This window comes from Providencia sp. JUb39 (genome assembly GCF_012272845.1).
Classification (GTDB): domain Bacteria; phylum Pseudomonadota; class Gammaproteobacteria; order Enterobacterales; family Enterobacteriaceae; genus Providencia; species Providencia lanzhouensis.
Genome location: NZ_JAAWXD020000001.1, coordinates 3,801,770 through 3,858,877 on the forward strand (window position 1 = coordinate 3,801,770; position 57,108 = coordinate 3,858,877).

Sequence of the window (57,108 nt, forward strand, 5' to 3'; positions counted from 1 at the left end):
TCATGCATTATTAAAACTCTCCACTTGGCTAAAATCAGCCAAAAAATCTGGCACTGAGCCACCTTTATTAGCAGGTAAGAATTTTGCGCTGATCTTCGAGAAAGATTCCACACGGACGCGCTGCGCATTTGAAGTGGGTGCTTTCGATCAAGGGGCGAGAGTCACCTATCTTGGACCATCAGGCAGCCAGATTGGGCACAAAGAAACGATGAAAGATACCGCCAGAGTGCTGGGGCGGATGTACGATGGTGTGCAATATCGGGGTTACGCGCAAAGCACCGTCGAAACATTAGCGCAGCATGCGGGAGTGCCTGTCTGGAATGGATTAACTAACGAATTCCATCCCACACAGTTATTAGCCGATTTGCTTACCATTCAAGAATATAAGCCCAATACACCGCTTTCTGACATCAAATTCGCCTACCTCGGGGATGCGCGTAACAATATGGGAAATTCGATGCTAGAAGCCGCCGCCCTCACGGGGATGGAGCTGCGTTTAGTGGCACCAAAAAGCTGTTGGCCAGAGGCTGAATTAATTGAAGAGTGCCAGAAAATCGCCAAAACCACTGGCGGAAAAATTATTCTGACTGAAAACGTGGCTGAAGGCGTTAAAGACGCTGATTTTCTGTATACCGATGTCTGGGTTTCGATGGGAGAACCGAAGGAAGTGTGGGCTCAGCGCATTGCCTTAATGAAACCGTACCAAGTGAATATGGACGTAATCAAACTGACAGGTAACCCAGACGTGAAATTCTTACACTGCCTGCCTGCGTTTCATAATGAAGACACCACATTAGGCGCTCAGCTTGCCAAAGAGTTTAATCTTTATGGCGGGCTGGAAGTGACGGAAGAAGTGTTTGAATCCCCTTACAGTATCGTTTTCGACCAAGCGGAAAACCGCCTACACACTATTAAAGCGGTGATGGTAGCGACAAGTGCGCCTGAATTACCGATAAATATATTCTAAATCTACCGACCAAGTAGACCCCCCTACTTGGTCAGTTTGAATGGAGACTTAAGTCTCGCTACGGTCTTTCACCGTTTGCCAATCTCACGTTGATTTCGTCAATCACACGAGGAAGATCTGCTAACGTATCAATCACATAATGCGCACCAGCCGCATACAGTTTGTCCGCAGCTTGCTGGCGTAATGAGAAAATTTCTTCTTGGCTCATGCATTGATATTCATCCCATGTTTTACCGAATTCATTACCCGAAATAGCGAGCCCAATGCTCCACATTCCCGCATTTCGCCCCTCTTCAATTCCCGGCACCGCATCATCCACCTTCACACAATGGGAGACGGAATTGACCGACAGTTCAATCACATTTTGCAGCGCCATCCACGGCCCCGGACGTCCGCCAGCCGCGAGATCATCACTGGCAATCCAATAATCGGGCTGATAACCCAATTTCGCGGCTGCCGGAACCAACTTTTCCATCACCGCTCTTGGATAACCCGAACAAGAACCTATTTTGATCCTCTGCTCACGCAGCGTTGCAATCGTGCTGACAACTCCGTCGATTGGCGCTGCAAAATCGACAACTTTGGCAATCTGTAACGGCATAAACGTTTGGTAGATAGCATCGATATCTTCGCTGGTCATTGAGCGTCCAAACTTTGCCTGCCACATGGCATCAATTTTTGGTAATTTTCCCAACGCTTCAATATGTTGCCATTTTCCTAACCCCATAGGGATGCGGGCTTGTGCCAGTGTAATATCCATATCAAACGCGACTTTAAATGCTTCGATAAAAATTTGCGTCGGTGCAAAAGAGCCAAAATCCACCGTCGTTCCTGCCCAATCCAAAATAACAGCTTCAATACGGTTCATGATTAATCCTTATTTTTCCAATACATCGCATTCTTAATTGCCACCAACAGCGCATCAATATTGTGCGGGTACACTTCCCCAATATTGCCAATACGGAAACAATCACTCTTTGAGACTTTCCCCGGATAGATCACAAACCCTTGGGCTTTGAGCTGCTGATAAAATTGGTTGAATTGATAATCTTCGGTATCTGGCGAATAAAATGCCGTGATAATCGGCGATTGTTGGCTATCGTCTAATAATGTGCGGAATCCTAACTGGCGCATACCTTCCACCAGTTTGCGCTGATTTTGCTGATAACGCTGGAAACGAGCGCTCACGCCACCTTCTTGGGCTAACTCTTTCAGTGCTTGAGCGAAAGCCAGCACCGTGTGTGTTGGGGAGGTAAAGCGCCATTTCCCATGAAATTGCTCCATACAGCGCCATTGTGCATATAGGTCAAGGGATAAGGAACGCGAGCGTCCTGCACATTTTTCCAGTTCACTGGTTCGAGCTATCACAAACCCAAATCCCGGAACCCCTTGGATACATTTGTTGGCCGAGCTGATCAGAAAATCAATATTCAGTGCCCCCACATCCAGTGGGATCCCCCCGAAACTGCTCATCGCATCCACGATATAGCGTTTTTGATAGCGCTTGGCTAATACCGCCACTTGCTCTATCGGGTTTAAAATACCGGTGGTGGTTTCACAGTGCACCATCGCAATATGGCTGATTTGGCTATCTTGCTGTAGAAACTGCTCAATTACCGCCACATCAGGCTTAGCCACTTCACCGCAATCATAAACATGGTGTGAAATGCCCATTAACTGCGCCATTTCAGCCATTCGCACCCCATAAGCGCCATTGCTGACAATCAAAATTTTATCTTGTGGCGCGAGTACCGAGCCCAGTACCGCTTCCACGGCGTAGCTCCCACTCCCTTGGAGTAACACGCTGGTATACCCCGCTTGGGTTGTCGCTAATTCAACTAGCTGCTGACGAATACGTTGCACTACCCCTAAGTTGTAATCATCGTCCCATGTGCAGCTATCAAACAGCATTGCCTCTTTCACGGTTTGCGACGTGGTCAAAGGTCCCGGTGTTAACAGCAGATATTGATTCATTATCATTTAAATTCACCCTTGGTCTATACCAGATTGGCATTATAATGACGGCAGATGAACAAGAAGGTCAAAGGAAAAGACGCCCTGCAACAAAAAATTCATATTGGCGTGTATAATGAATAAAAAATTTTACGACAAAAAACGGATACATTATCGATGGATGAACAGCCACAGTACCTTCTTATCAAAGCTCAATTACAAGCAAGAATTCAGAGCGGCGCGCTGAAAAGTGGCGATAAACTGCCCTCTGAGCGCGAACTGTGTGCCATCTTCAATACCACCCGCGTCACTATTCGAGAAAGCTTGGCACAACTGGAATCCAGCGGTGCTATTTACCGTTCCGAGCGCCGTGGCTGGTTTGTGACGCCCGAGCGTTTATGGCTCGATCCAACGCAAAATACCAACTTCCATAAGCTGTGTTTAGAGCAAGGCCGTCAACCTAAAACCAAGTTGTTAGAGGGCAAAGTGGTCACTGTGCCCGTCGATGCCATGACGCCACTGCAACTACAGCCTTTCGAACAAATTTACCTACTCACTCGCCTGCGTTATGCGGACGATCGCCCCGTCTGCTACAGCGAAAACCACTGTCTTCCCGCTCGTGTACCGGAGCTATTAAGCCATGACCTGAATGGCAGCCTCACCGAAGTGTATGAGCAGCAATATGATTTGATTTACACCAGCATGCACTTATCGTTTTATCCCACTGCCATGCCACCACAGGCGGCCAGCGCATTAGGGGTTGCAGTCGGGCGCCCAGCCCTGCTATTGCAACGTTTAAACTACGATCAGCACGGGCGAATTCTGGATTATGATGTGGAATATTGGCGTCATGATAGCCTACGCATCGAGGTCGATACCCTCTAACTTTCACTTCAAAAATAAATTTTTGCTTTCTCGGTAGATTTCATTTTTCTGTCACATAAACCCGTTAGCGTAAAAACACTGGTATATACCAGATAACTTTAACGACTAACTGGAGATCTGGAGATGAAACGTAAAATGAAACCTACCCCTCTTGCCGTATTGCTCCTTGCCGCCCTAAGCTCTACCTCGGTTTTTGCCGCCCCTGTCGTCACGGTTTACTCCGCAGATGGTCTTCATGATGGCAATAACAGCTGGTATCAAGCGCAGTTTGATGCTTTTACCCAGCAAACAGGGATTAAAGTGCAGTACGTCGAAGGCGGCTCCGGTGCTATCGTTGAGCGTTTAGCCAAAGAACGCACTAACCCACAAGCGGATGTGCTCGTCACCGTTCCCCCGTTTATCCAACGTGCCGCTAAAACCGAATTACTGGCAAAATTCACACCGGATGCCGCGGTAAGTATTCCTAACTCAACGGAGTACTACACCCCCATCGTGAATAACTACCTGACCTTTATCTATAACGACAAACTGCTCAAAGCTCCACCAGCAACGTGGAATGAACTCCTCGACGCCCGTTTTAAAAATAAACTGCAATATTCCACACCGGGACAAGCGGGAGATGGTACCGCCGTCATGCTGCAAGTGTTCCATAGCTTCGGTGGCAAAGAAGCCGGTTTTGATTATCTCGGTAAATTACAAGCCAACAACGTCGGTCCATCCGCCTCAACAGGGAAATTAACCGCGTTAGTGAACAAAGGCGAGCTGTACGTCGCCAACGGCGATTTGCAAATGAACCTTTCTCAAATGGAACGAAATCCGAACGTGAAAATCTTTTGGCCAGCCGATGAAAAAGGCGAACGCAGCGCGCTGGTTCTGCCTTACGTTGTGGGCTTAGTCAATAACGGCCCTGAAACTGAAAATGGCAAAAAGCTGATTAACTTTCTGTTAGACAAACAAGCCCAAAGCCACGTTAGTGAACTGTCATGGGGAATGCCGGTACGCTCAGATTTGACGCCAAACGATCCGCAATTCCATAAAGCCACTGAAATCCTCAAAGGCGTCAAAACATGGCAACCGAATTGGGACGATGTAGAAGTGTCTCTTTCGAACGATATTACCCGTTGGCACAAAGTGACTGAAAGCGAATAAGTGAGTTATGTTGATGAAAAGAAAGATAGAAACACCAAGCCAGCGCACTGACCATTCAGGTATTGTGCTGGAATCTCTGCGGGTTTCTTACCATAACAATGTGGTACTCAAGCCGTTATCTCTGACCATCGAACCCGGCGAAATACTGGTGTTGATTGGCCCTTCAGGCTCCGGTAAAACCACCGTGTTACGGTCAATTGCAGGCTTTGCACAACCGGATAGTGGACGCATTTTAATGGGTGATACGGACATCACCCACCTTCCCCCGTATCAGCGGGGGCTGGGCATGGTAGTACAAAACTACGCCCTCTTCCCCCATATGAAAGTAGAAGATAATGTTGCTTTTGGCTTACGCGCCCAAAAACAGCCTAAAGCGCTGATCAAAGAGCGCGTGGCAGAGGCATTAAACATTGTCGGTATGAGCGACTATGCCTCCCGCTACCCGCATCAGTTATCCGGTGGACAGCAGCAGCGTGTTGCCATCGCCCGCGCTATAGCTGTTCGCCCACGAGTACTTTTACTCGATGAGCCGCTATCTGCCCTCGATGCGCAAATTCGCCATAATATGGTGGAAGAGATTGCAAGGCTGCACCGCGAATTACCTGAGCTGACCATTTTGTACGTCACCCATGACCAAACTGAAGCGCTCGCCTTAGGGGATAAAATTGGCATCATGAAAGATGGCTATTTGGTGGCTCACGGGGAGAAAAATGACCTATACCATCGCCCACCTAACCGCTTTGCCGCCGAGTTTTTAGGTCGTGCCAATATTCTGTCGGCAACTGCCTTAGGCTTTTCCTCCATACCCGCCCAAGTCAGTGTGAGCTGTGGCGGCACGCTCATTGAAGCGCAAACCCAAGGGATGCAAGCTCAGAGCCACAAATTAATTTGTATTCGCCCGCAGCATATTAGCCTCACCCCACGAACAGATACCTCAAACCAGTTACACGCCACCTTACAGTCTATCCGCTGGCAAGGGGACATTACCCATTTATTGTGTGATGTTGCAGGGGAAAAGGTGACGGTCGCTGTTACCCATTTATCTCCGTTACCACAAGCAGGGGATAAACTCACGCTGTGGTTTTCTCCCTCCGATACTGTGTTGATTGAGGAATAATATGTCGGCTATCAACCTGTCTAAGCCATCATCCATAAACCTAAAGCCGTTTTATTGGGTAGCGCCACCGCTGCTCGTTTTAGCGACGTTATTTTTTTACCCACTGATGCTGATTGGTGAGCAAGCCATTCAAAGCCCCACTGGCGGCGTAAGCTTAGAAACATTCTGGCAAGTGATTGAATCTCGCCGGTTTATTAGCGGGCTATTCAATACACTACAAATTGCCTTTTTTGCCACTCTAGGTTGCTTAGTACTTGGCTCGGTTCTCTCCCTGATTCTGGTGTTTATTCCTTTTCCCGGAAGCCATTTTATTACCCAAGTCATTGATACCTTTATTGCACTCCCGACTTTTTTGATCACTCTCGCGTTTACCTTTATTTATGGTTCGGCGGGGTTACTTAATGGCACATTAATAGCGCTGTTTGATTTTGAATTGCCCCCTGTGGACTTTTTGTACTCGATTAATGGCGTGATTTTGGCGGAGATCACCGTCTTTACTCCGCTTGTGATGCGCCCTCTTATGGCGGCACTGCGCCAAATCGATAAAAGCCAGTTAGAAGCCGCCAGCATTTTAGGGGCGCACCCTGCCCGCGTGATCAGCCAAGTGATTTTTCCGGCGGCACTTCCTGCATTACTCGCAGGTGGCAGCTTATGTTTGCTGCTGACCACCAACGAATTTGGCATCGTGCTGTTTATCGGGGCAAAAGGGGTAAATACCTTGCCGATGATGGTCTACAGCAAAGCGATTCTAGAATCTGATTACAGCGTCGCGTGCATGATAGCGCTAATTAATATTCTGCTGTCTGTGGGGCTATTTAGCCTGTATCGCATGGCAACAACCCGTTTCGGAGTGAAAAAATAACCATGTTAATTTGGTCTAAAACTGGGCGAGCCATTTCAACCGCCATCGCCATCACGCTGTTTTCTTGCTTGTTTTTGCTGCCATTAGTGATGATTTTAATGTCCAGCTTTAGCCGACAATGGAACGGTATTTTACCCTCCGGTTTTACCTTCGAACATTTTGTGAATGCGTTTCAAGGACCTGCATGGGAAGCAATTCTATCCAGCCTGATTATTGGCTTTTGCGCCAGTCTGTTTGCACTGTTTTGCGGTCTGTGGGCAGCCCTAGCCTTACGCCACCATAGCTCCAGAGTACAAAAATATCTGGGTATCGCGTTCTATTTACCGAGTGCCATTCCATCGGTATCGATTGGATTGGGGATCTTAGTGGCATTTAGCCAAGGCTATTTGCAGATGAACGGCACCTTTTGGATAGTTTTTTCCGCCCATTTTGTTCTGATTTCTGCGTTCACTTTCAGCAATGTCTCTACTGGGTTAACCCGCATTTCCGCAGACATTGAGAATGTGGCATTCAGTTTAGGCGCATCCCCATGGTATCGCCTGTGCCATGTCACCCTACCGCTATTGATGCCGTGGATGATTTCCGCTGTCGCCTTGAGCCTGTCTTTGTCCCTCGGAGAGTTGGGCGCCACCATGATGTTGTATCCTCCAGGCTGGGCGACGTTGCCGGTATCAATTTTCAGCCTTACCGACCGCGGAAATATTGCCGACGGCTCCGCACTGACCATCGTTCTAGTCGCGATCACACTGCTGTTGATGATGAAATTGGAGAGAGTGGCAAAGAGATTGGGGCAGAGGTAAGTAGCGAAAAGATAATATAAAAACAAAGCCCTAAATGGGCTTTATAAACGTAATGGCTATATCCAATAAATTAAACACTAATTTAATAATTATGGCTGCAACCAATCTTCTAGTTTCAATCCCAAAACTCGAGAAAACTCTCGGGTATTGTTAGTTACCAATATAGAGTTAGTTGCTAATGCATGACCGGCTATTGCAGTGTCATTATTTCCAATAGGCGTTCCTGCTTCGGTTAATGCTTTCTTAATTGCAGTTGTTGCATCAATCGCATCTTTATCCCAAGCGAGAATCCCATCAAGACGCTCACAAAATGCGTCGACTAAAAAATTATGCTTAGGCGAGGCTTTCTTACCTATCGCACCAAAGCGCATTTCTGAGTAAGTAATCGCAGAAATAACAATAGAATGTCGATGTATAACACAATCTTGCAGTTTCTGTAGTAGATACATGGGTTGCTCTCTCATAATGAAAGAGCAAATATTGGTATCAAGCATGTAGAGTTTTGTCACAAAACTATCCTTCCATCTTCAATCACGTCTTCACGTTCAAGTAAGAAATCTTTGTCTGCTTTATCTTCATCTCTTAGTGATAGCCAATTAGGTTTAACTGGACGAAGAATAATACGATTCCCTTCACGACTAATCTCTAATTCATTTACACCTTCAAAATCAATATCTTTAGGTAAACGAACTGCGCGATTATTACCATTTTTAAATACAGCAACAATTTTAGTTACCATAATTCCTCCTTAAATGCCGAAAGAATAAACATATGTTGAGTATATGCCCACTCATACATATGTCAACATATGCTAAAAACAAAAAATTTCATTTTTCTGTTAGCAAACGCTTGCGTCATTGTGCCACACGCGTATAATGCGCCACAATTTGCCGGGAGAAACCATGAACGCTGCTACTCTATTTTTGAAAGAGAACACCGACACCGCACTGCCATCACGCGGTCAGGACAGCCTGTTTTTCCCCGCCGTATTGATAAAAAAGCCCCTCATTGAGGGGCTTTTTTTTGGCCTACTAGATAGCAAGTCTTGCTGATACAGGAGAATCACGATGCCGAATCCGTTATATCACCGCGACATAATCTCAATTAACGATTTAGATAAAACCGACCTTGAATTAGTCCTTAAAGTGGCAGCCTCATTAAAGCAGCAACCTCAACCTGAGTTTCTGAAGCATAAAGTTATCGCTAGCTGTTTCTTCGAAGCATCGACGCGTACCCGTCTGTCATTCGAAACCGCCATTCATCGTTTAGGGGCATCTGTCGTCGGCTTCTCCGATAGCGCCAATACCTCATTAGGTAAGAAAGGCGAAACTCTCGCAGACACTATTTCTGTTATCAGCCAGTATGTTGATGCGATTGTGATGCGCCACCCACAAGAAGGTGCCGCGCGTTTAGCCAGCCAGTTCTCAGGCACTGTTCCGATTATCAACGCAGGGGATGGCTCTAACCAGCACCCTACCCAAACCCTGTTAGACCTGTTTACTATCCAAGAAACTCAAGGCCGCTTAGAGAACCTGAAAATCGCGATGGTCGGTGACCTGAAATATGGCAGAACGGTGCATTCACTGACTCAAGCGCTATCGAAGTTTGAAGGTAATCACTTCTACTTTATTTCCCCTGAAGTGTTGTCGATGCCAGCTCATATCCTAAATATTCTGGATGAAAAAGGGGCGACTTACAGCCTGCATAACAATGTCGATGAAGTAATCCCTGAAGTGGATATTCTGTATATGACTCGCGTCCAAAAAGAGCGTTTAGACCCATCAGAATATGCCAACGTTAAAGCACAATTTATTTTACGCGCCCAAGACCTACACAGTGCCAAAGATAATTTAAAAGTGCTGCACCCGCTTCCGCGTATCGATGAAATTACCGTGGATGTCGATAGCACCCCTTACGCTTATTACTTCCAGCAAGCAGGGAATGGGATCTACGCGCGCCAAGCGCTACTGTCTCTGGTATTAAATAAAGAACTGGCAATCTGAGGAGAAGACCATGACACACGACCATAAATTACAAGTTGAAGCCATCCGTTGCGGCACTGTCATCGACCATATCCCTGCTCAAATTGGGTTCAAATTACTGAAGCTGTTTAAGCTCACCAAAACCGATGAGCGTATCACTATCGGGCTGAATTTACCTTCTAGCAATATGGGCAAAAAAGACATTATCAAAATCGAAAATACTTTTTTAACCCCAGAGCAAGCGAACCAATTAGCGATGTATGCGCCGGAAGCCACCGTTAATCGTATCGAAGATTATCAAGTAGTGGAAAAATTAGATCTAAAATTACCCGAGCAAATCGACAGCGTTCTGGTGTGCCCAAACAGCAACTGTATTAGCCATAATGAGCCCGTTTCCAGCAGTTTCCGCATTAAAAAACGCGCGAAACATGTAGCATTAACCTGCAAATTCTGTGAAAAAGAGTTCGATAGAGACGCCGTGATCAATAATCAGTAAGGTATTTAGGCGTAGACTGCGTCTTTGTGTGGATGCCGTTCCATGTCTATAATAGCGTCCAAACCCTTTTTTACGTGATAAACGGAGAAATTATGTCATACGAAATCAGCACCGAAAATGCACCAGCCGCTATTGGTCCTTACGTTCAAGGCGTCGATTTAGGCAGTATGGTTATGACTTCAGGTCAAATTCCTGTTGATCCAAAAACCGGTAATGTCCCTGAAGATATCGCAGCGCAAACTCGTCAATCACTGGCGAACGTAAAAGCGATTTTAGAAAAAGCAGGTCTGGGCGTTGCCAACATCGTAAAAACGACCGTTTTTGTGAAAGATTTAAATGATTTCGGTACCGTTAACGCCACTTACGAAGAGTTTTTCAAACAACATAATGCGCCATTCCCTGCGCGTTCTTGCGTTGAAGTTGCGCGTCTGCCAAAAGATGTGAAAATCGAAATCGAAGCTATCGCAGTACGTAAATAGTTTTATTCAGTTTCAGATTGTCAGTCTGATAGCCTGCTAACCCATTGTCAGCAGGCTTTTTTTCATCATATAAAACTGCTCAACTAAAAATAGCAACCCGCTTTTAGGCTATTCTCTGTATCCCAAAGTGCCCTTCTCTTTTTCTCGCTGTTTTGTCACGATAACCCTCGGGATATATCCGCAACATCACTTTATGACTTATTCAATTCAGGACTATATTTAGCCCCTGCGGATACCTATATGCAAAATAAAATACGTTTATTACTGCTCAGCCTGTCACTGGCTGTGTTTGGCGTGATCACGACCGAAGTGGCGGTGATTGGTTTATTGCCACAATTAACTCAGCAGCTTCATATCACAGCACCACAAGTTGGTTTTCTCGTCAGTATCTACGCAGTGGTCGTTGCCATTTCAGGACCTTTTATCACGCTATTGCTAGGGCGTTTTAATCGCAAAACCGTTCTGTTGGTCATCATGATGCTATTTATTATCTCCAATAGCATTTATGCCCTCACCGAAAACTATCATATGATTTTGGTGTTTAGAGTTTTACCCGCACTGACCCATGCGGTCTTTTTTGCCATCGCCCTAAACCTTGCAGCCAATGCCATGCCGCCCGAAAAATCTGCCAAGGGCGTGGCCATTGTGTTTTCCGGTGTTGCGGTGGGGATGGTTTTGGGATTACCCCTCAGTGCCTTTATTGCAGAAGCCTTTTCCCTGACTGCCGCCTTTTGGTTTGGCGCGTTAACCAGTTTGCTAGCATTTATGGGGATCGCCATTCATGTGCCGTCTACTCCCGTCACCACACCGCTGAAAGTCCGTGAACAAGTGGCGATTTTAAAACGTTTGCCTGTTTGGTTATGCATATTGACGGTGACACTGATTTTCAGCGCGATGTTCGCGAGCTTCAGTTATATCGCCGATTATCTGATCAAAATCACCGGATTTTCGAACAATGCGACCAGCACACTATTGGTGGTGTTCGGCGTCAGCGGGTATATCGGTAACTTTATTTTTAGCCACTTTCTACAGCGCAGCCAAATTACGACCACTTTGCGTTATCCCGTGTTATTCGGAGTGATTTATTTCGCGGTTTGGCTCTTTGGGCATCAGCCGATAGTGATGGTGGCGTTGGTGATTTTATGGGGGGCTTTCCATACATCCGGTTTAATCATCAGCCAAAGTTGGTTAATGAAAGAAGCCAATTCAGCCCCTGAGTTTGCCAATAGCCTGTATATTTCATTCTCAAATTTAGGGATTACCATTGGCACTATGATTGGAGGCTGGGCGATTTTATATGCAGGGGTTGCTGCCATTATTTGGGTGGGAATTGCGTTTTCTGTCATGGCATTAATCAGCATTTGGGTAAAAGTGAAGCTAACCCATTCGGCGCCAGCACTCGCTTGCCATTCCCTTAATTAAATTGCCCTTCTTTTGCCGCCTTAAGCAACATATCAATCACATAGCGTGTTTTTGGCGGCATACTACGCCCTTTTGGCCACAGCAGATTAATCGGTGTTTCATAGCCTTCAGACTCTGGCAAAATACGCTGTAATTGCTGGTTTTTCAGATAATCATCGACCAACCACAATGGTAACTGAGCAATCCCTTTTCCTTGAAGCACCGCTTGGAGCATCGCATCGCCATCAGCGAGTTCATAAAAAGGGCGTGGAGCATACTGGATGACGGTTCCTTCTTCACATAAGCGCCAATAGAAAGGTGCTCCTTGTCGGATCCCCACAATGCAGCGATGATTCTCCAGCTCTTGAAGATGCTGAGGCGCCCCGTATTTTTCAAGATACTTTGGCGATGCACATAGGACTTGGTTTTGTGTGGTTAACTGACGAGCCACAAGGTGAGCGCTGTCGGGTAAAGGACCAATACGCACCATCAAATCCAAACCTTCCTCAAGGGCATCCACAAACTGCTCATTAAACGAAACGCTCAACATCAATTGGGGCTGCTCATCCATCAGTTGCATCAAAATAGGCATAATGCATTTACGCCCAAATGCGGCAGGAAGATCTAGGCGCAGCTTACCCATCAAGGTATGGGTATTCTCTTGGAGCTGCTGACCCGCTTTATCTAATAAATCCAGCGCAGCTGAACATTCGTGAAAGTAGCGTTCCCCTTCCGTCGTGAGCGAAATTCCCCGCGTGGTTCGGATTAATAGGCTAATACCCAAATGTTCTTCGAGCTTAGTGACACGCTTGCCGACGGCGGATTTGGTGATCCCTAAACGCTCTGCCGCTTCCGTAAAACTCCCTGATTGAACCGTCGCCACAAATGCAGTAATACCGGTGAGTGAATGGATGGGGATCATAATGCGCTTTTTAACCTCATCAACTGCTAGCCTGCCGCTTTTTTTTCAATTGATTCATTCTAGAGCAAATTCCCAAACCCTTAAATCAATCTCTAAATTTAATTAATTCCTGCCCGTTTGATATTCATATAAATTATTTTTTTCTTTGTTTTAAATCAAATTACCGTCATCTAAAAAAAGGCAATATCCTACATATTGTGCTTTAATTAATTCACTAGGCACTATATATAGTAAAAATTCACATTTCTTTCACAGGGATGCCCCATACTGATAAAGGATCATGGACGCTATCGCCAGTCCTGTGAGGGATTAAATAAGGAGTATGACAGTGAAAACGGTGGTTATAAAACGAGATGGTTGTCAGGTCAATTTTGATCTCCCACGCATTCAAGAAGCGGTGCGACGTGCAGCCGCTGCTGTGGACGTCAAAGATGATGATTATTGTCTGCAAGTTGCCACGGTTGTCTCTGAGCAGTTGTGCAATCGCGAAAAAGTGGATATCGCTGAGATCCAAGGTGCTGTCGAAGACCAGCTCATGTCAGGGCCTTACAAGGATTTGGCTCGAGCCTATATTGAATACCGCCATGACAGAGACAGCGAACGCGAAAAACGCAGCCAACTTACTCACGAGATCCGCGGCCTAATTGAGCAAAGCAACTTATCCTTACTCAATGAAAATGCGAACAAAGACAGTAAGGTGATCCCAACCCAGCGTGATTTATTAGCCGGGATCGTCGCTAAGCATTATGCCAAACAGCATATTTTGCCACGCGATGTTGTTCTTGCTCATGAAAAGGGTGAAATTCACTATCATGACCTCGATTATGCCCCTTTCTTCCCGATGTTTAACTGTATGCTTATCGACCTTGATGGCATGTTAACCAACGGCTTTAAGATGGGAAATGCGGAAATTGAGCCACCAAAATCCATTTCTACTGCCACTGCCGTTACTGCACAAATTATTGCCCAAGTGGCTAGCCATATTTATGGCGGAACCACCATTAACCGCATTGATGAAATTTTGGCGCCTTATGTCGCTATTAGTCATGAAAAGCATTTAAAAGTAGCCAAAGAATGGGGAATTGCTGACGCTGAAGCTTACGCCCAAAGCCGCACTGAAAAAGAGTGTTACGATGCGTTCCAATCCTTAGAGTATGAAGTGAATACACTGCATACCGCGAACGGGCAAACCCCCTTCGTCACCTTTGGATTTGGGTTAGGCACATCCCAAGAAGCGCGACTTATCCAACAATCCATTCTCAAAAACCGCATTGCTGGACTGGGTAAAAACCGCAAAACCGCGGTTTTCCCAAAACTCGTGTTTGCCATCAAAGATGGGCTGAACCATAAATACGGCGATCCTAACTACGATATCAAACAGTTAGCTTTAGAATGCGCCAGCAAACGCATGTATCCAGACATCCTCAACTACGATCGCGTGGTTGATGTCACTGGCTCCTTTAAAACACCGATGGGCTGCCGCAGTTTCTTAGGTGTCTATGAAGAAGATGGCAAACAAATTCACGATGGGCGAAATAACCTCGGCGTGATCAGCCTGAATTTACCGCGTATTGCGCTGGAAGCTCAAGGTAGCGAAGAGGCATTTTGGGCGCTGCTCGATGAGCGTTTAGCCATCGCTAAAAAAGCATTAATGACCCGCATTGCGCGCTTAGAAAATGTCAAAGCCCGAGTAGCCCCTATCTTATATATGGAAGGTGCCTGCGGCGTTCGCTTAAAAGCCAATGACAGCGTAGCGGAAATTTTCAAACATGGACGCGCTTCAATTTCATTGGGTTACATTGGGTTGCACGAAACCATCAATGCCTTATTTGGCACGCAAACTCATGTGTATGACAGCGAGCAATTGCGCGAAAAAGCCGTCGCTATTGTCAATCGTCTTCGCCAAGCCACTGACGAATGGAAAGCCCAAACAGGTTACGGTTTCAGCTTATACAGCACGCCGAGCGAAAATCTGTGTGACCGTTTCTGTCGCTTAGATACCGCTGAATTTGGCGTTATTGACGGTGTAACCGACAAAGGCTACTACACCAATAGCTTCCACTTAGATGTGGAAAAACAGGTTAATCCTTACGATAAAATCGATTTTGAACAGCCGTACCCGGCGCTCGCCAATGGTGGTTTTATCTGTTACGGCGAATACCCGAACTTACAGCACAACCTCAAAGCCCTCGAAGATGTCTGGGATTACAGCTATCAGCATGTTCCTTATTACGGTACCAACACGCCAATCGACGAATGCTATGACTGCGGTTTTTCCGGTGAATTTTCCTGTACCAGCAAAGGCTTTACCTGCCCAGCTTGTGGCAACCACGATACTAACCGCGTTTCCGTGATCCGCCGTGTCTGTGGCTATTTAGGTAGCCCAGATGCCCGACCGTTTAATGCGGGTAAGCAAGAGGAAGTAAAGCGTCGTATCAAGCACTTGGGTAATGGACAGCTCGGTTAACGGCGGATAAATACCATGAATTATCACCAATATTATCCTGTGGATGTGGTTAATGGACCCGGTACCCGCTGCACATTATTTGTTTCGGGCTGCGTTCATCAGTGCCGAGGCTGCTATAACCAAAGCACATGGCGCGTGGATTCCGGTATTCCTTTTACCCAAGAGATGGAAGACCAAATTATCCAAGATTTGCAGGATACGCGTATTCGCCGACAAGGGCTCTCCCTCTCAGGGGGGGATCCTTTGCACCCTGCCAACTTGCCTGCCATTTTAGCGTTAGTGAAGCGAGTAAAAGCCGTCTGTCCAGATAAGGATATCTGGATGTGGACAGGCTATAAATTGGATGAATTGACACTAGAACAGCAAAAAGTGGTGAGTTTGATCAATACGTTGATTGATGGAAAGTTCGAACAGACACTGTACGATCCCGCACTGCTATGGCGCGGTAGCAGTAACCAAGTTATTCATCGACTGCGTTAAGCTTCACCCGACCTAAGCTTCACGCAACCAATGTAATTTGGTACCAAACCCCAGCGTATTATCCACCATTTTCACCGTCTGTAATTGGAGCTGCCAAATCGGCAGCTTTGCCTCTAGGGCGACTGGAAATCTCTGGCAATAAAATGCTTTCTGCACATCCGACTCTTCACCGTCAAATTGGCGAATTTCTCCCACAAATTGAATACCTTGAATTTTACCCACTTGCTTAGTTTGTGCAGAGATAGTCCCTGCCACACGAGGGTTTTCCTGCATTAATTGACCGTGCTGCGAATCGGGGGATGTCATGAAAATTAAACGCATATTTTGGCGGTCAAAGGCGTAGTAGCAACTGGCAGCCCAAATATCATCTTGGTGAGAGGTAAACAGAGAAAAAACGTGTTGGCGAGCAATATAGCGCTGGATGTGTTGTAAGGTGTTTTCGGGTGTCATTGCGAATGTCCATGTTAGACCGTTCAGAACACGCCCATAAAAATGGCTGGGCGTGCTTAAGCTGTTCTGAACGTTATCTGTACTTAGTTCGCACTACTATAACTTACTCATTCGAATTGCACCTAACATAAGGTTCTATATCAACAATGCTAGCATTCGAAGTTACTAATACTTCCCCTCTAATCCCTCTCGCTTTTACTCTAAATAATTCGAGTTGCAGCTAGGCGGCAAGCGAACGAGTCGCTAGGAGCATACACTAGTATGTGACTAGTGGGAGTGAACGCAGCCAACAACGCTGCGGCTCGAAGTATGACGAGTAAAATTATTTATAGATAGCTGCAGTACCACTCATCTCATTCTCACCGCTTGCAGAAATCACGCGGAAAGATTTTGCGCCAGCTTCATCAGCTTTTTTGGCTAATTGTGCAGTCAGGTCATTTACACTTGCAGCACCACTTACAGACACATAACCTACTGCTGGCTCGCTAGCTTGTCTAACTTCTTCAGCCGCCATTGAACCAAATGATACAGCACCTAAAGCTAAAGCAGCAGCAAATAATGTTGATTTTTTCATGGTAAACTTCCTCATTGTATGTTTGATATTTACAGGGGTTTTTTCATGTTTCCCTGTGATATGGATCATACTATGCCCTTTATTCGGAGATGAAAATTAGCTAATTTTGCTATAGTTATTCAAATTAATTGAACAATAACCTATATTGAGGTTACAAATTTGTGACAGGTTTATATCATTTTTTATTTATAATTTAGTATGTTATAAACTTTATGATCCGCGAGAAAATTCGCTGGAAGCCAACTAAATTATCCTTATAAATCAGCACAGAATGCTAAATTCAGTGACAAGAAAAGCAAAATGACACAGCAAAATTGGTCTCTTTACTTAATTCGGCAGAAAAATAACGCGTTATATTGTGGGATCACCACCGATGTTCAGCGGCGTTTTCAACAGCATGAAGCGGGAACTGGCGCCAAGGCACTAAAAGGTAAAGCGCCTTTGACCCTCGTTTTTCATTGTACTGCGGGGGATCGTTCTGAAGCATCTCAATTAGAGTATCGAGTTAAGCAATTGAGTAAGCAGGCAAAAGAAAGGCTGGTCACTGACCAGCCTGATGATTTACAGCATTATTTAGCGGCTTACACATTGTCAAAATGCGATGAGTAAGTGACTTCGCCTTTATGCTGGTCAATGGCGCCATTTTCGAGTCCATAGACAAGAAAATGTTTTTGTAGACTTGGCCATTGGCAACGTAATTCGTGGTTGGAAGCGGGTTCGAAACCAAAACGCCCGTAATAACCCTCATCACCGAGAACAACGACAGCCCCATAACCAAATTCATTTAGGCTATCTAACCCTTCATAAACCAATTTTTCCGCGATACCTTGGCCTTGATAGGCTTTTTTAACGGCTAATGGGGCGAGTCCTACCCATTGAACATCTTCACCATTCACATCAACCGGGGTAAACCCGACATAGCCAATAACTTCGCCGTCATCGTTGGTTGCCACCACACCGAGGGTCAATAACCCATCTTCACGCAGGTGCTGAACAAGATCTGCCTCACCCTCAGTTGGGAAGGTTTCACGTAATAGCGTGTCGATACCCATGGCATCAACCGGGATTTCTACACGTATCAGCATGAGGTTAACACAGGCGTTTTATGCTCTGCGTCCTCACTGTCTTGTACCGTTTTAATCACATCAGCGAGCTGTAATAGACCAAAGCGTAAAGGCGCAGGCATATTTTCAATTTCGAAGGCATCCATCAGGTTTTTAACATACAAACCTAATTCAGTATCCCCTTCAATCACCAAACGACGTTGGAAAAAGAGCGTATCGGGATCTTCTTTGCGGGCTGCGATCAATACCAGATCATTGGCATTGCCGCTGACACTGACATCCGGTTCAGCCTGCTTTTGTACCACCAGCTGACCGTCTTGTAAGCTGATAAACCAAACAAGCTCTAAATCTCGGATCTCAACTTTCAGCCATTTCCCTTCCAGAAAATCGAGTTCGCCTTCTTTAACAGACTCACGAAACTGCCAACTTAATAGTTGTTCGAGTATTTGACGCTGTACGACAAATGGGGTCACTTTCAATGGAAACTTCAAAAATGAAGGGCCTTGAGTGATCAGTTGAGAACGAATTTTACCAAACACAGTACTAACTCCCGTATCAATTATCTGTCCACCACGCATAACTACTGGTTAAAGCAGCCGCTTGGACAATTTTAATACCTATAATAACAACGATTATAGATAACATTGATGTGTAGATGTAAAGATAGCCAGAGATATATCGTTATTTATCCGATATAAGGACATATTTTGCCAAAAAATAACGTGATGATACCGATCCTATATCAATCTTTATCCATCTCGCCAATATTTATTTCCAATAATCTCTACACTTTTATAATAGTCACGAAATAACTATCTCGCCTACAACATTCCAAGCTTCTCTGCGCTAAATCAAAACCTCTACCAGACCCCTTGTCTAGAATGACCAATTGCTAAATTTTTATACAGAGAAAAAGCCAATGGAATTACTCTGCCCTGCGGGGAATTTACCTGCCTTAAAAGCGGCTGTTGATAATGGTGCCGATGCGGTGTACATCGGACTCAAAAATGATACTAACGCGCGTCATTTTGCAGGTTTGAATTTTACGGAAAAAAATCTGCATGAAGCAGAGCGTTATATCCACCAGCGTAAACGTAAATTGCATATTGCGATAAACACCTTCGCTCATCCTGATGGTTATCAACGCTGGCAGAACTCTGTTGATTTAGCGGCTGACCTAGGAGCCGATGCCCTGATCCTCGCCGACATTGCTATGTTAGAGTACGCCGCCAATAAATACCCGCATATTGAGCGCCATGTTTCTGTGCAAGCTTCCGCGACAAACACAGAAGCCATTCGTTTCTATCAGCGTAACTTTCAGGTACATCGCGTGGTGCTCCCTCGCGTGTTATCCATTCACCAAGTTAAACAACTCGCCAAAACCAGTCCTGTACCGCTGGAAGTGTTTGCTTTTGGTAGCCTGTGCATTATGGCTGAAGGTCGCTGTTATCTTTCTTCCTACTTAACGGGAGAATCCCCGAATACCGTCGGTGCTTGCTCTCCTGCACGTTTTGTTCGCTGGCAACACACTGAAAATGGCATGGAATCACGGCTGAATGATGTGCTAATCGACAGCTACAAAAAAAATGAAAATGCCGGTTATCCAACGTTGTGTAAAGGGCGCTATGTGGTGGATGAGCAGAAATATCATGTACTTGAAGAGCCCACCAGCCTCAATACCATTGAGTTACTCCCAGAACTCATGAGCGCCAATATCGCCTCGGTAAAAATTGAAGGTCGTCAGCGCAGCCCTGCCTATGTCACCCAAGTGACCAAGATTTGGCGTCAGGCAATCAATCGCTATAAATCCAATCCAGACGGTTTTGTGACGGATCCTAGATGGCTCAAAGCCCTCGGTGACCTTTCTGAAGGTAGCCAAACCACCCTTGGTGCGTATCACCGTAAATGGCAATAACTGGCGTACATCATTCATCAGCATGGATTAATGGGTAACATAATGAAATATGCATTAGGCTCAGTACTGTACTACTGGCCAACATCAACCTTACAGGATTTTTATCAGCAGGCAGCAGACAGCGACGCGGATATTATTTATCTCGGGGAAACGGTATGTAGCAAGCGCCGTGATATGAAACCCAATGACTGGATTGAGCTTGCTAAGCAGCTAGCAGGAAGCGGTAAACAGATTATTCTCAGCACTCTAGCCCTGCTACAAGCTCCCTCTGAGCTGAAAGAAATCAGTAAGTTAGTCGATAATGGCGAGTTTCTAATTGAAGCGCACGATTTTGGTGTCGTTAATATGCTGGCTGAACGCAAATTGCCTTTTGTGGCAGGTCATGGGCTTAACTGTTATAACGCCCCCTCACTGAATATTTTGCTACGCCAAGGCATGATGCGCTGGTGTATGCCCGTTGAACTTTCCCGTGACTGGCTGGTGAATTTACTCAATCAATGTGAAGAGCTAGGTATTCGCGATAAGTTTGAAGTGGAAGTTTTCAGCTACGGTCACCTACCACTGGCTTATTCTGCCCGCTGTTTTACCGCTCGTTCGGAAAACCGCCAAAAAGATGAGTGCGAAACCTGCTGCATTAATTACCCGCAAGGGCGCAAAGTGATGTCACAGGAGCAGCAACAAGTATTCACACTTAATGGCATCCAAACCCTGAGCGGCTACTGCTATAACTTAGGCAACGATATTTCGTCCATGCAGGATTTGGTGGATATTGTGCGGGTTTCCCCTGAAAGCCTTGAGTCTCTCAATGTGATTAGGCAATTTAAAGCCAACCAATACGGGCAGTCCCCACTGAGCATTCCCGACCAAAGCTGTAATGGCTATTGGCGTAATATTGCCGGATTGACCCTAGAAGCGTGATGGGCTTTTGTCTATTTTGACTCGATGATCTGTGATTAGTCTTATTCTTTAAGTTAAATTTAAGTTCACCATTGAAAATTTAAGTTAAGTATAAAATAATCAGTCCTCCATTAAGGATGAGGACTGATTATGGCAATAGGATATTTTTTGCGGGTGGGTGACCGAACAACCTGCGGAGGTCAAATTCTTAGCGGTGATCCTACACTCTCTTGGTACGGTGTAGCCGGTGCTAGAGAAGGGGATCTTGTTAGCTGCGGTAAACACTCTGGGCGATTTTATATTATTGGCGGCTGCCAAAGTGTTTGGGATGAAGGGCGGAAAGTCGCGGGAACACTTGAAAGCATCAGTTCATGCCCCTGCCGAGCTCGTTTTATTAATTCAATTCAAGACTGTTATAGTGATGAATATAGCGATAAAAGTAGCGCTATTTCCTCGGTATCACCATCAATTCCCCCTTCCATTGTTACCAAAAAAATCTGTATTAGTTGCTTAATGAAAGCGGCCGAATCAGGCCAAATGCTTGTCGTTCGAGAAGGATGATGATTAATGAATAATTCGCATCCTATTTTTAATTATTCCAAACGTTATCCTACTGCAAAGCATTATTGTTTAATTTGCGGCTTACAGTATGAACGTTATTTTGATAAAGAAATTCAACACCATTATGGTGCCGCAAGCCCGCTTTTCAAGCAATCTTCCGAGGCTGAAATCGCGTGGGCTGGCCCGTGGTTGATTGATGTGACTCATCGGCATGACTTGCTGGCAGATTTAATGCAATTAGAGTCTAAATCTCCTGCATTATCTTGGCTAGTTAGTGACTTATCGCTGAATAAATTAGCGTCTCACTTCTCTGACCTTCTTAATGTGAGTTTACCTGATAACAAAACGGCCTTATTCCGGTTTTATGATCCCCGCGTGACGCACAATATGCCCCAAGTACTCACTCTTGAACAATTTAATGAGATAACGATGCCTCTTATTGCATGGTATTACCGCTTTGAAGGGCAATTTTATGCATTACAAGGAGGGCGATTAAATGCAGTTTAGCGAAGAACAATTAACCAAAATTCAAAATATCGAACAAAGTGATTATGTTGCCCAAGTTATTGCTGACTTTTATCAACATCACCCTGATAAATTACAAGTAATTGAAACATTAAATAGTCGTCTGCAATCTGCTCTTCGGTATTTGTTATCCCTAGGGTTTACCAAAGAGCCTTTAATTCGTTCTTTTTTGTTCTATGAAGCGTGCTCCCCTTACTTTTATTTGAAGCCTGAAATTAGAGATATGCTTGAGGAAAACGGTCGAAATCCAGAGCAGCAATACCAAGATTTTTTACGGATAGCCATGAAATTGATTGAATGGAGAACTTAATATGCCAGTTCCTTTAATTATTGCAGGGGCGGGATTAATGACACTGGGTGGACTCGCCGCAGTGACCCATGAAGCCTCAAAAATCGGCTTCCCCTCTTCGTCAGGTAGTGGAGATGATGAGTGGGGAAATACTAGTTATGAAGATAAAATTCGGGAATATGAAAGCATTGCGATCGGTGGCGAATTTGATGATGAAGAAAAGAAACGAGGCAATAATCAAGGTGCTGCTGTAGGTGCTACAGCCGGGGCATCTGTTGGTGTTGCTGCCATTGAAGCCAGTAAAGGCTGTCAAGACTGCCCGGCGCTCCCTTATATTGTTCCTCATCAAAATGATATTACCAATACACGCACCCCCAATGCTTATGCATATCAGGCAAGAATTTGTAATACACAAATCAGAACTGTCGATACCCCCGCAGGGCAAATGCGATACATTGATGAATGGAAGTGCACAATTCCCGTTCCAACCAGAACCCTAAACCCGTTAGTGGAGTTTGATGGCTGGAAACCTGATGAATGCAACTTTATTGAAACGAAAGATAATTATGATAATTTTTTCGACAAAGATGGTGAAGTTAAAGCTTTTTGGGAAAAAGGAGGTAATATTCCTAAACAAGCATTTGATCAGGATTGGCTATGCCAACATCAATTCAAGGGACGTTCATATATTGACTGGCATTTTTCGCAAGAAAACATGTACAGATTTTGTTCTGTTATATTGGACTCCTATCCTCAAATTCGAACACATTTAACTCCATAAAACAGGGTATTTATAAATGAAACTCAAATTAGATGTTGATATTAAACTGGATGATCAGCTTACGAATGAAAAATTTATAAATATTTTAGTCACTATGATGAATTTTGTAAAAAATATTACGTCCACTGATAGTGAAAAATGGTTTTTTTCTGGAGATAGCTTAGAAGATTCCATGAATAAACCAGCCTTCGAAAATGGTAAGCCATCTTCCATTTTAGAAGACAAAAAAAGTATAGATATCATTGAGTCAATATGGGCAGGGGATAATTCTTTAACAATACAACATGCTGCAAATATTAATCAATATATACTAAGATTTAATCTCCGAAAGATTGATCATTTAGATCTTAAAAACACACTGAAATCAATAAATGAAATTTTATCCATTTTTAATATTTTAGCCTTGAGGATGGATATAAATAATTATTCATATCATAAGAAACAAGTCTTTCCGGACAGGTTTCCTGTTGGCTGGATGCTTTATTTAAATAAAAAAATAACGCAACAACAGATTCCCATGGCTGCTCAGCTTATCCATATTGATAATGACAAAAATCACGGAACATTAATTATCAGTACCGACCATGTTTTTGATGGTGAAAATAAAGAGGATATTAAAAAAGCCAATGAAATCGAAATTCAGCTTGCTGGGTTGGGGTTATTACCGTTAATTCGTGAGATGTATAGTTAAGGCGCCTATAGAGTACGATAGCGTAATAATAAACTCGATTATCGTACTTTAGAGTCCTATTTCATTTCTATTTATTAAAATCATGACTGTAAGTACTCACACTAGGATCACTTATGGATATCTCAATCAAGATAGATATTGAATTGAATGACCAATTATCACTACAAACGCTAATGAGTACATTCAGCGAAATGATTGCATTTACTGATCTCATCACTAATAACAAAGAGCTAGTTTGGTATTTTTGTGGTGACAGCCTTGAGGAGGCTTTGAATCAACCGGCATTTAAAGATAATTACCCAACTTTATTTTTCGAAGAACGACAATACATTGATATTATTGAAGGCATATGGAGTAGTGAAAATAAAGCCCTTGTTATAAAGGGAAAAATTTCAAGTTTAAAATACAATCTGGATTTTGATTTACGTGAAATTCAAAGTATAGCTATAGATAAAATAAAGGATATTTTATGTTCATACCTTAAGAAATTTGACGTATTCTGCATTCGAGTAGATATAAATGACTATGAATATAAAAGCAGAAATGTTTTCCCAGACAGACTTCCCGTTGGCTGGATGCTTTATTTAAATAAAAAAATAATGCCAGAACAGGTTCCCATGGCGGCTCAGCTTATCCATATTGATAATGAAAAAAATCACGGAACATTAATTATCAGTACCGACCATGTTTTTGATGGTGAAAATAAAGATGATATTAAAAAAGCCAATGAAATCGAAATTCAGCTTGCTGGGTTGGGATTACTGCCATTAATACGAGAGATATATAGTTAATTTTTTAAACGGTATTGACCCTAGAGGCGTAATGAATTTTCTATTTATGAGAGGCTCTCTAGCGAGCCTTTTCATTCCATGGTCAATCACCAACAAAAACCTGCGCAATTCTTCATCAATAACCGGCCTATACCCAGAATATCCCCCAAACAGATACGGAGTTATCTCCTTTGAATTCAGTTGACGTACGGTAGATTAGATAAGCAACCAAACTCACAGACTAATAAGGAAATACCCGTGATAAAACGTACCCTGCTCGTCATGACACTTTTTTTAGCGGGATGCTCAACATCCCTTGAGTACACCAAAGCTGATCTCGAAAAAAACCAAGAAGTGGGTTACTCCGATTCTGGGTACTATCGCGTGGTATTTAAAGGGAAAAAAATTCTTTCCGTGCCTGAAAATGCCCATATTGTGGCAGGCACTGAAGATAACGTGGTTGGAAAATTGACCCAAGATGGCAAAACTGGTGAGTTTGTGATTGCGGGGCTTGCCGCCAAAAGCAATGGCAACATTAGTTCCCAAGTGGGTGGCCACGATTATAATTTGAGTTTCCTATTAACCGATGAAAATGATTTACCACTTTCATCAGTCAATTACATCATTATCAATGACTGTAATGGGGAAGCCTATTCAGGCAAAACCAATGCTAACGGACGCACATTTTCGGTTTCAACGCCCAAAGAGTGCAACTTAAGCCTCAGTGTCCTGGAATAAAAGATTGTGCCATAACGTATTTAGAGCCATTTTTCAAAATAAGAGGTTGGAAACCAACCTCTCTGACGATTATTTATGGCTATTTATGAAAATGCTTGCGCCAGCGATGCACCGCATGACTAATCTGGCGTAACTCACCATCTCGCAACATGCCAATAAACACACCGATAAACGAGTAAATCACCCCAAGCACCAGCATCATCACAATATCCATCAAGATATCTCTAAATGGCAGACCCATTTGGTTGATCCCCGCCATGGCGTTAGTCGCCCATGTTGATGGCAATGCAGAGGCTATCATTCGTACCCAGTCTGGCATAGCTTGTAATGGCCAAATCGTACCAGACATATAGAACACCGGCGTGGTGATAAACGCCAATGTCAGGTAGATCATTTCCACACTACGCAAGCATTCCGTGACCAACTTCCCTAACCCAATAACGGCGAGTAAGAATGGGAAAGTTAGCATCCAAATCTGGTACAACGGCGCTTCTTGCCGATAACCCAAAATCCATGGCCATAAGGCAAAAAATACGGTCGAAAGAAATAACCAGATAGGCACCAGCGCCGACAACGCCCCCAGGTAAACCGCTAATGGGGGTTTACCTTTTGGTGTGGAACGAATGGCAATACTGACCCGTACGCACGCAATTAATAAGGAGTGCTGCAATAACATCACCAGCAAGCCAGGGAAGATAATCGCCGCAAAGCTAATGCCAGGGTTATACAGCGGCTCGGTTTCACTGCGAACAGGGGCAATAATCACTTTCGCTTGTTCAGGACTGAAACCCGCCTTTTCCAGTAACTGGGTGTTATAGGCGCTCAATAACGTTTGATACGCTTTCGATAGCTCTTGCTGGATTTGCCCGCTGGCTAAGCGGTTTGTGGCATCCCCATAAACCGGTACCGTGATATTTTTGCCACTAAGCAAATGCTTCTCAAAATCCGTTGGGATGATCACGATGGCAAACAGCTGCCTCGCAATCATATCCTGCCGCGCTTGAGCTAAATTATCGTAACTGTGTAGCTGGACTTTGGGCGTGGCGTCTAAATCGCGGATCAGCTCACGACTTGCGCCAGAGTGATCCATATCGATAACCGCCACAGGCAGATCCCACAGGACAGGACGCGCGTACACCAGACTCATGATACAGAGAGAAACGAGCAGCAGCAGCCACATTGGTTTCTCCAGCATGCCCAGCAGTACCTTTTTAAACGTCGCAAAATAGACCGTCATCATACGATACTTCCTTGGGTTTCAAGCCGTTTCACTAAGCGTTTACGGATCAAAAATGCCGTCAGTAACGGGTAAATCAGCAAAAATAGACACACTTGCACAATACGCTCAAACGAAATTTCCCGTAAGAAAATATCAAACATGGCGTTTAAGGTGTGAGTGAGCGGCTCCGCGTTCGAAATAATTCGTGCGGGCAGAATCATCGAGAGTTCCGGCACTGCCATGCCAGAAAACGCCAAGGCAATACTCACCAGCATCCCGATTAAGCTGTAAGCCATTATCGCGCTGGACGTGAAGCTAAAGAGTAGTAACCCGATACTCTGCGCCGCTATCACATAGAAGAAGCCCACCAGCATCATATACAGGGGGTTCCCCACTACTTTTGCGTCGAAAATAGTGACCAATGCCGCCAGTTCCACAATTAGTAACGTCGTGAAAAATAACGTATAAGGTGCCATTTTACCTAGCAGTGCCATTGAAAATGGCTTCACACTTTGAAGAATAGTGCCGCGAGACATGGTGTAAATAGTGGCTGTGACCACAAACAGTTGCAGCATATGGATGGTCGCCGCAAATTGTTGGTAATAAATATAGCTGCCACTGGGGTTAAAGAGGCTATCGTAAGAGAGCGTGACTTGCGCCAATGCCGGTAGAGATTGCCCCATCGATTTTGCCATTTCCTGGCGGTATTTGGCGTTAAGTTCCGCAACTAAGCCGCTAAAATCTTGAATAGCATAACTGCCAGATGCGTAAAACAGCGCATTGTAGTACATACGCAATTCAGGCTGGCGTCCTCGCAATATATCTTCCTCAAAATGTTGGGGAATATAGAGCAAGGCATAATCTTTAGCGCTCCCCAGCTGCTTGATGGATGTCACTAAGTTGCCATCAATCGCTTTCACTTCCGCATGAGGACCCGCATCAAGATCGCGGATAATTTGCCTTGAAACTGGGCTGTTGTTGTTATCTACCACCGAAACTGGCACATCCATCAGCGTTCCCTCTGAGAAGTTAGCGCTGATTAACGTAAACAGCATCAATGGGAATAGCCAACTCAGCCAGTGAAAGACTGGGCTGCGGATCGCCATTTGGGTTTCGCGGCTAAAGGCATGTTCAAAACCATGCCAAGCGAATTTGAGTTTCATGGCGTCACCTGTTATTTATCCCAGTGCCACAAGACGCTCATCCCCGGTCGCAATCCTTCAATCGGTTGTTGTGGATACAAGCGAACTTCAAAGGTTTTCAGGTCGAAATCCCCTGTCGCACGGGTGGCTCGTTTAGTCGCGTAATCCCCTTTCGGCGCAATATAGCGAACTTCGGCTTCCACGGTTTTATCCCCTAAGGCAGGAACCGTCAGCTCAATTTTGTCCCCTTTTTTCACACCCACTAAAATATCTTCACGTAGGTTATAAACAAAATAGGCTTGAGGGAGGCTGATCAATGAGATTAGTGGGCTACCTGCATTGAACAGTTCACCAATTTCCGCAGGGATTGGACCAACTTCACCATCCACAGGGGCTTTCACTTGCAAGTCATCCAGTTGAACTTGGAGTTCAGCCAGTTTTTGCTCTGCTTGGTCTACTGCCGCTTTATATTGTTGACGCTGCTCAATACGATCGCCGTTTTTACCTTCTTCCAAACGCGCCTTAGCACTTTGGACTTGTTGGAACGCAACATCTTTCGCTTTACGGGCGGTATCTAGCTCATTTGCTGAGACATACCCTTTACCTGAAAGATTATTTAAACGGGTAAATTCACGAGAGGCATTTTGGTATTGCGAATTTGCTTGAGCAACCGCAGCTTGTAGGTCACGCAGCGTCTCTTCACGAGTCCCATTTAAGGATTGGTCGAGTTGGGCTTGAGCTTGGTCCTTAGCCGCTTTTAATGCCGCGTATTGAGCTTGTAACTCAGGGCTTTCTAAGGTGAGCAGTAACTGCCCTTTCTTCACATCATCCCCGCGTTCTACATGGCGTTCAATGACTCTGCCTTTGGCTTTTGAAGTCACGATGACCTCCGGTGCGTCCACTTCCCCTTGCAATAATAAAAATTGATTATGGGAATGAAAAAGCGCCGCAGCAGCAATTAAGATCAGCATAAGCAAGATCAGTATGATGGTTCTTTTTTTCATTATGTATGTGGGCCTTGAATAATAACGGAGGAAACTACTTTTTCATTATGACAATAAATTAACACTAACGTTAAGAAATTTGTGCGCAAAATCACGCTTTAGCGGTCTTTTTTAGTCTGAGGGGCTTTGACGCTTATGTCAAATAATGATGTTTTACTAATTATTAAATGACGATTACTTAACCAGCCCAATAAGATACAATATCCCCCAAAGTATATGGCTAAGCCCACTGAGCCAGCCGCCTACAATTCGAAACTTGTAACTTGCAACATTGTGCATTCATCGCACCAATGTCCTAAATAATTCGAATTGTAGGTAGGCGGCAAGAGAAGATATCTTGGGGAGCATACAAAAGTATGTGACCCAAGTAGCTGAGCGTAGCCAACACCCCTACAACTCGAAGTATGACGGACATTAAGATGTACGAATTTGATCTGATCTTATTATTACTCCAACAAATGTGCGTCTACCTCGTTATCGCTTGGGCACTCAGCCGCACTCCTCTGGTCACCCCACTCCTTAAGGTTACCATTCGCTTACCTCATAAAGTGATGTGCTACCTTATTTTCTCAGTATTTTGCATCATCGGTACTTATTTTGGTTTACATATCAATGATTCCATAGCTAACACTCGTGCTATTGGTGCTGTACTTGGCGGATTGTTAGGCGGCCCTGCGGTGGGCTTTGCTGTTGGGTTTACTGGTGGGGTTCACCGGTACTCTTTGGGTGGAATGAGCGCTTTCGCTTGTATGATCTCGACCATTGTCGAAGGCTTAATTGGCGGTCTGGTACATCGTTACTATATGAAGCGTGGGGAAATTAATAAAATCTTTAACCCTGTTACCGCTAGCTGCGTTACCTTTTTCGCTGAAATCATCCAAATGCTGATTATTTTGCTCATCGCCCGCCCATTCGATGAAGCTTATGAATTAGTGAAAAATATTGCCGCGCCGATGATCATTGCCAATACCGTCGGGGCTGCCATGTTTATCCGCATTTTGCTGGATAGGCGTGCCATCGTCGAGAAATACACCACAGCATTCTCCGCTCAAGCCTTGAAAATCGCCCTATGCACTGAGGGTATTTTGCGTAAAGGTTTCAATGCGGATAACAGCATGAAAGTGGCAAAAATTATTTACCAAGAATTAGATATTGGTGCCGTCGCCATTACGGATAGAGAAAAAATTCTCGCGTTTATCGGGCTAGGCTCCGATCACCACATTCCAGGGACACCTATCTCATCCATTCAATCCAGGCAGGCCATTGATAATAATGAAGTGGTTTATGCCGATGGTAACGAAACGCCGTATAAATGCTCGCTAAGTCCCTCGTGCAAGCTAGGTTCCACCCTTGTGATCCCGCTTAGAGGGGAAAACCAACGGGTGATTGGTACTATTAAGTTATACCAAGCCAAGAATAGCCTCTTTAGCTCCATCAACCGTACGCTAGGGGAAGGAATTGCCAGCCTGTTCTCTGCCCAAATTTTGGCGGGGCAATATGAGCGCAATAAGCAATCTTTACTGCAATCGGAAGTCAAACTGCTTCACGCACAAGTGAACCCGCATTTTCTCTTTAATGTGCTCAACACATTACAAGCAGTGATCCGCAAAGATAGCCAGCAAGCGGGACAGCTCGTGCAGTATATCTCCACCTTCTTTCGCAATAACTTAAAACGTCCAGAGCAGAATGCGACATTAGGGGAAGAAATCGAGCATATCAATTCATACCTGCAAATTGAAAAGGCGCGATTCCAAGAGAATTTGCAGATCCATTTAGATATCCCCGATGAAGTTAAACAGGTGGAATTACCCGCGTTTACGCTGCAACCTATTGTCGAAAATGCAATAAAACACGGCACTTCACAGTTATTAAATACCGGATACATTACAATACGCAGCTATATTCGCTGTGAACATGTCTATATTGAAATCGAAGATAATGCCGGTTTATACCAGCCAAGTGGGCAATCTGACGGCTTAGGGATGGGCTTAGTCGATAAACGCTTGCGCCTGAAATACGGTGAAAAATATGGAATAGGCGTGGAGTATGAACCTGAAAAATTCACCCGCGTGAAAATCCGCTTGCCCTACATGTCCACTTAATCACATTGCACATAATAAATGATAATAACGCTATGAATGTACTGATCGTTGATGACGAACCCCTAGCCCGTGAAAACGTGCGCTGCTTACTTGAGGAACATGACGATATCGAGATTATTGGCGAGTGCGCCAATGCCATTGAAGCCATCGGTTTGATCCACAAAAAAAAGCCTGATGTGGTGTTTTTAGATATTCAAATGCCCCGAGTAACAGGATTAGAAATGGTGCGTATGCTCGACCCTGAAGAGCGCCCGCATATTGTTTTTCTGACGGCATTTAATGAATTTGCGATCCAAGCTTTCGAAGAGCATGCTTTCGACTATCTACTTAAACCCCTTGAACCTGAAAGATTGGCAAAAACTTTAGCCCGTTTACGCCAAAATAAACAGAAACAGAATCTCGAGCTCCTCGATAATAATGAACCGCTCAAGTTTATTCCTTGTACCGGACACAGCCGCATTTATCTAATGAAATTAGATGATGTGCAATATGTTACTTCTCGCATGAGCGGCGTGTATGTAATGAGTACCCAAGGACAAGAAGGCTTTACCGAATTAACCTTGCGCACATTAGAAATGCGTACGTCGTTAGTCCGTTGCCATCGTCAATATTTAGTGAATATGACCCAGCTCAGCGAGATTCTATTTGGGGATAATGGACAAGCCGAATTGGTGCTATGCTCAGGTGAACATATTCCCGTTAGCCGCCGCTATTTAAAACCCTTAAAAGAGGCGCTAGGGCTAATTTAACGAGTGACTCAGGAGAAAAGGTTATGGCTGATTTTTACCTGCAAATTCGCACCAATTCGATGACATTAAAAAATCTCGATACCCATGAAGAACACAGTGCAACGGGTGAGTTTTCAGCCAAAAGAATGGTTATCGGGGATTTTTTTAAAGCCGAGTTTGTACTGTATCAGTTGGTCTGCGATATGGGTCTGAAAGTCCGTCGCCCTTTTGCGTCGAAACATCGTATTTTGGTTCAAGCCCTCGAAATTATTGAAGGGGGCGTGAATATGGTGGAAGAGCGCCTATTTACCGAAATTGTTTACGGGGCATTTAATCAGCGTGTGAAAAAAGTGGTAGTAAGCCGAGCAACGTTACCTATGCCTCAGCGAGAAGCGAAAGCCTTATTAACTGCATAAAAAAACCCGCATTTTAAAATGCGGGTTTTTTGTATTTATCTCAGCCACATTAACGTGGCTGGATAGCGCTATTATGCGTTGTGGCTGCTGCTACGACGACGTGGCGCTGCATTGGTGCCATCTTGGCGCGGTGCAGAGTTACCACGGTCACGGTTACCGCCATCACGGTTTCCACCACGACGGTTGCCGCTGAAGCCTTCGCGATCACCACCGCTACGACGACCATCACGGTCGCCACCACGGTCATTACGACGACCTGCACCGAAACCACCTTCGCTGCCGCCTTCACGACGTGGACCACCACGACGTTCGCCACCGCCACGACGCTCAAATGGTTGAGCATCACCGATTAGTTGCATTTGCATTGGTTTGTTCAGAACACGCGCACGGCTTAAGTGAGTTAACACTTCGCTTGGCATACCTTTTGGTAACTCGATAGTTGAGTGAGTACCAAACAGTTTGATGTTACCAATGTAGCGGCTGCTGATGTCTGCTTCGTTCGCGATCGCACCAACGATATGACGAACTTCAACACCGTCATCACGACCCACTTCGATACGGTACATTTCCATATCGCCAACATCACGACGCTCACGACGAGCACCACGATCGCCGCGCTCTGCACGGTCAAAACCGTTGCCGTTGCTGTTGCGGTCGTTACGGTCACGACGGTCGCCACGACGATCATCACGGTCGTTGAATTCACGACGCGGACGACGCGGTGCATCTGGTGGCAGGATCAGAGCGCGTTCGCCTTGAGCCATTTTCAGTAATGCCGCTGCTAAAGTTTCCATATCTACATCTTCAGATGGAGACATTTTCGCTAACAGTGAACGGTACTGATCTAAGTCGCTGCTTTCTAATTGCTGTTGGATTTGTTCAGCAAATTTCGCCTGACGACGTTGGCTTAATACGTCAGCATCTGGCAATTCCACTTCAGGAATAGTCAGTTTCATTGTACGTTCAACGTTACGCAGTAAACGACGCTCACGGTTCTCAACGAACAGTAATGCGCGACCCGCACGACCCGCACGACCGGTACGACCGATACGGTGAACGTAAGATTCTGCATCCATTGGGATGTCGTAGTTAACAACTAAGCTGATACGCTCAACATCCAGACCACGTGCTGCAACGTCAGTTGCGATCAGGATATCTAAACGACCATCTTTTAAGCGCTCTAATGTTTGCTCACGCAGTGCTTGGTTCATATCACCGTTCAGTGCCGCACTGTTGTAGCCATTACGCTCAAGCGCTTCTGCAACTTCTAAGGTTGCGTTTTTGGTACGAACGAAAATAATCGCCGCATCGAAATCTTCAGCTTCTAAGAAACGCACCAGCGCTTCATTTTTACGCATGCCGTAAACAGTCCAGTAGCTTTGAGCGATATCTGGACGTGTAGTAATGCTCGACTGAATGCGGATCTCTTTAGGATCTTTCATAAAGCGACGAGTAATACGACGGATTGGTTCTGGCATTGTTGCCGAGAACAGCGCAGTTTGGTGTTCTGCTGGAATCTGGCTCATGATGTTTTCAACATCATCGATGAAGCCCATACGCAGCATTTCATCAGCTTCGTCTAATACTAAGCCTTTCAGTTTAGAAAGATCTAAAGTACCGCGTTTCAGGTGGTCTAACAGACGACCTGGAGTACCAACAACCACTTGTGGCCCTTGGCGTAATGCACGAAGTTGAACGTCATAACGTTGACCGCCATATAAGGCAACCACGTTGACACGGTTCATGTGTTTAGAGAAATCGCTCAGTGCTTCAGCAACTTGCACCGCTAACTCACGTGTCGGTGCCAGTACTAAAATTTGTGGAGCTTTTAAATCAGGATCGATGTTATGCAGTAATGGCAAACCAAATGCAGCGGTTTTACCACTACCAGTTTGTGCCATACCTAATACATCATTACCATCCAATAACAATGGAATACATTGTTGCTGGATTGGAGATGGTTTTTCGTATCCCAGGTCGCTTAGTGCGTTCAAAATAGATGCTGATAAACCTAGATCAGCAAAAGACATATCGGTCTCAGTCGTCATGTAAAGGTGCCTCATACTTAGTGGCGGCCAGTTTACATAACGGAGCGAAAATCATTTCGGTCATTATCATTTAAAATGTGAACTGGCTCAAATTGTGTTATTAAACGAACAAATAAACCCTCACCCGGGTGGATGATGGCTTAAAAATGAATAGAGAAATGTTCGTCAGCTATTGCTGGCCCGATTCTAATAGGTCGTCTTGTTCTTGGCCTAACAGCGCCAATTCCAACAATGCGTAGCGGTGCTCAACAAAGCTGTGTGCGTTGTTAGCTACCGTCAGTTTGAATAACGCAGTTGCGCTATCCTTATCCCCCAGACTTAGGTAATGCTTACCTAAATAGAAGTTAGTTTCACTGAGATGCTCAGCGAGCGAAGTGTTATCCGTAGATGTCTCTTTCAAACGCTCCATCAATGTCGTTTCATTGATATTGCCAAGATAGAATTCTACGATATTCCAGCCCCATTGCCCTTTCTCCGCTTGGTTGTAGCGGGCAGCAAGATTGTCTTGTGCCATACGCGGGTCTATGTCTTTTTCTACGAGATAAAGCCACAGAGTACGAAAAGGATCATTTGGATCTATCTGATAATACGCCAGCAGATCATCCTGCGCTAATTTGTATCGTCCACCGTAATATAATGCGATGCCACGATTCATTCGCGCGAAATTGTAAGTTGGATCAAGCTCTAAAACAGAATCAAACGCTTCATAGGCGGCATCATAGTTGCCAGCCTGCGTAAAATATATTCCTAAAAAGTTAAAGATTTCAGGAATATCCGGACGGATTGACAACGCAGTTGAAAAATCATTACGTGCCAGCGCCCTTAAACCGAGACTATCATACAGTACTCCGCGCTCATATAAAAGCTGCGCGTACTCATCATCGGTTAAAGATCGGCTCGCAAGGATTTGTTCCATACGAGCCAAAATTACTTCTTGTTGTAATGAAGGCTGCAATGGAACTGCAAAAACCTCGTTTTTACGCCAATCTTTATTACTACATCCAATAATAATAAAAAAGATGAACGCGGATAGCACACGGACTAAGGTGCGGCTATCGATAAAACGAAAGTTAATACAGTTCTGCATACTACGCCCTTACATTACCACTAGTCAGCAAATTTAGGCTGATAGCGCCTAAGTTTATCAGGCGCTACACTTTCGGTCAGCTTATTCTGCTGATTCCTGCTGTGCTGGAGCTTCTTCGCCAGCAACAGCTTCTTTCATGCTCAGGCGAATACGGCCTTGACGGTCGATTTCTAACACCTTAACAGGAACTTCTTGACCCATTTGCAGGTAGTCAGTCACTTTCTCTACACGCTTGTCAGCGATTTGTGAAATGTGAACCAGACCTTCCTTACCGCCACCGATAGCAACGAATGCACCAAAGTCAACGATACGAGTCACTTTACCTTGGTAGATACGACCCACTTCAACTTCTGCAGTGATGTCTTCGATGCGACGAATTGCTTCTTTCGCTTTCAGACCATCAGTTGCTGCGATCTTCACAGTGCCGTCATCTTCGATTTCGATAGTTGTGCCTGTTTCTTCCGTTAATGCACGGATAACAGAACCACCTTTACCGATGACATCTTTGATCTTGTCTGGGTTGATACGGATGGTGTAAATGCGTGGAGCGAACTCGGAGATCTCTTCACGTGGACCATTGATAGCTTGTTCCATTGTGCCAAGGATATGCAGACGCGCACCTTTAGCTTGGTTCAGAGCCACTTGCATGATTTCGCGAGTGATACCTTCGATTTTGATATCCATTTGCAGTGCGCTGATACCGTCACGGCTACCCGCTACTTTAAAGTCCATATCACCTAAGTGGTCTTCATCACCTAAGATGTCAGACAGGACAACGAAATCGTCACCTTTTTTCACCAGACCCATCGCGATACCCGCAACAGCAGCTTTAATTGGCACACCAGCATCCATCAGAGCCAGAGACGCACCACATACAGATGCCATTGAAGAAGAACCGTTAGATTCCGTGATTTCAGAAACAACACGTACTGTGTACGGGAATTCTGCTTGTGAAGGCATAACTGCCAGCACACCACGTTTCGCTAAGCGACCGTGACCAATTTCACGACGTTTAGGTGAACCAACCATACCAGTCTCACCAACAGAGTATGGAGGGAAGTTATAGTGGAATAAGAAGCGGTCAGTGTATTCGCCCATTAATTGGTCGATAACCTGTGCATCACGCTCAGTACCTAATGTTGCAGTAACCAGCGCCTGAGTTTCACCACGGGTGAACAGTGCAGAACCATGCGTACGTGGCAGAACACCAGTACGAACGTCCAGCGCACGAACCATGTCTTTCTCACGACCATCGATACGTGGCTCACCACGGATAACGCGGCTACGAACAACTTGTTTTTCTAAGTGAGCAAGAATGTCTGACACTTCAGAAACATCGACGTTTTCATCTTCAGCAACCAGAGTTGCAATTACTTCGTCTTTGATCAGGTCAACTTGAGCATAACGCTCTTGTTTCTCAGTGATACGGTAAGCATCGCCCATACGGCTTTCAGCCAGTGCAGCAACGCGATCGTTCAGAGCTTGGTTAACTGGCTCTGGCTGCCAATCCCATTTCTCTTTGCCCGCTTCTTTGACTAATTCATTGATGTTCTGGATAACAACTTGTTGTTGATCGTGACCGAACACAACTGCACCCAGCATTTGCTCTTCGCTTAACAGTTCAGCTTCTGATTCAACCATTAATACTGCGCTGTCAGTACCTGCAACCACTAAATCCAGACGGCTTGATTTTAATTCATCAGCAGTTGGGTTCAGAACATATTGGTCATTGATAAAACCAACACGAGCAGCACCGATAGGACCATTGAATGGAACACCAGACAGTGCCAGTGCAGCAGATGCACCGATCATCGCAACGATATCTGGGTTAACTTGTGGGTTAACAGAAACAACGGTAGCAATGATTTGGATTTCGTTCAGGAAGCCTTCTGGGAACAGAGGACGTAATGGACGGTCAATCAGACGTGCAACTAAGGTTTCGCCTTCACCAGGACGGCCTTCACGACGGAAGAAGCTACCTGGGATACGACCCGCAGCGTAAGTACGCTCTTGGTAGTTAACTGTTAAAGGGAAGAAATCTTGCCCTTCTTTAACTTTTTTCTGTGCCACAGCAGTCACGAATACTGCGGTGTCATCCATGTTTACCATCACCGCCGCCGTTGCTTGGCGTGCGATCATGCCTGTTTCTAATGTTACGGTATGCTGGCCATACTGGAACTTACGAACAATAGGATTTAACAAAATATTACCCTTTTTGTAAGGCTACGAGAGATTCTCAGGTAGCATGATTTATTTTCTGACTACAGCCTCGCGACTAATGAGAGGATTGATATTCCAATCATCAATTCTCTCATTAGCCGCGCGAATTCGGATGTAGTTTTCAGTGGTTTTAATTAAAACAGTCAATTATCGATAATAGCTTAACATTTTAGTTAAGTATAATTCGAGTATTACTTCAACTTTCAATTAACTTTTAGAAGAAAAGGGGCCATTTGGCCCCTTTCCTCTGAAACTGACAAGATTAACGACGCAGACCCAGACGCTCGATCAGCGCTGTGTAACGTGCGATATCTTTACCTTTCAGGTAAGCTTGTAAACGACGACGCTGAGCAACCATACGCAGCAGACCACGACGGCTGTGGTGATCTTTTTTGTGCTCAGAGAAGTGACCTTGCAGGTGATTGATTTGAGCTGTCAGCAGAGCGATTTGAACTTCGCTTGAACCCGTGTCATTTTCACCGCGGCCGAATTCAGCAACGATCTTCGCTTTCGCTTCAGTACTTAGAGACATAATAAACTCCAAAATAATATAAATTTAAGTGATGAGAGCCAATCTCTAATTTAGCATCTCAAGATTTAGCGCCGTCATTCTACGCTGCTTAGAGCAGCAAAGCAATAAGCGCCATTATGCGGACGGTTCATTTTCAACGACCAAACGCTTTGGTGCAATACGCCCATCTTCACTAATCAGAGCGATACCGATAAACCGCTGCTCTGAACCACAAGTGACACGGATCATGTCGCCTTCCACGAGGTCTTTTACATCACCGCGTACAGGTTGACCCTGTTTGAAATACGCGGCTGTTTCCTCAGTAATATTCACTGCAGGAAAATGAACCACTGCGGTATCCATTGGCAATAATAGCGAATCGAGTAAGGATTCAAATGAGCCTTCTCCCGCATCCACTTTTGCCCGCAAAGCAGCTAATTGTTCCAACGTGACCATGCGGTCATAAGGATAATTTGCGACTTGCACACGACGCAGATAAGTTACGTGCGCACCACATCCCAACATTTCACCTAAATCATCAATAATAGTTCGGATATAGGTGCCTTTAGAACAGTGAATTTCCAGTTCTAATTCGTTGTTATCCCAACGAATAAACTGAAGTTCATACACTGTAATTGGGCGGGTTTCACGCTCTACCGTAATACCTTTACGTGCGTATTCATATAATGGGCGCCCTTGGTGTTTCAGCGCTGAATACATGGAAGGAACTTGCAGTGTATTCCCACGAAAATGTTCGAGGGCTTCTTCAAGTTGCTGTGCCGTAAAAGTGATATCGCGTTCACTGATGATTTCGCCGTGAGAATCAGAAGTATCCGTTCGTTGCCCAAGGCGTGCAATCACCCGATAGCGCTTATCTGAATCGAGTAAAAACTGTGAGAATTTCGTCGCTTCACCAAGGCAGACTGGCAGCATGCCTGTCGCTAGTGGGTCAAGAGCCCCCGTATGCCCGGCTTTATTTGCGTTGAAAAAGCGCCGCACTTTTTGCAGCGCATCGTTTGAGGAAATATCGGTGGGCTTATCTAACAGCACAACGCCGTCAATATTGCGCCCGCTACGACGACGCCCCATTATTTTTCCTCTTTACTATCTGTACCTGCACGACGCTCTTCGTCATTACGAATAACGTTCGATACTAAGTTAGACATACGCATACCATCAACTAATGAATTGTCATATTCAAACGTTAACTCAGGAATAATACGTAAACGCATTGCTTTTCCCAGTAATGAACGAATGAAACCTGACGCTTCATTTAATGCTTTAATGCCGTCTGCAACCATCTCTTCTTCACTTTTTTCATTCGCAAAGTTGAAGAAAGTGACGAAGACTTTACCGTATGCCAGATCCCGTGACAGCTCTACGCCAGAAACGGTTGCCATGCCAATACGGGGATCTTTGATTTCGCGCTGCAAGATAATTGCAATTTCTTTTTGCATTTCTTGAGCTACGCGCTGAGAACGACTGAATTCTTTTGCCATCGTTAATCTCCTGACAATAAAGGGGGCAATAGCCCCCTCATTAATACTATTTTGTCACCACGATACTTCGTGGGTACTCACAAAATTAACCGTCGATTGAACGTTTAACTTCGATAACTTCAAAGACTTCGATCATATCGCCGACACGGACATCGTTGTAGTTCTTAACACCGATACCACATTCCATACCGTTACGAACTTCGCTAACGTCATCTTTAAAGCGACGCAGTGATTCCAGCTCACCTTCGTAGATAACCACGTTATCACGCAGAACGCGGATTGGGTTATTACGCTTGATGGTACCTTCAGTAACCATACAACCAGCAACTGCACCGAATTTCGGTGATTTGAACACATCACGGACTTCTGCAAGACCCATGATTTGCTGTTTGTATTCAGGTGCCAGCATACCGCTCATCGCTTGTTTGATTTCATCAATCAGGCTATAGATGACGGAGTAGTAACGTAAATCAACGCTTTCGCTTTCAACGACGCGACGAGCAGATGCATCGGCACGGACGTTAAAGCCAAGAATGATCGCATTAGAAGCTGCAGCCAGAGTTGCATCAGTTTCAGTGATACCACCCACGCCAGAACCGATGATTTTGATTTTAACTTCATCAGTTGACAGTTTCATCAGAGAGTCAGTGATAGCTTCACAGGTACCTTGAACGTCAGTTTTCAGTACGATATTCAGTTCAGAAACTTTACCTTCTTCCATGTTAGCAAACATGTTTTCCAGTTTAGATTTCTGCTGACGAGCTAATTTCACATCACGGAATTTACCTTGACGATACAGGGCAACTTCACGTGCTTTTTTCTCATCACGAACAACTGTCGCTTCATCACCCGCTGAAGGAACGCTGGACAGACCCAGGATCTCAACTGGCATTGAAGGACCGGCAGACAGAACTTCTTTACCTAATTCGTTGCGCATCGCACGAATACGGCCATATTCAAATCCACACAGTACGATGTCGCCTTTGTTCAATGTACCTTCTTGAACTAAGATAGTTGCCACTGGGCCACGACCTTTGTCTAGGTAAGATTCAACAACCACACCGCTTGCCATGCCTGCATATACCGCTTTCAGTTCTAAAACTTCAGCTTGCAGCAAGATAGCATCTAACAGTTCATCGATACCGGTACCCACTTTCGCAGATACACCGATAAACTGAGTGTCACCGCCCCACTCTTCAGAAATAACGCCATACTGAGACAGCTCATTTCTGACGCGATCTGGGTCAGCTTCTGGTTTATCCATTTTGTTGACCGCAACAACGATTGGCACACCTGCTGCTTTCGCATGCTGGATAGCTTCGATTGTTTGTGGCATAACACCATCATCCGCAGCAACAACCAGAACAACGATATCCGTTGCCTGAGCACCACGAGCACGCATAGATGTAAACGCGGCGTGACCTGGGGTGTCTAAGAAGGTGATCATACCTTTGTCAGTTTGAACGTGGTATGCACCGATGTGCTGAGTAATACCACCTGCTTCGCCTGATGCTACTTTCGTTGAACGAATGTAGTCCAGTAAAGAGGTTTTACCGTGGTCAACGTGACCCATGATGGTAACAACTGGCGCGCGAGCTTCTTTAACTGCTGAGCCAGTGTCACGGTCGTTCATTACCGATTCTTCTAACTCATTCTCACGACGCAGAATAACTTTGTGGCCCATTTCTTCTGCAACTAATTGTGCAGTTTCTTGGTCAATCACTTGGTTGATGGTTGCCATTGCTCCCATTTTCATCATCGTTTTGATGACTTGGGAACCTTTAACTGCCATCTTGTTAGCTAATTCGCCAACAGTGATAGTTTCGCCGATAACGACGTCACGGTTTACCGCTGCAACTGGTTTGGTGAAGCTTTGTTGTAAAGAGCTGCCTTTACGTTGCTTACCTTTAGTACGACCTGAGCGACCAGCAGCGCGTTCTTCTTCGCGATCCGCTTTTTCAGAAAGTTTGTTGCCTTTCTTCTGGCGAGGTGCTTTAGCAGAACGGTTACGAGAACGACGACCTTCTTCTTTCTCATCACTTTCATCTTCCGCCGCACGTGCGTGGGTAGATGTTGTTGTGTGATAATCGCTGTCATCTTCAGATTTGCTATCTGAGTTCCAGTCTTCGCCTTTTTCTTCAGCCATTTTACGGGCTTCTTCAGCAACACGGCGCGCATCAGCTTCAACTTTACGTTGAGTTTCTTCTTCCGCTTTGCGTTTCAGTTCGGCAGCTTCGGCTTCAAGACGCTGTTTGTCAGCGTTACTTTCGGTTGCCGCTTTGCTTGGTTTTTGATTTTCGCTTTGTTTCACTTTTTCTCTTTCCGCTACTTCGCGCGTAGCTTTATCAGCTGCTTCACGTTTTGCTTTCTCTTCGGCTTCACGTTTTGCGTTAGCTTCCGCGTCACGTTTTGCAGCATCTTCTGCTGCACGTTTCGCTTCTGCTTCACGTTTTGCCAGTTCCTCAGCTTCGCGCTGTGCTTGCTCTTCCGCTTCACGCTGCGCCTGCTCTTCCGCTTGCGCTTCTTCAGCGTCGCGGTTCACATAAGTGCGTTTTTTGCGGACTTCAACATTTACCGATTTGCTTTTGCCACCGGTGACTGGAACACTCAGCGTACTACGAGTTTTACGCTGTAATGTTAACTTACTTGGCTGCCCCGCTGCTCCGCCTTGTTCACGGTTTAAGTGGTTCAGTAAAGTTTCTTTCTCAGTCTGGCTAACAGAGTCATTCGCACCTTTCGTGATCCCTGCTTCAGCAAATTGCTGTACCAGGCGCTCAACTGTGGTTTGAATTTCCGTTGCCAGTGATTTTACAGTTTCTGTCATGCCGTTCCTTCCTGCTACAGTGTTTACGCATCGTTTCCGAACCAGCAAATATTACGTGCTGCCATAATGAGTTCGCCTGCTTTCTCATTATTCAGACCTTCGATATCAATCAGGTCGTCGATGCCCTGCTCAGCAAGATCTTCCAGTGTACAGATACCGTGAGTAGCCAAATTATAGGCCAGAGTACGATCCATACCATCAAGATTCAACAAATCTTCTGCTGGCTGATTATCACCCAAGCTCTCTTTTTGAGCTAGTTCAATTGTGGTGAGGGCAGCTTTTGCTCTTTCACGTAGAACTTCAACGGTTTCTTCATCAAGACCGTCAATTTCCAGAAGTTCTTTAATAGGCACGTAAGCCAGTTCTTCTAATGTCGAGAAGCCTTCTTCAACAAGTGTTGTAGCAAACTCTTCATCAATATCTAGATGCTTAGTGAATGTTTCAATAGAAGCGTGAGCTTCTGCCTGATGTTTTGCATTCAGCTCTTCCGCAGTCATGACATTCAGTTCCCACTTGTCATCACCGCGATGGATTTTCAGTAACTGAGCCGCTAAGCGAACGTTTTGTCCATTACGTCCAATTGCTTGCGCTAAGTTGCTGCTTTCAACGGCAACATCCATCGTACAGTTGTCTTCATCAACCACAATAGATGCCACATCAGCCGGAGCCATAGCATTAATAACGAATTGCGCTGGGTTATCATCCCATAACACAATGTCGATTCTCTCGCCGCCTAACTCACTAGAGACAGCTTGAACACGAGCACCGCGCATACCAACGCAAGCACCAACTGGGTCGATACGTTTGTCGTTAGTTTTTACTGCGATTTTTGCACGAGAACCTGGATCGCGAGCTGCTGCCTTGATCTCGATGATCTCTTCGCCAATTTCTGGTACTTCGATGCGGAATAATTCAACCAGCATCTCTGGACGAGAACGAGTAACAAAAAGCTGTGCGCCGCGCGCTTCAGGACGAACATCATACAGGACGCCGCGAATACGGTCACCTGGACGGAAGTTTTCACGTGGTAGCATATCTTCGCGCAGGATCACAGCTTCTGCGTTATTACCTAAATCTAAGGTAATGTTTTCACGGTTAACTTTTTTAACCTGAGCAGTGATGATTTCACCTTGTTGCTCACGGAATTGGTCAACCACCATCGCACGCTCAGCTTCACGTACTTTTTGTACGATAACTTGCTTCGCGGTTTGCGTGGTAATACGGTCAAATACAACAGATTCGATTTGGTCTTCGACGTATTCGCCTAACTGCAATTCAGGATCTTCGAATTGTGCAGCTTCCAGTGTAATTTCACGGGTTGGCATTGTGACTTCTTCGACAATCACCCAACGACGGAAAGTATCAAAATCACCGGATTTACGGTCGATTTCTACGCGAACATCAATCTCTTGCTCATATTTCTTTTTAGTTGCTGTCGCCAGCGCAGTTTCCAGAGCCTCGAAGATTTTTTCACGAGGGAGGGATTTTTCGTTAGAAACCGCTTCAACAACAGCCAGAATTTCTTTGTTCATCCTAGTTGCCTCATTGAACTTAATTAAAAGTGTGGTACCAAGTTAGCTTTCTGGATGTTGCCGAGGGCGAACACCTCATCCTTACCATCTACAGTAACCGTAATCATTTCACCATCAACGGCTTTGATAATGCCTTGCCATCTACGACGGTTCTGCATCGCGATACGCAGTGACAGAGCCACTTCTTCACCCATGAAACGCTCATAATGAGCAATGGTGAACAGTGGACGTTCCATACCCGGTGACGATATTTCAAGGTTATAAATCACAGAAATTGGATCTTCGACATCCAATACTGCACTTACTTGATGGCTGACATCAGCACAGTCATCAACAGTGATGCCTTCTTCACTATCAATGAAAATACGCAGTGTCGACGTGCGCCCGCGAACAAATTCTAAGCCTACAAATTCAAAGCCTAGTGCTTCCACTGGTGCAGAAACCATCTCTGTTAATTTTTGCTCTAATGTGGACAAGCCCACCCCCAGACATAAAAAAAGGGCATAAAGCCCAGTTAATTCGATTGTCAAATAACAAAAAACCCCGAAATTCGGGGCTTTTGTAACTGGACCCATAGTACATGGGTTTACCGTGCTCTTAGTATACCTTGAAAATCTAGATAAATCGATGAGAAATTACGATAACGATATCTGATATTGTTGCGACAAGATATGTATGACTAAGAGAAATGGTTGCGGGAGCTGGATTTGAACCAACGACCTTCGGGTTATGAGCCCGACGAGCTACCATGCTGCTCCATCCCGCGTTCGAAACGTGACTATTTTACACTGACTATTGTGAGTTCACAAGTCGTCTAAAATAATGGTGCCGAGGACGGGACTTGAACCCGTACGCCCGTTTTGTAGGCACTACCACCTCAAGGTAGCGTGTATACCAATTTCACCACCTCGGCACTGAGGCGAGGTTACTAATTTCACAATCAATAACCTCAAATTTTTAACTTCTTATTACGTTACTGCTAATGAGGACATCATGTCGTCATTCGGAATCTCTAACACTTAACGAGGAATATCACTCGTTGGTGTTGCTGGTGCTGCCGGAACGTCTGTTGGTTGCTCGACTTTTGCCGGTTCGCTAATGTTTTCCCATTTACTACCTGCACCAGTTCCATATTTATTGGCAGTCATGTTGCCAAGAATTAAACTGATGATGAAAAACACAGCAGCCAAGATTCCAGTCATACGGGTCATGAAGTTACCTGAGCCCGATGAACCAAACAGTGTTGCAGAAGCGCCCGCACCGAATGATGCACCCATGTCAGCACCTTTACCTTGCTGTAACATGACCAGACCAATTAGGCCGATAGCCGCGAGCAAGAAAACAACTAAAAGAGCTATATACATTTGAGTTACCTATTCAGTTACGGCGCATAGCCTATGCTATGACCCTTATACTGCACACCTACTCAAAACATTATTACAGAATTGAGCAGGTGCGAATACTAACCAAAGCTGAGCCGACAAGCAAGTCTATTTTGATTTCATTTAACTATTTGAAGAAAAAAACAGCAAACTATCGAAATAATGCTCAACTCGGTTATTCGCCTCCCTCCAGCTAATTTTGATTAGCTAAAGGGAGAATATACGGCATTAACCTGCAGCTTTAACTGCATCAGCAATACGGTTCGCCATTTCGGTGACAGTTTCTTCGTTTTCACCTTCAACCATGACACGAATCAGCGGTTCAGTACCTGATTTTCTCAGCAATACGCGACCTTTGCCGGCTAACTCTTTTTCCACTTGCTCATTTGCCGCAATGACAGCATCACTTTGCAGAGGATCGTGTTTGCCTTTAAAGCGTACGTTGACCAGAATTTGAGGTAGAAGCTTCATACCGCTGCATAAATCGTGCAGGCTCATATGATTACGCACCATGGCACTCAGTACTTGCAGACCCGCAACAATACCATCGCCTGTTGTGGTTTTATCTAATAAAATCACATGACCTGAGTTTTCAGCCCCCATGCGCCAGCCTTTTTCTTGGAGTTTTTCCAGAACATAACGGTCGCCCACTTTCGCACGTTCAAATGGAATACCCAGCTGTTTCAGCGCGATTTCTAACCCCATATTGCTCATCAGTGTACCCACAACGCCACCTTTTAACTGACCTTGACGCAGTGCTTCACGAGCAATGATATACAGAATTTGGTCGCCATCGACTTTATTACCTTGATGATCGACCATGATGATACGGTCACCGTCACCATCAAATGCTAAACCTACATCCGCTTTTTCTGCCAGAACACGCTCTTGCAGCTTACGAACGTCGGTTGCACCACATTCTTCGTTGATATTGATCCCATTAGGATCACAGCCCATTGTGATGACTTGCGCGCCTAATTCGCTAAATACGTTAGGTGCGATGTGGTAGGTTGCGCCGTTCGCACAGTCTAAAACCACTTTAAGGCTGTTTAAGCTTTGCTCGTTCGGGAATGTCCCTTTACAGAATTCAATGTAGCGCCCTGCAGCATCGACGATACGGTTCGCACGACCCAGCTCTGCAGATTCAACGCAAGTAATTGGCTTTTCCATTTCAGCTTCAATCGCTTCTTCAACTTCGTCAGGCAGTTTAGTCCCGTCGATGGAGAAGAATTTAATCCCATTATCATAGTAAGGGTTATGGGAAGCTGAAATTACGATCCCAGCCTCAGCGCGGAAAGTGCGAGTTAAATAAGCTACTGCTGGCGTTGGCATTGGACCGGTGAAGGAAGCAGATAACCCTGCTGCAGCTAAGCCAGCTTCTAATGAAGATTCCAGCATGTAGCCAGAAATACGCGTATCTTTACCAATGATAATTTTACGTGAGCCGTGACGAGCCAGTACTTTACCCGCAGCCCAGCCTAATTTTAAAACAAAATCAGGCGTAATTGGGCTATCGCCCACTTTGCCACGGATACCATCAGTACCAAAATATTTACGGTTACTCATACGCTAATTTTTCCTTTTCTGACAGAGTCATCTGAACGACTTGCATTGCTTGTACTGTCTCTTTCACATCATGAACTCGGATAATTTGCGCTCCTTGCATTGCTGCAATAGTGGCGCACGCTAAGCTACCCGCTAGACGTTCTTGAGGTGGAACATTTAATAATTGTCCAATCATAGATTTTCGTGACATCCCTGCCAAGAGCGGTAGTCCGAAATCATGAAATTGATCTAAATGCGCTAGTAACTGGTAATTATGCGACAGGTTCTTACCAAAACCAAAGCCTGGATCGAGGATTATTTGCTGTTTATCAATTCCCGCCTTCACGCAGCGCTCAATCTCACGATCGAGATACTCTTTAACTTCTTTTACTACATCCACATAATCGGGGGCATCTTGCATGGTTCTTGGTTGACCTTGCATGTGCATAATGCAGACGGGCAGCCCTAACTTTGCAGCCACTGCAAGGGAGCCATCTTCATGTAACGAACGGATATCATTGATAATATGCATCCCAGCTTTCGCAGCCTCATCCATTACTTGGGCTTTTGATGTGTCTACAGAGATCCAAACATCAAAACGTTTTGCAATCGCTTCCACTACTGGTACAACGCGGTCGAGCTCTTCACTGACAGAAACTTCAGCCGCACCAGGTCGAGTTGACTCGCCGCCAATATCAATAATTGTTGCCCCTTCTTGTACCATTTTGGCAACATGGTCTAGAGCATCATGATAACGATTATGAGTGCCACCATCTGAGAATGAATCAGGAGTAACATTCAAAATCCCCATCACTTTAGGAGTGGATAAGTCAAGGAGGCGACCTCGGGCTTTAATATGCATGATTATTTTTCCTTAACGTAAAAAACCCCAGTAATCTGGGGTTTTTAATTATTCAACTTGTTACGATGGCTTACTGTGGCTTGCTATCGTTATTATCGGATGAATTATTTTCATCAGATTTTTCAGTTGGCTCTTCTGGTTGAGTTTCAGCTGGTTTTGCTTCAGGTTTTGATGCGCTAGTCGCTGCACCAAATGAACCTGTCACATTGTTCACTTTTTTATCCTCATCCCAGCCTGCTGGCGCACGTACTGGACGGCGGTTCATCAGATCGTCAATCATTGGCATATCGATAGTTTCATATTTCAATAATGCATCTTTCATCGCATGCAGAATATCCATATTGTCAGTTAAGGTTTTATGTGCAACCTCATAACCGCGGTCGATAATTGCTTTAATTTCTTCGTCAATGATGCGTGCAGTTTCATCTGAGTAAGTCGAGCTATGTCCTGAACGACCTAAGAATGCAGGGCCTTCTTCTTCAGAATATAACACTGGACCTAACTTGTCAGAGAAGCCCCACTGAGTCACCATTTTTCTCGCAGTACTAGTTGCTTGCTGAATATCACCTGATGCGCCGGTTGAGATTTTGTCATAACCGTAGATCAGTTCTTCCGCAATACGACCGCCGTATGTACTTGCGATATTACCTTCTAACTTCTGACGGCTTGCACTGATTTGGTCGCCTTCAGGTAAGTAGAAAGTCACACCTAATGCACGACCGCGAGGAATAATAGTCACTTTATGAACAGGGTCATGCTCTGGCATTAAGTAACCGACAATAGCGTGTCCAGCTTCATGATAAGCAGTAGATTCTTTTTGCTCTTCAGTCATCATCAGTGAGCGATGCTCTGCACCCAGCCACACTTTATCACGCGCTCTTTCGAATTCAGCCATCGTTACAACGCGTTTATTTTCACGCGCTGCAAACAGTGCAGCTTCGTTCACTAAGTTAGCCAATTCCGCACCGGAGAAACCAGGTGTTGCACGAGCCAAGATAGTTGTATCAACCGCAGGGTCGATAGGCACACGACGCATATGAACTTTTAAGATTTGCTCACGACCACGAACATCAGGTAAACCCACCACAACTTGACGGTCAAAACGACCCGGACGCAATAATGCAGGATCCAGAACGTCAGCACGGTTAGTTGCCGCGATCACGATAATACCTTCATTACCTTCGAAACCATCCATCTCAACCAGCATCTGGTTCAGTGTCTGCTCACGTTCATCGTGACCACCACCTAAACCGGCACCACGTTGACGACCAACAGCATCGATTTCATCGATAAAGATAATACAAGGCGCCGCTTTTTTTGCTTGCTCGAACATATCACGAACACGTGAAGCACCCACGCCCACAAACATTTCCACGAAGTCTGAACCGGAAATAGTAAAGAATGGTACTTTCGCTTCACCAGCAATGGCTTTAGCCAGTAATGTTTTACCTGTACCCGGCGGTCCTACCATCAGGACACCTTTAGGGATTTTACCACCGAGTTTTTGGAAACGAGCAGGTTCACGCAGGAAGTCTACGATCTCCCCTACTTCCTCTTTCGCTTCATCGCAACCCGCAACATCAGCAAATGTTGTTTTAATCTGATCTTCTGTCAGCATACGGGCTTTGCTTTTACCGAATGACATCGCCCCTTTACCGCCACCACCTTGCATTTGGCGCATAAAGAAGATCCAGACACCAATCAACAGCAGCATTGGGAACCAGGAAATGAAAATAGATGTCAGTAAGCTAGGTTCTTCTGGTGGTTCACCGACGACAGTAACATTCTTGTTTAACAAGGTGTCTAACAACTTCTCATCCTGCATAGGCAGATAAGTTGTGTAGCGGCTATTATCCGCTTTTCTGACGTTCAATTCACGACCTGTGATACGAACTTCACGTACCTGATCCTGGGCTAACTCATTGATAAACGTTGAATAATCAACTCTGCGACTATTCGAATCGCTTGGGCCAAAACTCTGGAACAAGGACATCAGAACAACTGCGATGACTAACCAGAGAATTAGGTTTTTCGCCATGTCACTCAAGGGATTAACCTCACCTTACAACTGTGTTAACAAATAACGCTCAGGGTACTATAGTTTTAGTCCTGTCGCTACAATGTATACTTCACGCGATCGTGCCCGCGAAGATTCGGGTTTACGAACTTTCACCTTCGTAAACAGGGAGCGGATATCCCTAAGGTATTCGTCAAAGCCTTCTCCCTGAAACACTTTAACGATAAAACTTCCCCCGGGAGCCAATACCGCACGGCACATATCCAATGCTAGTTCAACCAGATACATAGAGCGGGGAATATCCACTGCTGGTGTTCCGCTCATATTTGGGGCCATGTCAGACATAACCACTTGTACTTTTTTATCGCCAACTCGCTCTAACAAAGCAGCCAGTACAGCTTCGTCACGAAAATCCCCTTGGAGGAAATCCACGCCGACGATTGGGTCCATTGGTAATAGGTCACAAGCAATAATACGACCATTGTGACCGATTTGGCCGACAACATATTGCGACCACCCACCAGGAGCAGCCCCTAAATCAACAACGGTCATACCTGGTTTAAAAATCTTATCACTTTGCTGGATTTCATCCAGTTTAAACCATGCACGCGAGCGGAGCCCTTTCTTTTGTGCTTGCTGAACATATTTATCACTAAAATGTTCTTGCAACCAACGACTGGAGCTTGCCGAACGTTTTTTATTGGCCATTGCACTTTCCAACTATACTAATAGAAATACATTTCCCGACATTCTTCAAGTTACAGGGAGTTAGCTTCATTTTTTCTACCCAAGTCACATAAATAGCGCTGTTTATCGGGAGAGTGTTAACGTGCTGCCTACTTGTCACTGGATTACTTTCGGGTAATCATTAGCTGCTTCTTTACCATCGAATAAGATTAATAGATGGTGATAGTGATCAGATGGCGGTAGAATATGCCATTTTCAATACTAACCAAGCAAAAAATCGATGAATCTTAACAAAAAACAAGTTCAACACCTAAAAAGTCTCGCTCATCACTTAAACCCAGTTGTTATGATTGGCAACAATGGTTTAACTGAGGGTGTTTTGGCTGAAATCGAAGTCTCATTAACACATCATGAGCTTATCAAAGTCAAAATCGCTGGCGAAGATCGTGAAACTAAAAATTTGATCGCTGAAGCGATTGTTCGCGAAACTGGTGCAGCAAATGTTCAAGTTATCGGTAAAATTCTTGTTCTCTACCGCCCATCGGCTGAGCGCAAAATTAGTTTACCTAAATAATAACTGCTCATTTATATAAAAATGCCATTGAAAGCATGTTTTATATGACGAAAAAGGCCGCCTGCGGCCTTTCTCTCTAAATCAGTAAAATAATATAACCAATTCAGGGAAATAGGAATCAGATATACTCAACTTTAAGAATTTCGAACTCAACATCCCCGCCCGGCGTCTTAATCATTACGACATCATCAACTTCTTTACCCACTAGTCCACGCGCAATTGGTGAATTCACTGAAATTAAGTTCACTTTAATATCAGCTTCATCATCACCTACGATGCGGTAGGTTAACTCTTCATCAGTATCCAAATTCAATACGGTAACCGTCGCACCAAAGATCACTCGGCCATTATTTGCCATTTTAGTAACGTCAATCACTTGAGAGTGAGAAAGTTTAGATTCAATTTCTTGAATACGACCTTCACAAAAGCCTTGTTGCTCACGCGCCGCATGATATTCAGCGTTTTCTTTTAAATCGCCATGTTCACGAGCTTCTGCAATAGAAGCAATAATTTCAGGACGACGGACAGATTTCAGATACTCGAGCTCTTCTCTTAGCTTGTTAGCACCAAATACCGTCATTGGAATCTGTTTCATTTGATAAATACCTCTAATTCAATCCTATCTAAAAATAAGTATCTTCCTGATTTTGTAACAACAGTACACCGAACACCATGATATGTAGGGGGGTGTTCAAAAACTTAAGGTGTCAATAACTCAATCAGACCAACTTGTGCCTTATCTTATCATACTGTTCGCTATTTTAACTGAGAGTTAATAGCGGATCATCGTTTACTTTATTGGGCATTACACTTTAGTATGTGCAGTATGTCTACCCTAATGCGTGAAATATATGTCGCTATTAACATCAACCAGAAAATTAATCTTCACTTTAGGACTTGCATTCATTACTTCGCAAGCATCTGCCATCCCTATCGATGATTATAAGCAGTATCTCCCTGACGGCACTAACCTTGCTCTGGTTGCGCAGAAAGTAGGAAGTAATACCCCTCTTATTGATTATAACGCTCAACAAATGGCTCTGCCTGCCAGTACGCAGAAAGTCGTCACCGCCCTCGCTGCATTATTACAGCTAGGTCCGGACTACCGTTTCGTCACTAACTTCGAGACCAACGGAAAGCTCAATAACAATACGTTATCCGGTGATTTGGTGATTCGCTTTAGTGGTGACCCTACGTTAACACGTCAGCAAATCCGCAATATGGTCAATGCGTTAAAGCAGATTGGTATTCATAAAGTCGATGGTGATCTCATTGTCGATATTTCGGCTTTTGCAAGTCATGATAAAGCACCGGGCTGGGTATGGAATGATATGACTCAGTGCTTCAGTGCTCCACCGGCCGCTGCCATCATTGATAGAAACTGTTTCTCGGTTTCCCTTTATCCCTCAGATAAAGCTGGAGAAATGGCTTATATCAAAACAGCCAGTTTCTATCCTGTAAACATGTTTAGTGAAGTCAAAACTCTTGCTAAAGGCTCACCAGAAGCTCGCTACTGCGAGTTAGATGTGGTTCCTGGAGAATTGAATCGCTATACATTAACAGGCTGCTTAACCCAGCGTAGTGAACCATTACCGCTCGCATTTGCAGTGCAAAATGGGGCGAGCTACTCCGGCGCCATAGTCAAAAATGAGTTGCAGGTCGCGGGCATTGAATTGTCTGGCTCGGTTAAAAAACGCACCCAGCAGACGCCTCAATCACAAGTACTCGTCAAAACTGAATCCAAACCGCTGCATGACCTCTTAAAAATCATGCTGAAAAAGTCTGATAACATGATAGCAGATACGGTATTTAGAACGATTGGTCGTGATTATTACGGCGTTCCAGGTACCTGGCGCTCAGGCTCTGACGCAGTAAGGCAAGTCCTCAAACAGAAAGCGGGTATTGATTTAGGAAATACCGTGATGGTGGATGGCTCTGGCTTATCTCGCCACAATTTGATCACGCCAGCGACCATGATGCAAGTTTTGCAATTTATCGCTAAAAATGACCAGCAGCTGGATTACATTTCGATGCTACCACTTGCTGGGCATGATGGAACATTGCGCTACCGTGGTGGTTTAGATGAGGCTGGAGTCAATGGTAAGGTGTCAGCAAAAACCGGTGCATTACAGGGGGTTTATAACCTTGCAGGCTTTATTACTACCGCAAGCGGTGAAAAAGTGGCATTCGTCCAGTTCATTTCCGCGTATGCCGTGCCACAAAGCCAATATAATAGCCGCCGTGTACCTTTAGTTCGCTTTGAAAGCCGCCTCTATCGCGATCTTTACCAAAAGAACTGATCCCCCAGAGGATCCTTTTAAGATCTTCATAATAAAAAAGGCACAACCTTCGCAAGTTGTGCCTTTTTATATGACTCAAAGATAATTATTTTTGGTAGATAAATTCGACGCCTTCGTCGTCATCTTCATCCCAGTCATCATCCCAATCGTCATCAAGATCATCTGCACCAGATAGTTGCTCTTTGTGGTAATCATCCCACATAAATTCAACTTTCTCTGGTTGACTGTTTTCATCTTCAACGGCCATATCACGCGGCTGAGTATTCATGAACTCCATGATATCCCAACACAGTGCTTTCACACCTTCGTGGTTTACCGCAGAAATCATATAATACTTATCTTCCCAGCCCATACCTTTAGCAATTTCAGCTGCACGTTTGGCAGACTCTTCTTCACCTAAGATATCCACTTTGTTGAAGACTAACCAGCGTGGTTTCTGAGCCAGTTTTTCACTATATTTTTCTAACTCACCCACAATGATCTTGGCATTTTCCACCGGATCAGATTCATCGATTGGGCAAATGTCGATAAGATGCAGCAGTACGCGGCAACGCTCTAAGTGCTTCAGGAATTGGATCCCAAGTCCTGCTCCTTCCGCAGCACCTTCGATCAATCCTGGAATATCTGCAACCACAAAGCTCTGCTCGTTATCCATACGTACCACGCCGAGGCTTGGAACCAAAGTTGTAAATGGATAGTCAGCAACTTTTGGCTTCGCTGCTGATACTGAACGAATAAATGTGGATTTACCGGCATTCGGCATACCCAGCATTCCGACGTCAGCAAGTAACATCAGCTCTAATAAGATTTCGCGCGTTTCACCTTTCGTTCCCATGGTACGCTGGCGCGGTGCACGGTTAACAGAAGATTTAAAACGAGTATTACCAAGCCCATGGAAACCGCCTTTAGCGACCATATGGCGTTGATCGTGACGAGTCATGTCACAGAGTACTTCATTAGTGCCAAGATCGCGTACACGCGTTCCTACAGGGACTTTAACCGTGATGTCTTCACCACGCTTACCCGTACACTCACGGCTTTGACCATTTTGACCACGTTCTGCACGAAATGATTTTTCAAAACGGTAGTCAATCAGTGTGTTGAGGTTTTCGTCTGCCTGTAAATAGACATCACCACCGTCACCACCGTCACCACCGTCAGGTCCACCTTTCGGGATATATTTTTCACGGCGGAAGCTGACACAACCATTGCCACCATCTCCTGCCACGACCAAAATTTTGGCTTCATCTACAAATTTCATAATTCTTTCTCCGTCTGCTGGCCATTATAGTGCCTGATGGCGGTATTACCCAGAGATGGCATATTCTGAATATAAAAAGCCCCGCAAAAGGTTTTTGCAGGGCTTTAATTCAAAAATTAAAAGTCAGAAAACTTATTCAGCTTCGATGCTGATAAATTTACGATTGTTAGGACCTTTAACTTCAAATTTAACTTTACCGTCCGCTAATGCGAACAGAGTGTGGTCACGGCCACAACCAACGTTGTTACCTGCGTGGAACTTAGTACCACGTTGACGAACGATGATGCTACCTGCTAATACAGCTTCACCACCAAAACGTTTAACACCTAAACGTTTTGCTTCTGAGTCACGACCGTTACGAGTCGAACCACCAGCCTTTTTGTGTGCCATTAATCTGCTCTCCTAAATCTTAAGCGATGACAGTGATCTTAACATCAGTGAACCACTGACGGTGACCTTGCTGCTTACGGCTGTGTTTACGACGACGGAACTTAACGATTTTAACTTTATCGCCACGACCGTGTGCAACCACTTCCGCTTTCACTTTAACGCCTTCAACGATAGGAGCACCGATTTGGATCTCATCGCCATTAGCAACCATCAGAACGTGATCAAATTCAACAGTTTCACCTGTTGCGATGTCCAGCTTTTCTAGGCGGACAGTTTGACCTTCGCTAACTCGGTGTTGTTTACCACCACTTTGGAAAACCGCGTACATATTAACTCCGCTTTCCGCGTACTCGCTAAATATTTCAATTCCAGAGCACGCTATAAAATATTCACAATAGGGCGCGAATTCTACGCAAAAAAGCAGCAGAACACAAGCCTATAATGCAGTTAGATTACAAAAAATACGACTTTTTTATCAGCCCTATCTTTTTCCGGCTGATTTCTCAGGAATATCTTTAATTGTTACTTATTTAAACATTTTTTGCATTTCACCCGATAATCTTATTATTAATAGTGTTATGCTTACGCTATTACTGTGATATCGGTTTTCCCATTTTTGGCTTAGGGAATGCCCCAAAAACTAATAATATGAATATATTACAATGAATTTAGAATCTATCGTTGAACTGACAGCCGAGGATATGTCAGCAGTAAATGAAGCAATCCTCAGCCAATTAAACTCAGACGTAGCATTAATCAATCAATTAGGTTATTACATCGTTAGCGGAGGCGGAAAAAGGATCCGTCCAATGATCGCGATCCTCGCAGGACGATCCCTAGGCTATTCTGAACATAAACATATTCAAGTTGCTGCATTAATCGAATTCATCCATACCGCCACTTTATTACACGATGATGTGGTCGATGAATCAGATATGCGTCGTGGAAAACAGACAGCTAATGCTGTATTTGGTAACGCGGCAAGCGTATTAGTAGGTGACTTTATTTATACTCGATCCTTCCAAATGATGACGGATCTTGATTCGATGCGTGTTTTAAAATTGATGTCTGAAGCCACCAACGTGATCGCTGAAGGTGAAGTTTTACAATTAATGAACTGCAACGATCCTGATATTACTGAAGAGAGCTACATGCAAGTGATCTACAGTAAAACTGCGCGTCTATTTGAAGCGGCTTCTCACGCGTCCGCTATTTTAGCCAATGCCACGCCCGAGCAAGAGAAAGCGCTGCAAGATTATGGTCGCTACATTGGGACCGCATTCCAGTTAGTTGACGATCTTCTAGATTATGATGCAGATAATACCCAGTTAGGTAAAAACACTGGAGATGATCTCGATGAAGGTAAACCAACACTACCACTGTTACATGCAATGCAACATGGTAATGCAGAAGAGTCAGCACTAATTAGACAAGCAATTGAGCAAGGAAATGGTCGCCATCTATTAGACACTGTCCTTGGTACAATGAAACGCTGCGGCTCATTAGAATACACTTACCAACGCGCTCAGGAAGAAGCTCAAAAAGCCATTGATGCTTTAAATGCCCTTGAAGACTCTGTGTATAAAGAAGCATTGATTGGTTTAGCGCACGTTGCTATTCAGCGCCATTCATAATCACCATTAGAGCTCTAAACCAATATTGAAAAGGGTGAAAACAATTTCACCCTTTTTTATGGTTATTCATCTTCTGGTTCAGGCTCTATTTTGGCCAATAACGACGATAATCCGTGACGCAAAATATATTTCACAAATATTTTGCGCTCATCATCCGTCAATTGGTAATAAGCCTCAGACCAAATTTGCAGTGCATCAACACGTTGCGCTTGATACGGTGCCGATGGCTCATGAAGCGAAAGCTGACCTTGGATCTCACTCGGCAAGCTTTCCATATAGTATTCAACGGCCTTCCCTTGAACACCTCTTTTACGACGGCTTTTCCAACCTTCCCTTCTTGCCATCAAGTTAATTCCCTGAGGTGATGATGGAAGACCTTCTAATCCTGCTAATTCTTTCGCAGTGAACCACAATTTTTTCATAATATCACTTTTACGCTTAGCTTATATTTTGCAACCTGCTTTTGTCGCTATACCAAAGTTATTTTTCTAAAAATTTATTCGATTCAATACTGTATGTAGTCTATGTATGGCTATTTTGATTAATAAGATGAATTAAAGCTAAAGCACCTTTGCGCATAATAAACGATAAGATCTTCACGCGTTCATCGTGGGAAAGCTGGTTATAAGCTTCTTGCCAAATATGCGCATGTTCATCACGTTTGACTTGATAGCCTCCCGAAGTTTCATACATCACCGAGAACTCTTCGAGATCAATGGGAACCGAGCTAATATGGTATTCCAATGCTTTTCCTTGAATTCCTCTTCGTTTTCGACTCAACCACTTTTCTCGTCTCGCCATGGCATTAATACCTTGGGTACTTGTCGGAAGCCCTTGGCGTCCAACGAGCTCTTTGGCTGTTAACCATTCCTTGTTCATTATCGACGCTCCTTGTCATTATGATGACGA

General features: G+C 44.7%; 61 protein-coding genes and 2 tRNA genes (1 of these 63 running past the window's edge). 29 read left to right on the forward strand and 34 right to left on the reverse strand.

Annotation, left to right across the window (positions count from 1 at the left end):
• Positions 1-967 carry the 3' portion of an ornithine carbamoyltransferase gene (gene argF, locus HFU86_RS17580; RefSeq protein WP_187129756.1) on the forward strand. Its footprint begins 59 nt before the window's first position, so only the last 967 of its 1,026 coding nucleotides appear in the window; the start codon falls outside the window, past its left edge; the stop codon is at positions 965-967.
• 58 nt (positions 968-1,025) lie between these two features.
• Here the strand turns inward: argF and phnX are convergent, their stop codons facing one another.
• Positions 1,026-1,835 carry a phosphonoacetaldehyde hydrolase gene (phnX, locus tag HFU86_RS17585; RefSeq protein ID WP_132496383.1) on the reverse strand — a complete coding sequence of 270 codons (810 nt, stop codon included), beginning with the start codon at positions 1,833-1,835 and terminating at the stop codon, positions 1,026-1,028.
• A 2-nt stretch (positions 1,836-1,837) separates the two neighbouring features.
• Positions 1,838-2,947 (reverse strand): 2-aminoethylphosphonate--pyruvate transaminase, encoded by a 1,110-nt coding sequence (gene phnW / locus HFU86_RS17590; protein WP_187129757.1) that lies wholly within the window; start codon positions 2,945-2,947, stop codon positions 1,838-1,840.
• Between the two features lie 150 nt (positions 2,948-3,097).
• On the opposite strand from phnW, the gene phnR reads away from it, so the two are divergent.
• The 5 genes from phnR to phnV all read left to right on the forward strand — a co-directional run bounded on the left by phnR (position 3,098) and on the right by phnV (position 7,733).
• Positions 3,098-3,805: a phosphonate utilization transcriptional regulator PhnR gene (phnR, locus tag HFU86_RS17595; RefSeq protein WP_108478840.1), complete on the forward strand. Its 708-nt coding sequence runs from the start codon at positions 3,098-3,100 to the stop codon at positions 3,803-3,805.
• Positions 3,806-3,940: 135 nt separating this feature from the next.
• Positions 3,941-4,954 (forward strand): 2-aminoethylphosphonate ABC transporter substrate-binding protein, encoded by a 1,014-nt coding sequence (gene phnS / locus HFU86_RS17600; protein ID WP_187129889.1) that lies wholly within the window; start codon positions 3,941-3,943, stop codon positions 4,952-4,954.
• A 7-nt stretch (positions 4,955-4,961) separates the two neighbouring features.
• Positions 4,962-6,071: a 2-aminoethylphosphonate ABC transport system ATP-binding subunit PhnT gene (phnT, locus tag HFU86_RS17605; protein ID WP_187129758.1), complete on the forward strand. Its 1,110-nt coding sequence runs from the start codon at positions 4,962-4,964 to the stop codon at positions 6,069-6,071.
• A 1-nt stretch (position 6,072) separates the two neighbouring features.
• Positions 6,073-6,933: a 2-aminoethylphosphonate ABC transporter permease subunit gene (phnU, locus tag HFU86_RS17610; RefSeq protein WP_187129759.1), complete on the forward strand. Its 861-nt coding sequence runs from the start codon at positions 6,073-6,075 to the stop codon at positions 6,931-6,933.
• 2 nt (positions 6,934-6,935) lie between these two features.
• Positions 6,936-7,733: a 2-aminoethylphosphonate ABC transport system, membrane component PhnV gene (gene phnV, locus HFU86_RS17615; RefSeq protein WP_187129760.1), complete on the forward strand. Its 798-nt coding sequence runs from the start codon at positions 6,936-6,938 to the stop codon at positions 7,731-7,733.
• Positions 7,734-7,822: 89 nt separating this feature from the next.
• On the opposite strand, the gene HFU86_RS17620 is transcribed toward phnV, so the two are convergent.
• Both HFU86_RS17620 and vapB read right to left on the reverse strand, forming a co-directional pair.
• Positions 7,823-8,242, reverse strand: coding sequence for a PIN domain-containing protein (locus HFU86_RS17620; protein WP_187129761.1), 420 nt, complete (start codon positions 8,240-8,242; stop codon positions 7,823-7,825).
• Positions 8,239-8,472 (reverse strand): type II toxin-antitoxin system VapB family antitoxin, encoded by a 234-nt coding sequence (gene vapB, locus HFU86_RS17625; RefSeq protein WP_036949116.1) that lies wholly within the window; start codon positions 8,470-8,472, stop codon positions 8,239-8,241. Before vapB ends, HFU86_RS17620 begins: the two co-directional genes overlap by 4 nt.
• Positions 8,473-8,635: 163 nt before the next feature.
• On the opposite strand from vapB, the gene HFU86_RS20230 reads away from it, so the two are divergent.
• The 5 genes from HFU86_RS20230 (at position 8,636) to HFU86_RS17650 (ending at position 12,112) form a co-directional block, all read left to right on the forward strand.
• Entirely contained in the window at positions 8,636-8,785 is a 150-nt protein-coding gene (locus HFU86_RS20230) for a hypothetical protein (protein WP_187129894.1), read from the forward strand.
• Between the two features lie 15 nt (positions 8,786-8,800).
• Positions 8,801-9,736 (forward strand): aspartate carbamoyltransferase, encoded by a 936-nt coding sequence (pyrB, locus tag HFU86_RS17635; protein WP_108478836.1) that lies wholly within the window; start codon positions 8,801-8,803, stop codon positions 9,734-9,736.
• Between the two features lie 10 nt (positions 9,737-9,746).
• Complete coding sequence (pyrI, locus tag HFU86_RS17640; RefSeq protein WP_036949112.1) at positions 9,747-10,211, forward strand: aspartate carbamoyltransferase regulatory subunit; 465 nt, start codon at positions 9,747-9,749, stop codon at positions 10,209-10,211.
• 92 nt (positions 10,212-10,303) lie between these two features.
• Complete coding sequence (gene ridA / locus HFU86_RS17645; protein ID WP_036949109.1) at positions 10,304-10,690, forward strand: 2-iminobutanoate/2-iminopropanoate deaminase; 387 nt, start codon at positions 10,304-10,306, stop codon at positions 10,688-10,690.
• A gap of 240 nt (positions 10,691-10,930) precedes the next feature.
• Positions 10,931-12,112: an MFS transporter gene (locus HFU86_RS17650; protein ID WP_187129762.1), complete on the forward strand. Its 1,182-nt coding sequence runs from the start codon at positions 10,931-10,933 to the stop codon at positions 12,110-12,112.
• On the opposite strand, the gene HFU86_RS17655 is transcribed toward HFU86_RS17650, so the two are convergent.
• Positions 12,105-13,013, reverse strand: coding sequence for a LysR family transcriptional regulator (locus tag HFU86_RS17655; protein WP_132496377.1), 909 nt, complete (start codon positions 13,011-13,013; stop codon positions 12,105-12,107). The genes HFU86_RS17650 and HFU86_RS17655 overlap by 8 nt on opposite strands.
• Before the next feature lie 328 nt (positions 13,014-13,341).
• Between HFU86_RS17655 and nrdD the strand changes: the two genes are divergently transcribed.
• Together nrdD and nrdG are read left to right on the forward strand one after the other, a co-directional pair.
• Positions 13,342-15,480 carry an anaerobic ribonucleoside-triphosphate reductase gene (gene nrdD, locus HFU86_RS17660; RefSeq protein ID WP_187129763.1) on the forward strand — a complete coding sequence of 713 codons (2,139 nt, stop codon included), beginning with the start codon at positions 13,342-13,344 and terminating at the stop codon, positions 15,478-15,480.
• Between the two features lie 15 nt (positions 15,481-15,495).
• On the forward strand, positions 15,496-15,960 hold the full coding sequence (gene nrdG, locus HFU86_RS17665) for an anaerobic ribonucleoside-triphosphate reductase-activating protein (protein ID WP_108478831.1): 465 nt from the start codon (positions 15,496-15,498) through the stop codon (positions 15,958-15,960).
• A 12-nt stretch (positions 15,961-15,972) separates the two neighbouring features.
• On the opposite strand, the gene HFU86_RS17670 is transcribed toward nrdG, so the two are convergent.
• Both HFU86_RS17670 and bhsA read right to left on the reverse strand, forming a co-directional pair.
• Positions 15,973-16,410: a YhbP family protein gene (locus tag HFU86_RS17670; protein WP_187129764.1), complete on the reverse strand. Its 438-nt coding sequence runs from the start codon at positions 16,408-16,410 to the stop codon at positions 15,973-15,975.
• A 322-nt stretch (positions 16,411-16,732) separates the two neighbouring features.
• A complete protein-coding gene (gene bhsA / locus HFU86_RS17675; RefSeq protein WP_036949095.1) occupies positions 16,733-16,984 on the reverse strand; it encodes a multiple stress resistance protein BhsA in 252 nt (83 codons plus the stop codon).
• 300 nt (positions 16,985-17,284) lie between these two features.
• Between bhsA and HFU86_RS17680 the strand changes: the two genes are divergently transcribed.
• On the forward strand, positions 17,285-17,593 hold the full coding sequence (locus HFU86_RS17680) for a GIY-YIG nuclease family protein (protein WP_154628810.1): 309 nt from the start codon (positions 17,285-17,287) through the stop codon (positions 17,591-17,593).
• Here the strand turns inward: HFU86_RS17680 and HFU86_RS17685 are convergent.
• Both HFU86_RS17685 and ubiT read right to left on the reverse strand, forming a co-directional pair.
• The gene (locus tag HFU86_RS17685; protein WP_036949091.1) at positions 17,566-18,069 is read right to left on the reverse strand and encodes a GNAT family N-acetyltransferase; all 504 of its coding nucleotides are present in this window, start codon (positions 18,067-18,069) and stop codon (positions 17,566-17,568) included. The two genes, HFU86_RS17680 and HFU86_RS17685, sit on opposite strands and share 28 nt — an antisense overlap.
• On the reverse strand, positions 18,063-18,587 hold the full coding sequence (gene ubiT, locus HFU86_RS17690; RefSeq protein WP_132496375.1) for a ubiquinone anaerobic biosynthesis accessory factor UbiT: 525 nt from the start codon (positions 18,585-18,587) through the stop codon (positions 18,063-18,065). Before ubiT ends, HFU86_RS17685 begins: the two co-directional genes overlap by 7 nt.
• A 380-nt stretch (positions 18,588-18,967) precedes the next feature.
• Between ubiT and ubiU the strand changes: the two genes are divergently transcribed.
• From ubiU to HFU86_RS17735, 9 genes are all read left to right on the forward strand, one after another.
• Positions 18,968-19,963 (forward strand): ubiquinone anaerobic biosynthesis protein UbiU, encoded by a 996-nt coding sequence (gene ubiU / locus HFU86_RS17695; RefSeq protein ID WP_187129765.1) that lies wholly within the window; start codon positions 18,968-18,970, stop codon positions 19,961-19,963.
• 42 nt (positions 19,964-20,005) lie between these two features.
• Positions 20,006-20,881, forward strand: a complete 876-nt coding sequence (locus HFU86_RS17700; protein WP_187129766.1) for a U32 family peptidase — start codon at positions 20,006-20,008, stop codon at positions 20,879-20,881.
• A gap of 129 nt (positions 20,882-21,010) precedes the next feature.
• Complete coding sequence (locus HFU86_RS17705; RefSeq protein WP_187129767.1) at positions 21,011-21,421, forward strand: PAAR domain-containing protein; 411 nt, start codon at positions 21,011-21,013, stop codon at positions 21,419-21,421.
• Between the two features lie 6 nt (positions 21,422-21,427).
• Positions 21,428-21,928 carry a DUF4123 domain-containing protein gene (locus HFU86_RS17710; protein ID WP_154599696.1) on the forward strand — a complete coding sequence of 167 codons (501 nt, stop codon included), beginning with the start codon at positions 21,428-21,430 and terminating at the stop codon, positions 21,926-21,928.
• Positions 21,918-22,256, forward strand: a complete 339-nt coding sequence (locus HFU86_RS17715; protein WP_036949079.1) for a hypothetical protein — start codon at positions 21,918-21,920, stop codon at positions 22,254-22,256. Before HFU86_RS17710 ends, HFU86_RS17715 begins: the two co-directional genes overlap by 11 nt.
• Before the next feature lies 1 nt (position 22,257).
• Positions 22,258-23,016, forward strand: coding sequence for a Tox-REase-5 domain-containing protein (locus tag HFU86_RS17720; RefSeq protein ID WP_187129768.1), 759 nt, complete (start codon positions 22,258-22,260; stop codon positions 23,014-23,016).
• A 16-nt stretch (positions 23,017-23,032) separates the two neighbouring features.
• On the forward strand, positions 23,033-23,707 hold the full coding sequence (locus HFU86_RS17725; protein ID WP_187129769.1) for an Imm52 family immunity protein: 675 nt from the start codon (positions 23,033-23,035) through the stop codon (positions 23,705-23,707).
• 113 nt (positions 23,708-23,820) lie between these two features.
• The gene (locus tag HFU86_RS17730; protein ID WP_187129770.1) at positions 23,821-24,498 is read left to right on the forward strand and encodes an Imm52 family immunity protein; all 678 of its coding nucleotides are present in this window, start codon (positions 23,821-23,823) and stop codon (positions 24,496-24,498) included.
• A 237-nt stretch (positions 24,499-24,735) separates the two neighbouring features.
• Positions 24,736-25,215: a hypothetical protein gene (locus HFU86_RS17735; protein WP_336431775.1), complete on the forward strand. Its 480-nt coding sequence runs from the start codon at positions 24,736-24,738 to the stop codon at positions 25,213-25,215.
• A 79-nt stretch (positions 25,216-25,294) separates the two neighbouring features.
• On the opposite strand, the gene HFU86_RS17740 is transcribed toward HFU86_RS17735, so the two are convergent.
• From HFU86_RS17740 to HFU86_RS17750, 3 genes are read right to left on the reverse strand one after another with little or no spacing between them, the layout of a single operon-like run.
• On the reverse strand, positions 25,295-26,452 hold the full coding sequence (locus tag HFU86_RS17740; protein ID WP_036949268.1) for an ABC transporter permease: 1,158 nt from the start codon (positions 26,450-26,452) through the stop codon (positions 25,295-25,297).
• Positions 26,452-27,597: an ABC transporter permease gene (locus tag HFU86_RS17745; RefSeq protein ID WP_187129771.1), complete on the reverse strand. Its 1,146-nt coding sequence runs from the start codon at positions 27,595-27,597 to the stop codon at positions 26,452-26,454. The genes HFU86_RS17740 and HFU86_RS17745 overlap by 1 nt, the downstream gene beginning before the upstream one ends.
• Positions 27,598-27,608: 11 nt before the next feature.
• Positions 27,609-28,580 carry an HlyD family secretion protein gene (locus tag HFU86_RS17750; RefSeq protein WP_036949070.1) on the reverse strand — a complete coding sequence of 324 codons (972 nt, stop codon included), beginning with the start codon at positions 28,578-28,580 and terminating at the stop codon, positions 27,609-27,611.
• 419 nt (positions 28,581-28,999) lie between these two features.
• On the opposite strand from HFU86_RS17750, the gene HFU86_RS17755 reads away from it, so the two are divergent.
• From HFU86_RS17755 to HFU86_RS17765, 3 genes are read left to right on the forward strand one after another with little or no spacing between them, the layout of a single operon-like run.
• Positions 29,000-30,682, forward strand: a complete 1,683-nt coding sequence (locus HFU86_RS17755) for a sensor histidine kinase (protein ID WP_132496366.1) — start codon at positions 29,000-29,002, stop codon at positions 30,680-30,682.
• A 32-nt stretch (positions 30,683-30,714) separates the two neighbouring features.
• On the forward strand, positions 30,715-31,431 hold the full coding sequence (btsR, locus tag HFU86_RS17760; protein WP_036949068.1) for a two-component system response regulator BtsR: 717 nt from the start codon (positions 30,715-30,717) through the stop codon (positions 31,429-31,431).
• Positions 31,432-31,454: 23 nt separating this feature from the next.
• Positions 31,455-31,826: a YjaA family stress response protein gene (locus HFU86_RS17765; protein ID WP_132496365.1), complete on the forward strand. Its 372-nt coding sequence runs from the start codon at positions 31,455-31,457 to the stop codon at positions 31,824-31,826.
• 71 nt (positions 31,827-31,897) lie between these two features.
• On the opposite strand, the gene HFU86_RS17770 is transcribed toward HFU86_RS17765, so the two are convergent.
• From HFU86_RS17770 to rlmE, 16 genes are all read right to left on the reverse strand, one after another.
• Positions 31,898-33,874: a DEAD/DEAH family ATP-dependent RNA helicase gene (locus HFU86_RS17770; protein ID WP_036949064.1), complete on the reverse strand. Its 1,977-nt coding sequence runs from the start codon at positions 33,872-33,874 to the stop codon at positions 31,898-31,900.
• Between the two features lie 169 nt (positions 33,875-34,043).
• The gene (gene nlpI / locus HFU86_RS17775) at positions 34,044-34,961 is read right to left on the reverse strand and encodes a lipoprotein NlpI (RefSeq protein ID WP_154599704.1); all 918 of its coding nucleotides are present in this window, start codon (positions 34,959-34,961) and stop codon (positions 34,044-34,046) included.
• An 81-nt stretch (positions 34,962-35,042) separates the two neighbouring features.
• Positions 35,043-37,163: a polyribonucleotide nucleotidyltransferase gene (gene pnp / locus HFU86_RS17780; RefSeq protein ID WP_187129772.1), complete on the reverse strand. Its 2,121-nt coding sequence runs from the start codon at positions 37,161-37,163 to the stop codon at positions 35,043-35,045.
• Positions 37,164-37,443: 280 nt separating this feature from the next.
• The gene (gene rpsO / locus HFU86_RS17785; protein ID WP_006814502.1) at positions 37,444-37,713 is read right to left on the reverse strand and encodes a 30S ribosomal protein S15; all 270 of its coding nucleotides are present in this window, start codon (positions 37,711-37,713) and stop codon (positions 37,444-37,446) included.
• 114 nt (positions 37,714-37,827) lie between these two features.
• Positions 37,828-38,781, reverse strand: a complete 954-nt coding sequence (truB, locus tag HFU86_RS17790) for a tRNA pseudouridine(55) synthase TruB (protein WP_187129773.1) — start codon at positions 38,779-38,781, stop codon at positions 37,828-37,830.
• Positions 38,781-39,191, reverse strand: a complete 411-nt coding sequence (gene rbfA / locus HFU86_RS17795) for a 30S ribosome-binding factor RbfA (RefSeq protein WP_036949056.1) — start codon at positions 39,189-39,191, stop codon at positions 38,781-38,783. The genes truB and rbfA overlap by 1 nt, the downstream gene beginning before the upstream one ends.
• A gap of 85 nt (positions 39,192-39,276) precedes the next feature.
• Positions 39,277-42,015 carry a translation initiation factor IF-2 gene (gene infB, locus HFU86_RS17800; protein ID WP_132496363.1) on the reverse strand — a complete coding sequence of 913 codons (2,739 nt, stop codon included), beginning with the start codon at positions 42,013-42,015 and terminating at the stop codon, positions 39,277-39,279.
• Positions 42,016-42,038: 23 nt separating this feature from the next.
• Positions 42,039-43,547 (reverse strand): transcription termination factor NusA, encoded by a 1,509-nt coding sequence (gene nusA / locus HFU86_RS17805; protein ID WP_036949051.1) that lies wholly within the window; start codon positions 43,545-43,547, stop codon positions 42,039-42,041.
• 23 nt (positions 43,548-43,570) lie between these two features.
• Positions 43,571-44,023: a ribosome maturation factor RimP gene (gene rimP / locus HFU86_RS17810; RefSeq protein ID WP_006662411.1), complete on the reverse strand. Its 453-nt coding sequence runs from the start codon at positions 44,021-44,023 to the stop codon at positions 43,571-43,573.
• Between the two features lie 213 nt (positions 44,024-44,236).
• Positions 44,237-44,313, reverse strand: a tRNA-Met gene (locus HFU86_RS17815).
• Positions 44,314-44,370: 57 nt separating this feature from the next.
• Positions 44,371-44,460, reverse strand: a tRNA-Leu gene (locus tag HFU86_RS17820).
• Positions 44,461-44,566: 106 nt separating this feature from the next.
• A complete protein-coding gene (secG, locus tag HFU86_RS17825) occupies positions 44,567-44,911 on the reverse strand; it encodes a preprotein translocase subunit SecG (RefSeq protein WP_036949048.1) in 345 nt (114 codons plus the stop codon).
• A 246-nt stretch (positions 44,912-45,157) separates the two neighbouring features.
• Positions 45,158-46,495 (reverse strand): phosphoglucosamine mutase, encoded by a 1,338-nt coding sequence (gene glmM, locus HFU86_RS17830; protein ID WP_036949046.1) that lies wholly within the window; start codon positions 46,493-46,495, stop codon positions 45,158-45,160.
• Positions 46,488-47,336, reverse strand: a complete 849-nt coding sequence (gene folP, locus HFU86_RS17835; RefSeq protein WP_132496362.1) for a dihydropteroate synthase — start codon at positions 47,334-47,336, stop codon at positions 46,488-46,490. The genes glmM and folP overlap by 8 nt, the downstream gene beginning before the upstream one ends.
• 70 nt (positions 47,337-47,406) lie before the next feature.
• On the reverse strand, positions 47,407-49,374 hold the full coding sequence (gene ftsH / locus HFU86_RS17840; RefSeq protein ID WP_036949042.1) for an ATP-dependent zinc metalloprotease FtsH: 1,968 nt from the start codon (positions 49,372-49,374) through the stop codon (positions 47,407-47,409).
• 57 nt (positions 49,375-49,431) lie between these two features.
• Complete coding sequence (gene rlmE, locus HFU86_RS17845; RefSeq protein WP_036949039.1) at positions 49,432-50,061, reverse strand: 23S rRNA (uridine(2552)-2'-O)-methyltransferase RlmE; 630 nt, start codon at positions 50,059-50,061, stop codon at positions 49,432-49,434.
• 259 nt (positions 50,062-50,320) lie between these two features.
• Here rlmE and yhbY point away from each other — a divergent pair, with 259 nt between their 5' ends.
• Positions 50,321-50,614 carry a ribosome assembly RNA-binding protein YhbY gene (gene yhbY, locus HFU86_RS17850; RefSeq protein WP_036949037.1) on the forward strand — a complete coding sequence of 98 codons (294 nt, stop codon included), beginning with the start codon at positions 50,321-50,323 and terminating at the stop codon, positions 50,612-50,614.
• A gap of 118 nt (positions 50,615-50,732) precedes the next feature.
• On the opposite strand, the gene greA is transcribed toward yhbY, so the two are convergent.
• Positions 50,733-51,209, reverse strand: a complete 477-nt coding sequence (gene greA / locus HFU86_RS17855; RefSeq protein ID WP_036949035.1) for a transcription elongation factor GreA — start codon at positions 51,207-51,209, stop codon at positions 50,733-50,735.
• A gap of 256 nt (positions 51,210-51,465) precedes the next feature.
• Between greA and dacB the strand changes: the two genes are divergently transcribed.
• Positions 51,466-52,914, forward strand: a complete 1,449-nt coding sequence (gene dacB, locus HFU86_RS17860) for a serine-type D-Ala-D-Ala carboxypeptidase (RefSeq protein ID WP_132496361.1) — start codon at positions 51,466-51,468, stop codon at positions 52,912-52,914.
• A gap of 85 nt (positions 52,915-52,999) precedes the next feature.
• Here dacB and cgtA read toward each other — a convergent pair whose 3' ends face one another.
• From cgtA to rplU, 3 genes are all read right to left on the reverse strand, one after another.
• Positions 53,000-54,175, reverse strand: coding sequence for an Obg family GTPase CgtA (gene cgtA, locus HFU86_RS17865; protein ID WP_036949030.1), 1,176 nt, complete (start codon positions 54,173-54,175; stop codon positions 53,000-53,002).
• A 132-nt stretch (positions 54,176-54,307) separates the two neighbouring features.
• Positions 54,308-54,565: a 50S ribosomal protein L27 gene (gene rpmA / locus HFU86_RS17870; RefSeq protein ID WP_004905922.1), complete on the reverse strand. Its 258-nt coding sequence runs from the start codon at positions 54,563-54,565 to the stop codon at positions 54,308-54,310.
• A 19-nt stretch (positions 54,566-54,584) separates the two neighbouring features.
• Positions 54,585-54,893, reverse strand: a complete 309-nt coding sequence (rplU, locus tag HFU86_RS17875; RefSeq protein ID WP_006658010.1) for a 50S ribosomal protein L21 — start codon at positions 54,891-54,893, stop codon at positions 54,585-54,587.
• A 334-nt stretch (positions 54,894-55,227) separates the two neighbouring features.
• Between rplU and ispB the strand changes: the two genes are divergently transcribed.
• Positions 55,228-56,199 (forward strand): octaprenyl diphosphate synthase, encoded by a 972-nt coding sequence (ispB, locus tag HFU86_RS17880; RefSeq protein WP_036949027.1) that lies wholly within the window; start codon positions 55,228-55,230, stop codon positions 56,197-56,199.
• Between the two features lie 62 nt (positions 56,200-56,261).
• On the opposite strand, the gene HFU86_RS17885 is transcribed toward ispB, so the two are convergent.
• Both HFU86_RS17885 and HFU86_RS17890 read right to left on the reverse strand, forming a co-directional pair.
• On the reverse strand, positions 56,262-56,621 hold the full coding sequence (locus HFU86_RS17885) for a DNA-binding protein (protein ID WP_132496360.1): 360 nt from the start codon (positions 56,619-56,621) through the stop codon (positions 56,262-56,264).
• A gap of 100 nt (positions 56,622-56,721) precedes the next feature.
• A complete protein-coding gene (locus HFU86_RS17890) occupies positions 56,722-57,078 on the reverse strand; it encodes a DNA-binding protein (RefSeq protein ID WP_132496359.1) in 357 nt (118 codons plus the stop codon).
• Positions 57,079-57,108 lie beyond the last annotated feature (30 nt).

Coding starts and splice junctions, on each gene's coding strand:
- HFU86_RS17705 (WP_187129767.1), top strand. CDS start 21,011: ATGGCAATAGGATATTTTTTGCGGGTGGGTGACCGAACAACCTGCGGA.
- rlmE (WP_036949039.1), bottom strand. CDS start 50,061: ATGGCCAATAAAAAACGTTCGGCAAGCTCCAGTCGTTGGTTGCAAGAA.
- HFU86_RS17740 (WP_036949268.1), bottom strand. CDS start 26,452: ATGACGGTCTATTTTGCGACGTTTAAAAAGGTACTGCTGGGCATGCTG.
- HFU86_RS17680 (WP_154628810.1), top strand. CDS start 17,285: ATGACACAGCAAAATTGGTCTCTTTACTTAATTCGGCAGAAAAATAAC.
- rplU (WP_006658010.1), bottom strand. CDS start 54,893: ATGTACGCGGTTTTCCAAAGTGGTGGTAAACAACACCGAGTTAGCGAA.
- nrdG (WP_108478831.1), top strand. CDS start 15,496: ATGAATTATCACCAATATTATCCTGTGGATGTGGTTAATGGACCCGGT.
- bhsA (WP_036949095.1), bottom strand. CDS start 16,984: ATGAAAAAATCAACATTATTTGCTGCTGCTTTAGCTTTAGGTGCTGTA.
- truB (WP_187129773.1), bottom strand. CDS start 38,781: ATGGGGCGTCGTCGTAGCGGGCGCAATATTGACGGCGTTGTGCTGTTA.
- phnX (WP_132496383.1), bottom strand. CDS start 1,835: ATGAACCGTATTGAAGCTGTTATTTTGGATTGGGCAGGAACGACGGTG.
- phnU (WP_187129759.1), top strand. CDS start 6,073: ATGTCGGCTATCAACCTGTCTAAGCCATCATCCATAAACCTAAAGCCG.
- HFU86_RS17685 (WP_036949091.1), bottom strand. CDS start 18,069: ATGCTGATACGTGTAGAAATCCCGGTTGATGCCATGGGTATCGACACG.
- ftsH (WP_036949042.1), bottom strand. CDS start 49,374: ATGGCGAAAAACCTAATTCTCTGGTTAGTCATCGCAGTTGTTCTGATG.
- rbfA (WP_036949056.1), bottom strand. CDS start 39,191: ATGGCAAAAGAATTCAGTCGTTCTCAGCGCGTAGCTCAAGAAATGCAA.
- phnW (WP_187129757.1), bottom strand. CDS start 2,947: ATGATAATGAATCAATATCTGCTGTTAACACCGGGACCTTTGACCACG.
- cgtA (WP_036949030.1), bottom strand. CDS start 54,175: ATGAAATTTGTAGATGAAGCCAAAATTTTGGTCGTGGCAGGAGATGGT.
- rpsO (WP_006814502.1), bottom strand. CDS start 37,713: ATGTCTCTAAGTACTGAAGCGAAAGCGAAGATCGTTGCTGAATTCGGC.
- nusA (WP_036949051.1), bottom strand. CDS start 43,547: ATGAACAAAGAAATTCTGGCTGTTGTTGAAGCGGTTTCTAACGAAAAA.
- infB (WP_132496363.1), bottom strand. CDS start 42,015: ATGACAGAAACTGTAAAATCACTGGCAACGGAAATTCAAACCACAGTT.
- yhbY (WP_036949037.1), top strand. CDS start 50,321: ATGAATCTTAACAAAAAACAAGTTCAACACCTAAAAAGTCTCGCTCAT.
- btsR (WP_036949068.1), top strand. CDS start 30,715: ATGAATGTACTGATCGTTGATGACGAACCCCTAGCCCGTGAAAACGTG.
- nlpI (WP_154599704.1), bottom strand. CDS start 34,961: ATGCAGAACTGTATTAACTTTCGTTTTATCGATAGCCGCACCTTAGTC.
- folP (WP_132496362.1), bottom strand. CDS start 47,336: ATGCATATTAAAGCCCGAGGTCGCCTCCTTGACTTATCCACTCCTAAA.
- HFU86_RS17750 (WP_036949070.1), bottom strand. CDS start 28,580: ATGAAAAAAAGAACCATCATACTGATCTTGCTTATGCTGATCTTAATT.
- phnS (WP_187129889.1), top strand. CDS start 3,941: ATGAAACCTACCCCTCTTGCCGTATTGCTCCTTGCCGCCCTAAGCTCT.
- HFU86_RS17725 (WP_187129769.1), top strand. CDS start 23,033: ATGAAACTCAAATTAGATGTTGATATTAAACTGGATGATCAGCTTACG.
- HFU86_RS17765 (WP_132496365.1), top strand. CDS start 31,455: ATGGCTGATTTTTACCTGCAAATTCGCACCAATTCGATGACATTAAAA.
- HFU86_RS17755 (WP_132496366.1), top strand. CDS start 29,000: ATGTACGAATTTGATCTGATCTTATTATTACTCCAACAAATGTGCGTC.
- vapB (WP_036949116.1), bottom strand. CDS start 8,472: ATGGTAACTAAAATTGTTGCTGTATTTAAAAATGGTAATAATCGCGCA.
- HFU86_RS17710 (WP_154599696.1), top strand. CDS start 21,428: ATGAATAATTCGCATCCTATTTTTAATTATTCCAAACGTTATCCTACT.
- rpmA (WP_004905922.1), bottom strand. CDS start 54,565: ATGGCACACAAAAAGGCTGGTGGTTCGACTCGTAACGGTCGTGACTCA.
- pyrB (WP_108478836.1), top strand. CDS start 8,801: ATGCCGAATCCGTTATATCACCGCGACATAATCTCAATTAACGATTTA.
- glmM (WP_036949046.1), bottom strand. CDS start 46,495: ATGAGTAACCGTAAATATTTTGGTACTGATGGTATCCGTGGCAAAGTG.
- phnR (WP_108478840.1), top strand. CDS start 3,098: ATGGATGAACAGCCACAGTACCTTCTTATCAAAGCTCAATTACAAGCA.
- HFU86_RS17770 (WP_036949064.1), bottom strand. CDS start 33,874: ATGACGACTGAGACCGATATGTCTTTTGCTGATCTAGGTTTATCAGCA.
- HFU86_RS20230 (WP_187129894.1), top strand. CDS start 8,636: ATGAACGCTGCTACTCTATTTTTGAAAGAGAACACCGACACCGCACTG.
- HFU86_RS17745 (WP_187129771.1), bottom strand. CDS start 27,597: ATGAAACTCAAATTCGCTTGGCATGGTTTTGAACATGCCTTTAGCCGC.
- ispB (WP_036949027.1), top strand. CDS start 55,228: ATGAATTTAGAATCTATCGTTGAACTGACAGCCGAGGATATGTCAGCA.
- HFU86_RS17715 (WP_036949079.1), top strand. CDS start 21,918: ATGCAGTTTAGCGAAGAACAATTAACCAAAATTCAAAATATCGAACAA.
- ridA (WP_036949109.1), top strand. CDS start 10,304: ATGTCATACGAAATCAGCACCGAAAATGCACCAGCCGCTATTGGTCCT.
- phnT (WP_187129758.1), top strand. CDS start 4,962: ATGTTGATGAAAAGAAAGATAGAAACACCAAGCCAGCGCACTGACCAT.
- HFU86_RS17650 (WP_187129762.1), top strand. CDS start 10,931: ATGCAAAATAAAATACGTTTATTACTGCTCAGCCTGTCACTGGCTGTG.
- phnV (WP_187129760.1), top strand. CDS start 6,936: ATGTTAATTTGGTCTAAAACTGGGCGAGCCATTTCAACCGCCATCGCC.
- ubiU (WP_187129765.1), top strand. CDS start 18,968: ATGGAATTACTCTGCCCTGCGGGGAATTTACCTGCCTTAAAAGCGGCT.
- secG (WP_036949048.1), bottom strand. CDS start 44,911: ATGTATATAGCTCTTTTAGTTGTTTTCTTGCTCGCGGCTATCGGCCTA.
- pyrI (WP_036949112.1), top strand. CDS start 9,747: ATGACACACGACCATAAATTACAAGTTGAAGCCATCCGTTGCGGCACT.
- greA (WP_036949035.1), bottom strand. CDS start 51,209: ATGAAACAGATTCCAATGACGGTATTTGGTGCTAACAAGCTAAGAGAA.
- HFU86_RS17885 (WP_132496360.1), bottom strand. CDS start 56,621: ATGAAAAAATTGTGGTTCACTGCGAAAGAATTAGCAGGATTAGAAGGT.
- HFU86_RS17655 (WP_132496377.1), bottom strand. CDS start 13,013: ATGATCCCCATCCATTCACTCACCGGTATTACTGCATTTGTGGCGACG.
- HFU86_RS17890 (WP_132496359.1), bottom strand. CDS start 57,078: ATGAACAAGGAATGGTTAACAGCCAAAGAGCTCGTTGGACGCCAAGGG.
- HFU86_RS17700 (WP_187129766.1), top strand. CDS start 20,006: ATGAAATATGCATTAGGCTCAGTACTGTACTACTGGCCAACATCAACC.
- HFU86_RS17670 (WP_187129764.1), bottom strand. CDS start 16,410: ATGACACCCGAAAACACCTTACAACACATCCAGCGCTATATTGCTCGC.
- HFU86_RS17720 (WP_187129768.1), top strand. CDS start 22,258: ATGCCAGTTCCTTTAATTATTGCAGGGGCGGGATTAATGACACTGGGT.
- dacB (WP_132496361.1), top strand. CDS start 51,466: ATGTCGCTATTAACATCAACCAGAAAATTAATCTTCACTTTAGGACTT.
- HFU86_RS17730 (WP_187129770.1), top strand. CDS start 23,821: ATGGATATCTCAATCAAGATAGATATTGAATTGAATGACCAATTATCA.